The 56,836-nt window shown below is 63.4% G+C and carries 48 protein-coding genes, 1 tRNA gene and 5 pseudogenes (1 of these 54 running past the window's edge); 30 read left to right on the top strand and 24 right to left on the bottom strand.

The annotated features are described in order from the left end of the window. From hglS to IF690_RS11360, 3 genes are all read left to right on the top strand, one after another. Positions 1-790, top strand: the 3' portion of a protein-coding gene (gene hglS, locus IF690_RS11370) for a 2-oxoadipate dioxygenase/decarboxylase HglS (protein WP_202700104.1). Its footprint begins 605 nt before the window's first position; 790 of the gene's 1,395 nt are visible here — the last part of the coding sequence; the start codon falls outside the window, past its left edge; its stop codon occupies positions 788-790. 237 nt (positions 791-1,027) lie between these two features. Then, positions 1,028-1,321: a type II toxin-antitoxin system RelE/ParE family toxin gene (locus tag IF690_RS11365; protein ID WP_202700103.1), complete on the top strand. Its 294-nt coding sequence runs from the start codon at positions 1,028-1,030 to the stop codon at positions 1,319-1,321. Between the two features lies 1 nt (position 1,322). After that, a complete protein-coding gene (locus tag IF690_RS11360) occupies positions 1,323-1,613 on the top strand; it encodes an addiction module antidote protein (protein WP_202700102.1) in 291 nt (96 codons plus the stop codon). A gap of 399 nt (positions 1,614-2,012) precedes the next feature. Here the strand turns inward: IF690_RS11360 and IF690_RS11355 are convergent, their stop codons facing one another. From IF690_RS11355 to IF690_RS11315, 9 genes are all read right to left on the bottom strand, one after another. After that, complete coding sequence (locus IF690_RS11355) at positions 2,013-2,600, bottom strand: hypothetical protein (protein WP_202700101.1); 588 nt, start codon at positions 2,598-2,600, stop codon at positions 2,013-2,015. A 118-nt stretch (positions 2,601-2,718) separates the two neighbouring features. Beyond that, positions 2,719-4,101, bottom strand: a complete 1,383-nt coding sequence (locus tag IF690_RS11350; RefSeq protein WP_202700100.1) for an efflux transporter outer membrane subunit — start codon at positions 4,099-4,101, stop codon at positions 2,719-2,721. Then, positions 4,094-7,276, bottom strand: a complete 3,183-nt coding sequence (locus IF690_RS11345) for an efflux RND transporter permease subunit (RefSeq protein ID WP_202700099.1) — start codon at positions 7,274-7,276, stop codon at positions 4,094-4,096. Before IF690_RS11345 ends, IF690_RS11350 begins: the two co-directional genes overlap by 8 nt. Beyond that, positions 7,273-8,442, bottom strand: a complete 1,170-nt coding sequence (locus IF690_RS11340; RefSeq protein ID WP_023968684.1) for an efflux RND transporter periplasmic adaptor subunit — start codon at positions 8,440-8,442, stop codon at positions 7,273-7,275. The genes IF690_RS11345 and IF690_RS11340 overlap by 4 nt, the downstream gene beginning before the upstream one ends. A gap of 122 nt (positions 8,443-8,564) precedes the next feature. After that, positions 8,565-8,702 (bottom strand): hypothetical protein, encoded by a 138-nt coding sequence (locus tag IF690_RS11335; protein ID WP_202700098.1) that lies wholly within the window; start codon positions 8,700-8,702, stop codon positions 8,565-8,567. 203 nt (positions 8,703-8,905) lie between these two features. Beyond that, positions 8,906-9,994: a lipocalin-like domain-containing protein gene (locus IF690_RS11330; protein ID WP_202700097.1), complete on the bottom strand. Its 1,089-nt coding sequence runs from the start codon at positions 9,992-9,994 to the stop codon at positions 8,906-8,908. Beyond that, positions 9,984-12,500, bottom strand: a complete 2,517-nt coding sequence (locus IF690_RS11325; RefSeq protein ID WP_252189545.1) for an ABC transporter permease — start codon at positions 12,498-12,500, stop codon at positions 9,984-9,986. The genes IF690_RS11330 and IF690_RS11325 overlap by 11 nt, the downstream gene beginning before the upstream one ends. Further along, positions 12,466-13,134, bottom strand: a complete 669-nt coding sequence (locus IF690_RS11320; RefSeq protein WP_202700096.1) for an ABC transporter ATP-binding protein — start codon at positions 13,132-13,134, stop codon at positions 12,466-12,468. Before IF690_RS11320 ends, IF690_RS11325 begins: the two co-directional genes overlap by 35 nt. A gap of 210 nt (positions 13,135-13,344) precedes the next feature. Beyond that, the gene (locus IF690_RS11315; RefSeq protein WP_202700095.1) at positions 13,345-13,842 is read right to left on the bottom strand and encodes a MarR family winged helix-turn-helix transcriptional regulator; all 498 of its coding nucleotides are present in this window, start codon (positions 13,840-13,842) and stop codon (positions 13,345-13,347) included. A 200-nt stretch (positions 13,843-14,042) separates the two neighbouring features. Here IF690_RS11315 and arsQ point away from each other — a divergent pair, with 200 nt between their 5' ends. Further along, positions 14,043-15,248: an arsinothricin export permease ArsQ gene (gene arsQ, locus IF690_RS11310; protein ID WP_202700094.1), complete on the top strand. Its 1,206-nt coding sequence runs from the start codon at positions 14,043-14,045 to the stop codon at positions 15,246-15,248. 93 nt (positions 15,249-15,341) lie between these two features. Here arsQ and IF690_RS11305 read toward each other — a convergent pair whose 3' ends face one another. Beyond that, a complete protein-coding gene (locus tag IF690_RS11305; RefSeq protein WP_202700093.1) occupies positions 15,342-15,995 on the bottom strand; it encodes a peroxiredoxin in 654 nt (217 codons plus the stop codon). A 350-nt stretch (positions 15,996-16,345) separates the two neighbouring features. Here IF690_RS11305 and IF690_RS11300 point away from each other — a divergent pair, with 350 nt between their 5' ends. Next, complete coding sequence (locus tag IF690_RS11300; RefSeq protein ID WP_202700092.1) at positions 16,346-16,894, top strand: YniB family protein; 549 nt, start codon at positions 16,346-16,348, stop codon at positions 16,892-16,894. Positions 16,895-17,157: 263 nt separating this feature from the next. Beyond that, positions 17,158-18,255 carry an IS630 family transposase gene (locus tag IF690_RS11295; protein WP_202700067.1) on the top strand — a complete coding sequence of 366 codons (1,098 nt, stop codon included), beginning with the start codon at positions 17,158-17,160 and terminating at the stop codon, positions 18,253-18,255. A gap of 688 nt (positions 18,256-18,943) precedes the next feature. On the opposite strand, the gene IF690_RS11290 is transcribed toward IF690_RS11295, so the two are convergent. From IF690_RS11290 to IF690_RS11280, 3 genes are all read right to left on the bottom strand, one after another. Next, a complete protein-coding gene (locus IF690_RS11290) occupies positions 18,944-19,699 on the bottom strand; it encodes a hypothetical protein (RefSeq protein ID WP_202700091.1) in 756 nt (251 codons plus the stop codon). 93 nt (positions 19,700-19,792) lie between these two features. Continuing rightward, on the bottom strand, positions 19,793-20,428 hold the full coding sequence (locus IF690_RS11285; protein WP_202700090.1) for a response regulator transcription factor: 636 nt from the start codon (positions 20,426-20,428) through the stop codon (positions 19,793-19,795). Next, the gene (locus IF690_RS11280; protein WP_202700089.1) at positions 20,425-22,314 is read right to left on the bottom strand and encodes a PAS domain-containing sensor histidine kinase; all 1,890 of its coding nucleotides are present in this window, start codon (positions 22,312-22,314) and stop codon (positions 20,425-20,427) included. Before IF690_RS11280 ends, IF690_RS11285 begins: the two co-directional genes overlap by 4 nt. A 182-nt stretch (positions 22,315-22,496) precedes the next feature. Here IF690_RS11280 and IF690_RS11275 point away from each other — a divergent pair, with 182 nt between their 5' ends. From IF690_RS11275 to IF690_RS11260, 4 genes are all read left to right on the top strand, one after another. After that, positions 22,497-24,119, top strand: coding sequence for an acyl-CoA synthetase (locus IF690_RS11275; RefSeq protein WP_202700088.1), 1,623 nt, complete (start codon positions 22,497-22,499; stop codon positions 24,117-24,119). A gap of 122 nt (positions 24,120-24,241) precedes the next feature. Further along, positions 24,242-26,014: an acyl-CoA dehydrogenase C-terminal domain-containing protein gene (locus IF690_RS11270; protein WP_202700087.1), complete on the top strand. Its 1,773-nt coding sequence runs from the start codon at positions 24,242-24,244 to the stop codon at positions 26,012-26,014. A gap of 312 nt (positions 26,015-26,326) precedes the next feature. Next, positions 26,327-26,941 carry a hypothetical protein gene (locus IF690_RS11265; RefSeq protein ID WP_202700086.1) on the top strand — a complete coding sequence of 205 codons (615 nt, stop codon included), beginning with the start codon at positions 26,327-26,329 and terminating at the stop codon, positions 26,939-26,941. Positions 26,942-27,091: 150 nt separating this feature from the next. Beyond that, positions 27,092-27,721 carry an HAD family hydrolase gene (locus tag IF690_RS11260; RefSeq protein ID WP_202700085.1) on the top strand — a complete coding sequence of 210 codons (630 nt, stop codon included), beginning with the start codon at positions 27,092-27,094 and terminating at the stop codon, positions 27,719-27,721. Between the two features lie 110 nt (positions 27,722-27,831). Here the strand turns inward: IF690_RS11260 and IF690_RS11255 are convergent, their stop codons facing one another. The 5 genes from IF690_RS11255 to IF690_RS11235 form a co-directional block, all read right to left on the bottom strand. Continuing rightward, positions 27,832-28,896: a 2,3-butanediol dehydrogenase gene (locus tag IF690_RS11255; protein ID WP_252189568.1), complete on the bottom strand. Its 1,065-nt coding sequence runs from the start codon at positions 28,894-28,896 to the stop codon at positions 27,832-27,834. Between the two features lie 84 nt (positions 28,897-28,980). Continuing rightward, the gene (locus IF690_RS11250) at positions 28,981-30,093 is read right to left on the bottom strand and encodes an acetoin dehydrogenase dihydrolipoyllysine-residue acetyltransferase subunit (protein WP_202700083.1); all 1,113 of its coding nucleotides are present in this window, start codon (positions 30,091-30,093) and stop codon (positions 28,981-28,983) included. Beyond that, on the bottom strand, positions 30,090-31,106 hold the full coding sequence (locus IF690_RS11245) for an alpha-ketoacid dehydrogenase subunit beta (protein WP_202700082.1): 1,017 nt from the start codon (positions 31,104-31,106) through the stop codon (positions 30,090-30,092). The genes IF690_RS11250 and IF690_RS11245 overlap by 4 nt, the downstream gene beginning before the upstream one ends. Before the next feature lie 30 nt (positions 31,107-31,136). Next, positions 31,137-32,114 carry a thiamine pyrophosphate-dependent dehydrogenase E1 component subunit alpha gene (locus tag IF690_RS11240; RefSeq protein WP_038580416.1) on the bottom strand — a complete coding sequence of 326 codons (978 nt, stop codon included), beginning with the start codon at positions 32,112-32,114 and terminating at the stop codon, positions 31,137-31,139. Continuing rightward, positions 32,092-33,192 carry an ATP-NAD kinase family protein gene (locus tag IF690_RS11235; protein WP_202700081.1) on the bottom strand — a complete coding sequence of 367 codons (1,101 nt, stop codon included), beginning with the start codon at positions 33,190-33,192 and terminating at the stop codon, positions 32,092-32,094. Before IF690_RS11235 ends, IF690_RS11240 begins: the two co-directional genes overlap by 23 nt. A 342-nt stretch (positions 33,193-33,534) precedes the next feature. Between IF690_RS11235 and IF690_RS11230 the strand changes: the two genes are divergently transcribed. Continuing rightward, positions 33,535-35,409 carry a sigma-54-dependent Fis family transcriptional regulator gene (locus IF690_RS11230; RefSeq protein ID WP_202700080.1) on the top strand — a complete coding sequence of 625 codons (1,875 nt, stop codon included), beginning with the start codon at positions 33,535-33,537 and terminating at the stop codon, positions 35,407-35,409. A 42-nt stretch (positions 35,410-35,451) separates the two neighbouring features. On the opposite strand, the gene IF690_RS11225 is transcribed toward IF690_RS11230, so the two are convergent. Further along, positions 35,452-36,465: an AraC family transcriptional regulator gene (locus IF690_RS11225; RefSeq protein ID WP_202701388.1), complete on the bottom strand. Its 1,014-nt coding sequence runs from the start codon at positions 36,463-36,465 to the stop codon at positions 35,452-35,454. Positions 36,466-36,636: 171 nt separating this feature from the next. Here IF690_RS11225 and IF690_RS11220 point away from each other — a divergent pair, with 171 nt between their 5' ends. From IF690_RS11220 to IF690_RS11190, 7 genes are all read left to right on the top strand, one after another. After that, a complete protein-coding gene (locus tag IF690_RS11220) occupies positions 36,637-37,488 on the top strand; it encodes a 3-hydroxybutyryl-CoA dehydrogenase (RefSeq protein ID WP_202700079.1) in 852 nt (283 codons plus the stop codon). Next, positions 37,481-38,077 (top strand): TetR/AcrR family transcriptional regulator, encoded by a 597-nt coding sequence (locus IF690_RS11215; RefSeq protein WP_202700078.1) that lies wholly within the window; start codon positions 37,481-37,483, stop codon positions 38,075-38,077. The genes IF690_RS11220 and IF690_RS11215 overlap by 8 nt, the downstream gene beginning before the upstream one ends. Positions 38,078-38,351: 274 nt before the next feature. Further along, positions 38,352-38,540, top strand: coding sequence for a DUF1843 domain-containing protein (locus IF690_RS11210; protein WP_038580430.1), 189 nt, complete (start codon positions 38,352-38,354; stop codon positions 38,538-38,540). A 34-nt stretch (positions 38,541-38,574) separates the two neighbouring features. Continuing rightward, complete coding sequence (locus IF690_RS11205; protein ID WP_202700077.1) at positions 38,575-39,219, top strand: DUF1842 domain-containing protein; 645 nt, start codon at positions 38,575-38,577, stop codon at positions 39,217-39,219. 53 nt (positions 39,220-39,272) lie between these two features. Then, positions 39,273-39,854, top strand: a complete 582-nt coding sequence (locus IF690_RS11200) for a DUF1842 domain-containing protein (RefSeq protein ID WP_202700076.1) — start codon at positions 39,273-39,275, stop codon at positions 39,852-39,854. Between the two features lie 152 nt (positions 39,855-40,006). Beyond that, positions 40,007-41,470 carry a GDL motif peptide-associated radical SAM/SPASM maturase gene (locus IF690_RS11195; protein WP_202700075.1) on the top strand — a complete coding sequence of 488 codons (1,464 nt, stop codon included), beginning with the start codon at positions 40,007-40,009 and terminating at the stop codon, positions 41,468-41,470. Between the two features lie 213 nt (positions 41,471-41,683). Beyond that, a complete protein-coding gene (locus IF690_RS11190) occupies positions 41,684-42,097 on the top strand; it encodes a VOC family protein (protein WP_202700074.1) in 414 nt (137 codons plus the stop codon). 46 nt (positions 42,098-42,143) lie between these two features. Here IF690_RS11190 and IF690_RS11185 read toward each other — a convergent pair whose 3' ends face one another. Beyond that, the gene (locus IF690_RS11185) at positions 42,144-42,650 is read right to left on the bottom strand and encodes a winged helix-turn-helix transcriptional regulator (protein WP_202700073.1); all 507 of its coding nucleotides are present in this window, start codon (positions 42,648-42,650) and stop codon (positions 42,144-42,146) included. Positions 42,651-42,764: 114 nt separating this feature from the next. Here IF690_RS11185 and fabF point away from each other — a divergent pair, with 114 nt between their 5' ends. Together fabF and IF690_RS11175 are read left to right on the top strand one after the other, a co-directional pair. After that, on the top strand, positions 42,765-44,033 hold the full coding sequence (fabF, locus tag IF690_RS11180; protein WP_202700072.1) for a beta-ketoacyl-ACP synthase II: 1,269 nt from the start codon (positions 42,765-42,767) through the stop codon (positions 44,031-44,033). A gap of 324 nt (positions 44,034-44,357) precedes the next feature. Continuing rightward, positions 44,358-46,166: a calcium-binding protein gene (locus IF690_RS11175; RefSeq protein WP_202700071.1), complete on the top strand. Its 1,809-nt coding sequence runs from the start codon at positions 44,358-44,360 to the stop codon at positions 46,164-46,166. Positions 46,167-46,483: 317 nt separating this feature from the next. On the opposite strand, the gene IF690_RS11170 is transcribed toward IF690_RS11175, so the two are convergent. Continuing rightward, complete coding sequence (locus IF690_RS11170; RefSeq protein WP_252189544.1) at positions 46,484-46,945, bottom strand: GNAT family N-acetyltransferase; 462 nt, start codon at positions 46,943-46,945, stop codon at positions 46,484-46,486. 415 nt (positions 46,946-47,360) lie between these two features. Between IF690_RS11170 and IF690_RS11165 the strand changes: the two genes are divergently transcribed. The 3 genes and pseudogenes from IF690_RS11165 (at position 47,361) to IF690_RS11155 (ending at position 48,922) form a co-directional block, all read left to right on the top strand. Then, positions 47,361-47,942 carry a hypothetical protein gene (locus tag IF690_RS11165; protein ID WP_202700069.1) on the top strand — a complete coding sequence of 194 codons (582 nt, stop codon included), beginning with the start codon at positions 47,361-47,363 and terminating at the stop codon, positions 47,940-47,942. A 138-nt stretch (positions 47,943-48,080) separates the two neighbouring features. After that, positions 48,081-48,185: pseudogene (locus IF690_RS11160) on the top strand (transposase domain-containing protein); the annotation flags it as partial. A gap of 296 nt (positions 48,186-48,481) precedes the next feature. After that, the gene (locus tag IF690_RS11155) at positions 48,482-48,922 is read left to right on the top strand and encodes a hypothetical protein (protein ID WP_202700068.1); all 441 of its coding nucleotides are present in this window, start codon (positions 48,482-48,484) and stop codon (positions 48,920-48,922) included. A 527-nt stretch (positions 48,923-49,449) separates the two neighbouring features. On the opposite strand, the gene IF690_RS11150 is transcribed toward IF690_RS11155, so the two are convergent. Continuing rightward, entirely contained in the window at positions 49,450-50,547 is a 1,098-nt protein-coding gene (locus tag IF690_RS11150; protein ID WP_202700067.1) for an IS630 family transposase, read from the bottom strand. Between the two features lie 891 nt (positions 50,548-51,438). On the opposite strand from IF690_RS11150, the pseudogene IF690_RS28975 reads away from it, so the two are divergent. From IF690_RS28975 to IF690_RS11130, 4 genes and pseudogenes are all read left to right on the top strand, one after another. Further along, positions 51,439-51,774, top strand: a pseudogene (locus IF690_RS28975) (phage tail protein). 126 nt (positions 51,775-51,900) lie between these two features. Beyond that, complete coding sequence (locus IF690_RS11140) at positions 51,901-52,539, top strand: class I SAM-dependent methyltransferase (RefSeq protein ID WP_202700066.1); 639 nt, start codon at positions 51,901-51,903, stop codon at positions 52,537-52,539. A gap of 58 nt (positions 52,540-52,597) precedes the next feature. Further along, positions 52,598-53,123, top strand: a pseudogene (locus IF690_RS11135) (glycoside hydrolase family 19 protein). Positions 53,124-53,134: 11 nt separating this feature from the next. Then, complete coding sequence (locus IF690_RS11130) at positions 53,135-53,641, top strand: lysis system i-spanin subunit Rz (protein WP_202701384.1); 507 nt, start codon at positions 53,135-53,137, stop codon at positions 53,639-53,641. Here the strand turns inward: IF690_RS11130 and IF690_RS11125 are convergent. After that, positions 53,631-53,951 (bottom strand): annotated as a pseudogene (locus tag IF690_RS11125) (SOS response-associated peptidase family protein); the annotation flags it as partial. The gene IF690_RS11130 and the pseudogene IF690_RS11125 sit on opposite strands and share 11 nt — an antisense overlap. Before the next feature lie 198 nt (positions 53,952-54,149). Here IF690_RS11125 and IF690_RS11120 point away from each other — a divergent pair. From IF690_RS11120 to IF690_RS11110, 3 genes and pseudogenes are all read left to right on the top strand, one after another. Then, positions 54,150-54,665: a hypothetical protein gene (locus IF690_RS11120; protein ID WP_202700065.1), complete on the top strand. Its 516-nt coding sequence runs from the start codon at positions 54,150-54,152 to the stop codon at positions 54,663-54,665. Positions 54,666-54,784: 119 nt separating this feature from the next. Further along, a protein-coding gene (locus IF690_RS11115; protein WP_202700064.1) for an IS3 family transposase occupies positions 54,785-55,935 on the top strand; the annotation gives its coding sequence in 2 pieces (ribosomal slippage) (positions 54,785-55,019 and positions 55,019-55,935; 1,152 coding nt in all). A 17-nt stretch (positions 55,936-55,952) separates the two neighbouring features. Further along, positions 55,953-56,600, top strand: a pseudogene (locus IF690_RS11110) (tyrosine-type recombinase/integrase); the annotation flags it as partial. Between the two features lie 69 nt (positions 56,601-56,669). Here IF690_RS11110 and IF690_RS11105 read toward each other — a convergent pair. Beyond that, positions 56,670-56,746: transfer RNA gene (locus IF690_RS11105), tRNA-Pro, on the bottom strand. Positions 56,747-56,836 lie beyond the last annotated feature (90 nt).

The raw sequence follows: 56,836 nt of genomic DNA, 5'->3' as shown, positions 1-56,836 counted from the left end.
ATACCGGCAACTGAGCGCCCAGCACCGGCTGATCGCCGACGTGGTGGCGTTCAAGGGGCCGCACATCAACCACCTGACGCCGCGCACCCTGGACATCGACCAGGTGCAAGCGCTGATGCCCGCCCACGGCATCACGCCCAAGGCGGTGATCGAGGGCCCGCCGCGCCGGGAATGCCCGATCCTGCTGCGCCAGACCAGCTTCAAGGCACTGGAAGAGCCCGTGGCCTTCACCGACCAGCCCGACGGCCGCGGCAGCCACAGCGCGCGCTTCGGCGAGATCGAACAGCGCGGCGCCGCCCTCACCCCCAAAGGCCGGGCGCTGTACGACCAGCTGTTGAACGCCGCCCGTGACGCCCTCGGGGACTTCCCCAACGAAGCCAACGCCCAGCGCTACAACACACTGATGGCCGAGCACTTCCGCGCCTTTCCCGATAACCACCAGGCCATGCGCGAACAGGGCCTGGCGTACTTCCGCTACTTCGTCAGCGACCAGGGCCTGGCCGCGCGCCAGCAGGCGGACCGGCCGACGAGCCTGGAGGCGCTGATCCGCGCCGGGCATGTACGGGCCGAGCCGCTGGTGTACGAGGACTTCCTGCCGGTCAGCGCCGCCGGGATCTTCCAGTCCAACCTCGGCGACGATGCGCAAAGCCACTACGCCGGCCACTCCAACCGCCAGGCTTTCGAGCGGGCCCTGGGGCGCCGGACCATCGATGAGTTACAGCTGTATGCCGACACCCAGCAGCGCTCGCTCCAGGAATGCGCCACGGCGCTGGGCCTGCCGGCGCTCTGATTTTGCGTCCCACAGCATCAGCCAGAACGGCTGATGCTGGCCCTTTCCAGCAGCCACCGCAGGGCAATGGCTACAGGGTGTTTCGCCAGCCCTGATCGACAACATGCCGATACGAAACAGCCCGCCTCGCCCACTCCCCTCCTGCTTACCTTCCCATGACGCCTTCAGGTGCACCGTCAGTCGCCTGGGGGTCGTTACCCCCCCTTCTTATTTTGTCTCTACATGGATACAGTTCTCATGGATTACGAGATCCTGCAGACGACCGTCTTTGCCCGATGGCACATCACACTACGGGACCTGCGCGCCAGGATCGCCATCGCTCGGCGTATCGAGCGGGCTTCGGCGGGCAACCTGGGCGATGTGAAAAACCTCGGTGGCGGTCTCTCGCAAAAGCGCGTGAACACAGGCGCCGGCTACCGCCTCTATTTCACGGTTCGCGGCAATACCCTCATCGTCCTGCTGCTGGGTGGCGACAAGTCCAGCCAGCCTGCCGATATCTGCCAGGCCCGTTCCCTGGCCAAGGAGTTCTGATATGTCCGACACACTGGTTCCCTTCGACATCGCCGCCCTGCTCGACAGCGACCAGGCGATCAGCGAATACCTGTCCCAGATCCTGGCCGATGGCGATACCGACGAACTGATCCGCGCCCTGGGCCACGTCGCCAGGGCCCGGGGCATGACGCAGATTGCCAAGACCAGCGGCCAGGGCCGGGCCAGCCTCTACAAGGCCTTCGCCCCGGGTGCCAAGCCGCGTTTCGATACCGTGGTCAAGATCATGCGCGCTCTGGGCCTGCAGCTGTGCACCACCGTGTCCCGAGGCTGAAGCTGGCCAAGGCGACAGGCAATGCAGCAGGCGGCTGTGTCGCCTTGGCGTCTTGCTGGAGGGGGCGCCGAAAGCTCTTGGCAACCGCTGGCAACAAGCGTCGAACCTGTGCGGGTTGCATGAGCGGCGTTACAGAAGTCGTGGGGCGGGAACCCCGGAGAGGGTGTTCGCCCAGTGCTCTGGCCTGGCAATCCATGCACCGGTAAAGAGCCCTTGCACCGGGCGAACGAGAACTATTTTAATCGAACGACTAAAGAAAGTCCGTGCACATATTCTGAAGAATTCTGAACACAAAGCTGGCGGAAAATTTTTCATTCCGCTCACTTTCGTTCAACTTCCCGCGTGGACCTCCCGAAATCCGGCGCACCGGCCGCCACAACGACCGGCGCCCGGTCTCGGTCAACCTTCGTGCTGTGTAGTGACTTGCAACACATCGGTGTAGGTCACCACCACGCTCTGGCCGACCTTGAGGTCTTTCAGCCGGGCCTGGACTTCCGGTTTCTCCACGTCCAGGACCTTCTTGTTGCCCGCCGGCCCCTGGAAGGTCAGCTGGTTGTTCTTCAGGTCGATGTCGGTGATCTTCAGTTGCACCCGTACCTGGCGATAGGCTTCACCGCCCGGGTTGGGGTTGTCCTTGGTGGCGCGAATCACCCCGGCGCGTCCAGCGGCATTCGGCAGGCCTTTTTCCACATCGGTGTCCAGTACCGCCACCACTGCGTGGGTGACCCGCACATTGACCTGATCGCCCACCTTCAAATTGCCCAGGTCCTTGGCCTGGTCGCTCAGTTGCACGTGCACCGGTTGGCCCTCGGCGCCTTCCAGCACCACGCGATGATTGACGGCATCCACGGAGAGCACCTTGGTCACCCGTTCATCGGCCTCCACGGTACCGGCCAACGGAATCTCGGCGGCATGGGCATGCAGGCTGGCAGCGGACAACAGAGTGGCCAAGGCAACGGCTTTGGCCAGGGAGTGAAGCGGCTTCATAGAAGTTCATCCTTGTAATTGAAGACAAGCCCCGCGCCTTTCAGGTGCGCGGTGCCGCTTGAGCATAGACGCTGCAAATGCCCACGCCGCCGCGCACCACCGACTCGTTGCCCCCCGTTCAACCACCGAGCGCCCGCACCAGCACGGCCTGGTTCTGCAACTGCGCGGTCTTGATCCGCGACAGCGCGCTCTGCGCCGTCAGCTCGACCCGCTGGGCCTGCAGCACATCGAGAAACGGCGCCTCGCCGGCGGCCCAGGAACGCTGGATCTGCTGCGCCGCCGAACTGGCCTGCGCCGCGGCGCTGGCCAGATGCTGCTGGCTTTCGGCATTGCGCCGGGCCGCGGCGAGGGCCGACTCGACTTCCGCCACCGCGCCGAGCACGGTACGGCGATAACCGAGCAAGGCCTGGCGCCCCTCGGCGTCGCGCAACTCCACCACCGCGCGCCGGCGCCCGCCGTCCAGCAGCGGCACGCTGGCATTGATACCGGCCAGCCAGAAGGTCGAGCTGGCCAGGTTCGCGGCACTGACACCGTCGACCAGCGAGCCCAGGGCTGCCGACAGGCTCAGGCGCGGCAGCAGGTCGGCCTTGGCCACCCCGACCCGCGCGTAGGCAGCGACCAGCCGGGCCTCGGCGGCGCGGATGTCGGGGCGCCGACGCAGCAGGTCGGCCGGTGTGCCGGCATCCACCAGATCCACCTCGCTCAGTTGCGCCGGGCTGGCGGCGAACTGCTGGTACAGCGTCTCGCTCGGCTGCGCCAGCAACACCGCCAGGCGGTGCAGCGAACGCTGCCACTCCAGTTGCAGGGCCGGCACCTGGGCCGCGGTGGATTCCGACTGGGAACGGGCCCGCAGCAGATCGGCCTGCGGGCTGCTGCCCGCCGCATACAGTTGCTCGGTCAGTTGCAGGGTACGGCTCTGGCTCTCGGCGTTCTGCCGCACGATGCTCAGGCGCTCTTCCAGCCCCCGTGCCTGGGCATAGGCCTGCACCACCTCGGTGACCAGCGCCACCTTGACCCCACGCGCTTCTTCCGCGCTGGCCTGCAGGTCGGCATCGGCGGCCCGCACGCCTTCGCGAATCCGCCCGAACAGGTCGATCTCCCAGGAGGCGTCGAGCCCCAGGCTCAGCGGCTCGGTAATCAAGGGCTCGCTGAAACCGGCCTGGTCCGCCGAAATCCGTTGCCGGGCGGCACCGGCCCCCAGGTTCAGCTCGGGGCTCGCGCCGGCGGCCGCGACACCGCGCAAGGCACGACTGGCATCGATTCGCGCCAGGGCGATCTGCAGGTCGAGGTTTTCCTCCAGCGCCCGCGCCACCAGGCGGTCGAGCAAGGGGTCGTGGTACAGCGTCCACCATTGCTCGGCAATGCCCGCCGCCGGTATGTGCGGCGCATTGACGAAACGCCCGGCGGGCGCCTCGACAGCCGGTGGCAAGGTCGGCGCGGCGCAGGCCGCAAGCAGCGCCGCGGTAAAGGCCAGGGCGGGAAAACGCAGCAGGTTATTCATGGACCACTCCCGAAACAGAGACGCTGGATGGGGCCTGCAACCGCCGCTCGCCCCCGGCGAGACGGCGGATCAGGACATAGAAGATCGGGGTGAACAGCAGGCCGAACAGGGTCACGCCGATCATGCCGAAGAACACCGCCGAACCGACCGCCTGGCGCATTTCCGAACCGGCGCCCTCGGACAGCACCAGCGGCAGCACACCGAGGATGAAGGCCAGGGAGGTCATGAGGATCGGGCGCAGGCGCAGGCGACACGCCTCCACCACGGCCTCGACGATGCCCTGCCCGTCCTGCTCCTGCTGCCGCGCCACCTCGACGATCAGGATGGCGTTTTTCGCCGCCAGCCCCACCAACACGATGAAACCGATCTGGGTCAGGATGTTGATATCCAGGCCCATCAGGCGCACGCCACCGGCGGCGGCCAGCAGACACATGGGCACGATCAGCAGGATCGCCAGCGGCAGGCTCCAGCTGCCGTACTGCGCGGCCAGCACCAGGTAGACGAAGATCACACAGAGCGGGAATACCAGCAGGCCCATGTTGCCGGCGGTGGTCTGCTGGTAGCTCAGGTCGGTCCACTGGTAGGTGATGCCCGGTGGCAGGGTCTGCTCGGCCAGGCGCTCCATGGTTTGCAGGGCGAAATCGGAGCCCAGCCCGGGCAAGGTGTCGCCGTTGATTTCCGCGGTCGGGAACAGGTTGTAGCGTGGGAAACGCTCGACCCCCAGCGACTCGTGCAACCGCGTGACGCTAGCGATCGGCACCATGTCGCCGGCCTCGTTGCGTACCTTGACCCGCGCCAGGTCCTCTGGCGTGACCCGGTACGGCAAGTCCGCCTGGGCCGTCACCCGATAGGTGCGGCCCACCAGATTGAAATCGTTGATGTAGGTCGAGCCGAAATAGGTCTCGATGGCCTGGTTGATCTGGCTGCTGGGCACCCCGAGCATCTCGGCGCGCTCACGGTCCAGCTCGACGAACACCTGCGGCGTGCGGGCCGAGAACGGCGAGTAGACACCGGTCATGCCCTGGGTCGCATTGGCCGCGGCGATCAGTTGCTCGGTGGCCTTGGCCAGGGCCTGGCTGCCCAGGCCGGCGCGGTCCTGCAGGCGCATGGAGAAACCGCCAGTGCTGCCCAGGCCCTGGACCGGAGGCGGCATGGCGACAATCACCGACGCACCGCTGACCACCTTCAGGCGCTCGCGCAGGTCGGCGGCGATCTTGTCCGAGGTCAGGCCGCGCAGCTTGCGCTTGGACCAGGGCTCGAACACCGGCGCCAGGCCGGACGAGTTGGAAGAACTGGTGCCGGTGACCATGGAGAACCCGGAGAACGTCGGTACCCGGTCGACACCCGGCACTTGCAGGGCGATGGCTTCGATCTGCCGGGAAATCTCGTTGGTGCGCTCCAGCGCAGCGCCTTCCGGCAGTTGCACGATCACCACCAGGTAACCGCGGTCCTGGGCCGGAATGAAGCCCTTGGGCGTGGACACCAGCAGGTAAGCCGTGGCCGCGATCAATACCGCGTAGATCGCCAGCATCAATGGAGTGCGCGCCACCAGGCCCCGCACGCTGCCGGCATAGCCCGCCGAAAGCTTGAGGAAGCCGCGGTTGAAGCCCTCCGCTGCGCGCTTGAGCAGGCCGGCCACGCCGCGCCGTGGCGCCTGATGCGCCTTGGGGTCGTGGCGTCGCAGGATCATCGCCGCCAGCGCCGGCGACAGGGTCACCGAGTTGAACAGCGAGATCGCCGTGGCCACCGCGATGGTGATGCCGAACTGACGGAAGAACTCGCCGGAGATCCCCGGAATGAACGCCGTGGGAATGAACACCGCACAGAGCACCAGGGTGATCGCCACCAGCGCGCCGCCAATTTCCTGCATGGTGATCAGCGTGGCCTGCAACGGGCTCTTGCCCTCGGCCAGATGGCGCTCGACGTTTTCCACCACGACGATGGCGTTGTCGACCACGATGCCCACCGCCAGCACCAGGCCGAACAGGGTCAGGTTGTTGATCGAGTAACCGAGCATGGCCATCACCGCGAAGGTCCCCACCAGCGACACCGGAATCGCCAGGATCGGGATGATCGACGGCCGCCAGCCTTGCAGGAATACCAGGATCACCAGCACCACCAGGATCACCGCCTCGTAGATGGTCTTGCCCAGCTCGCCGATGCTGTCGGCGATGAACGCGGTGGGGTTGTAGCCGATGCTGTATTCGATGCCTTCGGGGAATTCCTTGCTCAGGTCCTGCATCGTCTGCTCGACCACCTTCATGGTGGCCAGGGCATTGGCGCCGGGACGCTGCAGCACCTGCAAGCCGATGGCCGGGTGGCGCAGGTAATAGGTGTTGTTGACGTAGGCCAGGCCGGCGATTTCGGTGCGCGCCACATCCTTCAGGCGCACCAGGCGCCCGGCGCTGCCGGACTTGATGACGATGTTGTCGAAGTCCGCCGGCTCTTTCAGGCGGCCTTCGAAAATCAGGTTCGGCTGGAAGGCCTGGGACGCCACCGGCGGTTGCGCGATCACCCCGCCCGCCACCTGGGTGTTCTGCGCGCGCACCGCGGCAATGATGTCCGCCGGCGTCAGGTTGAAGGACGCCACGCGCTCCGGGTCGAGCCAGATGCGCATGGAGTATTCACGGGCGCCCAGCGGATTGATGTCGCCCACGCCGTCGATGCGCTTGAGGGTATCGGCGACGGTCCGGATGGCGAAGTTGGACACGTAGAGCTGGTCGTAGGTGCCCTTGGGCGAGGAAATGAAGATGGTCGACAGCTGGGTCGGCGACGACTTGCGCACCGACACGCCGCTGCGCTGCACCGGCTCCGGCAGGCGTGGCGTGGCCAGGGCCACGCGGTTCTGCACCAGCACCTGGGCCTTGTCGACATCGGTGCCGCTCTTGAACGTCACGGTCAGGTTGAGGCTGCCATCGGAGGTCGCCTGGCTGTACATGTAGAGCATGTCCTCGACGCCATTGACCTCCTGTTCGAGGGGGATCGCCAGGGTCTCGGCCACGGTCTGCGCCGACGCGCCCGGGTAGGTCGCCTGCACCACCACGGTGGGCGGCGCGATGTCCGGGTACTCGGACGTCGGCAGGACCAGGTAGGCCAGGCCGCCGACGATCATCAGCACGATGGACAGCACGATCGCCAGCACCGGCTGTTCGACGGAGATTTTCCCCAGGTTCATAGCGGCGCTCCTTCGCTGGCCGCGGCCTTCGGCGCCAGCGCCAGGGCCTGCTCGCTGGCGGTCGCGGTCTCGCCGACCCGCACCCGCTGGATGCCGTCGACGATTACCCGGTCCTCGGGCAGCAGGCCGCTGGCGACTTCGCGCAGGCCGTCATGCAGCTTGCCCAACTGCACCGGGCGCAGTTCCACCTGGTTCTGCGCATTGAGCACATAGACCACCTTGCGCGTGGCATCGACGCTGATCGCCGTGTCCGGCAGCAACAGCGCCTGATAGCTCGGGCGCCCGGAGAACTGCACACGCCCGAACTGCCCCGGGCTCAGGCGCAAATCCGGGTTGGCCACCCGGGCGCGCTGGCGCAGGGTGCCGGTGGACGGGTCGAGGCGGTTGTCGATGAAGTCCATGCGCCCGCTCAGGGTCGGCTCGCTCTGCCCCGGCAAGGCGATGCGCACCAGGTTCTGGCCCGCGGCGCCCTGCTCCTGGCGGTGGTACTTGAGGTAGCTCTGTTCATCGATATCGAAGTAGATGTCGATGGGGTCCAGGGAGACGATGGTGGTCAGCAGGGTCGCGTTGTTGTTACCGCCGTTGACCAGGTTGCCTTCGCTGATCAGCTTGCGGCTGATCCGCCCGCTCATGGGCGCGGTGATGCGCGTGAACTCCAGGTCGAGCCGGGCATTGCTCAAGGCGCCTTCGGCGCTCAGGACTTCGGCCTGGGCCGCCTGCCGCGCCTGCAAGCGCTGGTCATACAGGCTGCGGGCAATGGTCTTCGATTCGATCAGCACCTTGGCCCGGGCATATTCCTGCTCGGCCAGGGCCAGCTGCGAACGGACCTGGGCCAGCTTGCCCTGGGCCTGGACCACCGCAGCCTGGAAGGAGCGCGAATCGATGACGAACAGCAGGTCGCCCTTCTTGACGATGGCACCGTCGGTGAAGGCGACCTTTTCCAGGTAGCCGCTGACCCGCGAACGCACTTCCACCGAATCGGTGGCCTCGAAACGTCCGGTGAAGCTGTCCCAATCGATGATCTGCCGGCTCACCGGCTGGCTCACCGAAACCGTCGGCGGCGCGGGCGGGGCCAGTACCTGGTCCGGACCGCAGCCGGACAACGCCGACAGCAGCGCCAGGCCGACCGCGGACAACGCGGCGAACTTCAAGGGTTTGGACTTCATCGCGGATAATCCTGGTTTCATAACTTTCTCCGGGGTTGGCGAATAACTTTGCAACCCAGTTTTCAGCCACACAAAAGAGTCGACCGGCTACTTTCCAGCAGCGGCCGCTTGAACTTGAAACTTCAGTTTTGTGCCGAGCCCGCGCTCAGTGCGCGGTTTCTTTCGACAAAGGCGCCGGACTCCTCGGCCTGCACGCTGAGCACGGAAGACAAGGCCAGCAAGGCAAGGAACAAGGCTGCGGATTTTTTCAGGCTGAACATGACGGAGAACCTCAGTGATATTTAAGTTGAGCGAATTCTCCGTCTTTGAAAGAAAAGATAAATGCGGCGCTGGGGAAAAGAATATTGAGTCGAAGTCATGAATCGACACTTCATTAGTTCAACAGAACACCACTCACAGTTTGACGCGAGAGATAAATGAATATTGGGCAAATAACTAATGACCGGTACTCACGAATAGCTCGTTAATAACCGGTCATCTCCAGATAACCGCTGCCGCTATGGCTACCGCTCAGTTGCACCGGCCCTTCCCAATAAGGAATGCGCAGGTTCATCCAGGCCTTGGGGTTGAGTGCCTCGGCATGGATGTCCAGGCCGTGGCCGGGTATGCGCAGACGCCAGCGGGTGGGCAGCGTGCGCCCGGCCACCTTGGAGTCCGCCAGCGGGGTGAGCTGGATATCGTCCTTGTGCAGGGTCCGGGTGTGGCCGTTGGGCTCGATCCAGGTGCCGGTGATGTAGGGCGGCTTGTGGTTTTCCCGCACGCGAAACAGCATCAGCCGCTCGCCGCTGTCCAGGTGCAGGGAGAACCAGTCCCAACCGCTCTGCCCGGCCGCCAGGGGCTGGCTGCTCCATTCGCGGTCGAGCCAGGCCGGGCCGCTGACCTGATAGGTCTGGCCGTCGATCTGCAGGCTGCCCGAGGCCTGGAAAAACGGCTGGCTGTAGTAATAGGACGCCTGGCCCTGCTCGGACTTGCGGCTGTAGCCGCCCTCGCCCTGGAGCACCAGGGGCTTATCGCTGCGCAGCTGCAAGCGGTAGGCGAAACCCGGGCCGCTGGCCTGCAATTGCATGTGGGCCAGCGGGTCAGGATCGGCATCGGCGCCGGCGGACTGGCTGGTAAGACTCCAGTCGTCGATCCACGCCTGGAACGGCTGCAGCGTCACCCCGGCCTGCCCCACTCCGCCGCGGGCATACCGTTCGGCGGCGTGATGGCTGTTGGCCGAGGTGGCGGCGGCGTGACCGAGCCAGACATTGGGCGCCTGCCAGCCGGGCTGGTCGGGCTCGGCGCGCAAGGCGCTGCGAAACAGCGTCCACTGCACACCGAAGCGCTGGCCGTCGCTGGCCTTGAGGTCGGCGGTGAGGTACCACCATTCGATGCGAAAACCGTCATGCACGCCATGGTCGGCGGGGAAGCTGAACACCCGCCCCGGCACCACCTGGGTGAACGCCGCGGCGTCCTCGCCCAGGCCGGCGAAACCTTGCGCCGGCTCGGCGCCCTTATCGCAACCGCACAGGGCTGCCACCAGCAACAGGCCAAGCAGCCGTTCAATCTTCATGGGCGAACGTCCTGAGCAAATCCGCCGGCTGGCTGCGATACAAGCGCAGCAACGGCCAGGCCGACGCGAGCAAGGTGGCCAATACCGCCAGCGCCAGCAGCTGCACCAGTTGCAGCGGGAACACCCGCAACGGCAGGCGCCAGCCGAAGGCCTGGACGTTGATCACCGTGTCCAGGCACCAGGCCAGGGCGATGCCCAGCGGCAGCGCCAGGAGCAAGGTCAGCAGCGCCAGCAGCCAGGTCTGCCCGAGGTTGAGCAGCATCAACTGGCGCCGGCTCACCCCCAGCGCCCACAGCGGCGCGAGCTGGCCGAGGCGGCTCTGGCTCTGGGTCAGCAGGCTGATGAACAGCGCCACGCCGGCCACCCCCAGGGTCAGGCTGTTGAGCGCGGCGGTGGCGGCGAAGGTGCGTTCGAATACCTGGCTGGACCAGCCCTTGAGCTGCGCCTGCTCGACGATACGGCTGTCGTCGAGGCCAAAGCGCTGCTGCAAGGCGCTTACCAGCGGCGCCACGGCGGATGGCTCGATGCGCAGATTAAAGCGGTTGGGCGTCAGCTGCGGCCAGTGCGCCAGCAGGTGCTCGGCATTCACCAGCAGATGGCCCCTGGGGTTGCCGTAGTCGGCGTAGATCGCCACCACTTGCGGCGCCCACTGCCCCACGGGCACGGGAATCTCCAGCCGGTCGCCCAACCGCACCTTGAGCCGGCGCGCGGTCTGCTCGCTGAGCATCAGGCTGTCGGCGCTGGCCAGTTGGGTCCAGGGCTGCTCGCCCAGGGCTTCGAGCAAGGGCCAGTGCTGGCGGTAGTTAGGATGGTCGATCACCCCGTACAGGTCCGCCGGCCAGCCTTGCAGTTGCAGCGCCACCTGCCGGACGGGCAGCACCGCGGCAATGGCGTCCTGCTCCGGCAGCCAGCCTTGCAGCGCCTGTGCCTGCGCCGGGGTTTGCGGGTTGAGGTACAGCTCGGCGCTCAGGCGCTGGTCGAGCCAGTCGTCGAAGGTCTGGCGAAAGCCGGCGGTCATGCTGCCGGCGCCGATATTCGCCGCCAGCGCCAGCAGCAGCGCCATCAACGCCAGGCTCAGGGCCGGCAACTGCTGCCGGCAATCGGCGAGGAACCACTGCCCGAGCACCGAACGGCTGCGCCCGAGCAGCGCGCTGAGCAATGCATTGAGCAACACCGGCAGCCCCAGGGCCGCCCCCAGCAGCAGGCCGGCCATCAGGACAAAACCGCTGCCCAGGCTGTCGCCCCAGGTCCAGGCCGCGCCCGCCAGCGCCGCCAGGGCCGTCGCCACCCAGGCCTGACGCCGCAGCCAGCGCGCATACGCCTGGTGCCAGGCCTGGGGATCGGCCAGCGCCAGCAGCGGCAGGCGCGCCGCCCGCAGCAGACTGTTGGCCCCCGCCAGCAAGGCGCCGAGCAGGCTCAGGCCGATGCCGCCGAACCACCACCCGGGGCTCAGGCTCAACTGCCCCGCCACCTCGGCGCCATACAGGCCGCGCAGGCTGGCGGCGACATCCGGCAGCAGCACGCTGGCCAGCAGGTAACCACTGAGCACCCCGGCCAGGCCGCCGAGCAAGGCCAGGCCGCCCAGTTCGACACAAAGGCAGAGCATCAGCATCCGCGCGCTGACCCCGCAGGCGCGCAGCGTGCGCAACAGGCCGCGACGTTGTTCCAGGGCCAGGCCGATGGCCGCGTGCACGATAAACAGGCCGACCAGGAACGACAGGAAACCCAGGGCATCGAGGTTCAGGTGAAAGCTCTCGGTCAGGCGCGCCAGATCGTTTTCTTCACTGCCGCGCTTGAGCACCAGCAGGCCCTTGAACGCATCGGGCAAGGCCGGCGCGCTCGCAGCGAAATCCGCCGGCAACAGCAGCCGTGAGACCTGCTGCGGCAAGCCCAGCAGCGGCTGGGCAAAACCGATATCCACCAGCAGCAGCCCCGGCGCCATGTCCGCCTGGCTGTGCAGCGGCGGCAGTGACTGGCCGCTCGCGGTGGTCGGTCGGTCGCCTTCGCGATAGCCGAGGGCGGCCAGGGTCTGCGGGGCGATCCAGGTGCGGCCCGGCGGGCTGACGAATTCGACCATCCGCGCGGAGTCCAGCACTTGGCCGGCGACCGCCGAACCGGCCGGCAGCGACAGTGGCTCGATCCCCAGCAATTGCAGGCGCTGCTGTTCATGGCCCTTGAGCGTCAGCCGGCCTTGCACCACCGGCGACACCGGCCAGCCGGCCCGGCGCAGGCCGACGAACACCTCCTGGGAAAACGGCGCGCCGTTGGCCGTGGCCAGGCTGGCCTGGGGCGCGCCGCCGATCAACTGGCTGGCCTTGGCGTAACTGTCCCGCGCCTGACTGTTGAGCGCCTGCACCCCGGTCAACAGGCTGGTGGCCAGCCACAGCCCGGTCAGCACACTGAAGAACTGCACCGGGTGCCGCCGCCAATGGCTGAGCAGCGCCCGCAGGCTGTGCCAGAAAACCCGCACCTCAGGGCTCGCCCGCGCCGGCCAGGCGCCCGCCATGCAGCACCGCGATCCGCCCCAGGCGACTGGCCACGCGCGGGCTGTGGGTGACCATCAACAGGCTGGTGGGGGTATCGGCCAGCAGCTCCAGCAACAGTTGCAGCACATCGTCGCTGGTGGCTTCGTCGAGGCTGCCGGTGGGTTCGTCGGCCAGCAGCAGCCGCGGCTTGCCGGCCAGGGCACGGCCCAGGGCCACCCGCTGTTGCTGGCCGCCGGACAGTTGCTCCGGATAACGCCGCAACAGATCCCCCAGGCCCAGGCGCTCCACCAGTTGCGCCTGCCAGCGCCCATCGAAACGCCCGGCCAGCCGCGCCTGGAACCCCAGGTTGTCCTCCACCCGCAGGCTGCCGATCAGGTTGAATTGCTGGAACACCAGCCCGACTTCGGTCCGCCGCCAATTGGCCAGCTGGTTTTCGTTCATCCGCTCCAACTGCCGATCGCCAATGCGGATGCTGCCGCGATCGACCTTGTCCAGGCCGGCGATCAAATGCAGCAAGGTGCTCTTGCCACTGCCCGACTCGCCCATCAGCGCCAGGCTGGCGCCCTGCTCCAACTGCAGGTCGACCCCCTGCAACACCGTCAACGGGCCCTGGGGCGTGGCGTAGCTTTTGCAGACGGCTTGAACATCGAGCATGGGTGGGCTCTGGCAACGGAAGGAAGGCTCAAGGATAGCGCTTGTCAGGGCATGAGGGTTTGCGGCGCACCACCCAGGGTTCGACCTGCGTCCGGACAACCCGGCAAGGGCTCAATGAACTCATATCTGGCTGCTATGTGGTTCTTGTACAGACGCTCCTGATACACCCGCTTTGTCTGCAGCACCCACTCATCGGTATCAGCCCTCCCCTCAGCAGCATTTGAGGGACTGATACTCGTCATTTTCGGGCACCTTCAGGCCGCAACGCTGCTCGGTGGCATTGGCAAAGCGACGCAGCAGTTCGATGGCACCGTTGCGCGCCTCTGTCGAGAGGTCGCTCGAAAGATGACGAGCCTCTCCCACTAGATCCGATCGAATCCTTTCATACACGGCCAAGCCTTCTGGCGTTGCGCTGATCGCCACCGCCCGGCCATCGGTCACGTCCTGGATACGGCGCACCAACCCCTGCTTGCCCAGCGAGTCGACCAGCCGGCTCGCATTGCTCTTGTCGAGGAAAAGCTCACTGGCCAGAGACTGCACACGAACGGGCCCGGACTTGATCACATGCTCAAGCGCATAGCATTGGGTGACGGAGAGGCCTTCGCAGCAACTGCGGTCCCGGTCACGGAACTGGTAGACCCGGACCAGGTGACTGAGTGCCTCATAAAGCGCCTCTGCATCCTGGTCGATCTGGTCAATTTTTGGCATAGCGGACGACTCGAAATTTCGGGAACTCAGGCAGATAGCACCTTAGCAGGCATAGCGACAATCATTTTGGATATAAGCATGTCACAAAATTGTTTCTTGACTTTAGTTGCGAGTCGCAACGTATTTTGCCACTGTAGGTTCCCGAAAAGGCCATGAGGCCGCTCAGTTACATGCTCCGGTAACGCTAGGGGGGTGCAGGGATGTTGACGCAAGTGCTCAGGATTAAAGCGGGCCCCTGGTTACGAAGCCTATGGAATAGCGCTTCCATTCCTCTGCCGGTCGCCATGCTGCTAGGTGCGATTTTGCTCCCCCTGCTCGGAGGCGCAAGCAGTAGCAGCGTCTTTGAAACGCTCAGCAAAGGCTTCGGCAATAACCTTGGCTATTTCGCCATCGTCATTCTGTGTGCGTTCTTCATTGCAGGCTGGATAGCAGCGCGAGGCAGCGCCTCGTTTGGCAAATTTGGCGTATCGCTTTCACCCTTGCTGGGCGCCGGGATGGTGTGTCCCGACACGGCCTACGCCTCTCTGGCCCCGATTGCCGGGAACCACAAGAAGTACATCGCAATCGGGTGCTATTCGGGATTCAAGCTGCTCATGCCTGCCGGCCCGCTGATCATCGGCATCGGATTAGGGGCGAACCCCCATGACCCGAGATTCCTCTATCTGGGGCTGCTGCTCACCGTTGTTACCTGGATAACCGGGTCGGTCTGGACCCATTGGACAACCCGGGCGGACTTCCCAGGGGCCAATCGTGCAACCGTTGCGGCTATGCCTCAGGACTCGGTTGCCAAAGTGATCATGCCCCTGGCGGTATTCTTCGTACTCCTGATCGCGGGATATGCGATACCGAAGAACCAGCATCCGGCTATCGAGTTCTTTACGACGCCGGCCGGTGCACTGATCGCTACCTCGCTGCTGATTGCGTTGAACAGCAAGCCTGGCGAGGTCCAGGATCTTCTGTCCAAGGCCATGCGCAGGACCAGCTCGCTGCTATTCACCATCGGCTGTGCCTCTGCATTGGGCCTGGCCCTGGGCAAGGTGCTTCCAAAGGAACTGCTTGAACACCCGCTCGCCACGTCAGGCAGCTCCACGCATATTCTCGTTGGGGTGTTCGTGTTGGCTGCCATTTTCAAAACATTGAATGGCTCCTCGCTTGCAACTTTTGCTGCAATTCCACCTGTTCTAACTCCCCTCTTGGCATCCAGTGGAGTGGACTTGATGAGCATTACCTTTGCAGTTTGCCTCGGGTCTTTCATCGCCATTCTCCCCAACGACAGTTACTACTGGTTGGTCAAGTCAGACGCTTTTCCTGAATACCCCACGGGAAGATACATGCGCCTGATTACAGCGGGTTCAGCCCTGCAAGCATTGGCGGGCCTCGCCGCCCTGTTGCTGGTATCGCCTTAACTTCGAATCCAACTTCGAACTCTTGCAACACCCACAGTGGCGGCGCGTCGTTCCCGCAGGCTTGCTCCCTGAGCAAGCCTTTGTCGGCGCTCGTTACTTCGGTTGCTGCACGGTACGCAGATAGGGCTTCAACGTCTTGAAGCCTTGCGGGTACTTCTTCCTGGCGTCTTCGTCGGAGACCGAGGTGGGAATGATCACGTCATCGCCCGGGCGCCAGTTCACCGGGGTGGCGACGGTGTGCTTGGCGTTCAGTTGCAGGGAATCGAGCAGGCGCAGCACTTCATCGAAGTTGCGCCCGGCGCTCATCGGGTAGACCAGCATGGCCTTGACCTTCTTGTCCGGGCCGATGATGAACACCGAACGCACGGTGGCGTTGTCCACGGCGGTGCGCGCGCCGCCACTGGCATTGGGGTGGATCATGTCGTAGAGCTCGGCCACCACCAGGTTTTCGTCGCCGATCATCGGGTAGTTGACCGCATACCCCTGGGTTTCCTGGATGTCGCCGACCCAGGCCTTATGGTCGCTGACCGGGTCGATACTGAGCCCGACGATCTTGGTGTTGCGCTTGTCGAACTCCGGCTTGAGCCTGGCCATGTAACCGAGCTCGGTGGTGCACACCGGGGTGAAGTCCTTGGGGTGGGAGAACAGGATCGCCCACTGATCGCCGATCCACTCGTGGAAGTGCAGCGGACCTTCGGTCGTGTCGGCAGTGAAATCGGGTGCTTCGTCGCCAATGCGGATTGCCATGGTTGGTCTCCTTGCAGTGAGCTGTGAGGGGGCTGACGGCTGTTGCGACGGCGTTCGGATACGGCGTGAACCGGTCGGCGCGAATCAGTATAGGAGACACATCCGGCCAGGCGAGCGCCGACCAAAAAGCCCGGCAGTCTCGCACTGCCGGGCTTTGCTCTCAGGTCCGCCTTCAGAAGCGGTAGTTGGCACTCAGCTCCAGGGGGCGAGGCGCCGGTAACGCTCGTCGCAGACGTGCCGGCTGAAACCTTCGAGGTCCAAAGGCACCCCATGAATCAGCGCCGCCCCTATCGACCAGCGGCGACGGGCTATAGTATTTCGCCCCTTTTCTTCATCGCAGGACGCGAAAGATGAATTACACCCAGGCCCAACTGAAATACCGGCTGTCCATCGCCGCAGGCGCATTGCTGTTCACCGGCGCCTTGATCTCCACCGTGTTTTCCACCCTGAAAATGCTCAACTGGCGCATGAACAGCTACAGCGACGCCGCGGTGCTGCTCAACCGCCAGATCAAGGACTTTGTGTTCATGGTCCACAACAACACCCAGCCCCTGGAGTGGTTCTGGGACAACAGCCCGACCCCCGACTTCATCCACCTGAGCAACCCGCCCCACTGGAAATTCCTGGTGATCTACCTGCTGATCTTCGTCGGCGCGGCCCTGTTCACCTGGGGCCGGACCCTGATGCGCAAAGTCGAAGAAGTCGAACCGCTGATCCAGGCCCGGCTCAAGGCCGCAGCAGCAGAAGGCGTCGCGGTCATGACGTTGCAGCAACTGGAGGAGTCGACTCCGGTGGACGCCGTGCCTTCGTTTTTTTCGCAGGTTCGACTGCTTTGTGTGCTGCCGTTGGGGATAGCCGTGGTTTATCTGGGTGTGCTGTGGATGTTGCACATTTTGTGAGGCCGGTGGTGGGGAACTGAGGGCTCTGTGGTCGGTGACTTTGCCAAATCAAGGATCTTTCAGAGCACTTCTAATGTATGAAGTCGACAGGAGAGCAAAACCACAAAGTGATCCACATGCTGCAATTATCAGCAGCAAACTGCCAGAAACAGTCACTTCATCCCTCCTGAACTTTGCGGCGCATCCCACTAGTGTTCTGTCTCAAAAATAAATATCCCACTTGAGCTACTCTTCCATGGTCAGCCGTGACGTGGAGTGCTGCTATGAATTCTCAAGACATCGTGCTTAGTGACGACGAGCAGATTGAGCTGAACCGACGAGTTCGCTCTGCCACCATCAGCCAGCGCGACGGTCGTCGAGCACGCGTAATCTTGCTAGCTGCTCAAGGTCACTCACGTAACGAAATCGCTGTGTTGACTGGCCTCTCCGTGGTTTCTGTCACTCGTTGGTGCAAGCGTTTTCAAGCACTGCGCCTTCAAGGTTTGGTGGATCTGCCGGGGCGAGGTCGCAAGCCATCATTGCCTGCCGAAGCCTTGAAGCGAACGCTTGAGCAGGTCACTCAACCGCGTATCGGTCAGCCTCGCTGGAGCTGTCGTAGCATGGCGCGTGTCGCCGGTATTTCGCCGGCCAGCGTTCAGCGGATCTGGGCTGCCAACGACATCAAGCCGCACCTGACCCGCACCTTCAAGCTGTCCAATGACCCTCACTTCGAAGAAAAATTCTGGGACGTTATCGGGCTGTACCTGGCGCCACCTGATAAAGCGCTGGTGCTTTGCTGCGATGAAAAGAGCCAGGTTCAAGCTCTGCAACGCACGCAGCCAGGCTTGCCATTGGGCATCGGCCATATCCGCACGCAAACCCATGACTATGTCCGCCACGGCACGCTAACGCTGTTCGCCGCCATGGACTATTTGCAAGGTCGACTGATCAGCAGCATCGAGACACAGCATCGGCATCAGGAGTGGCTGGCCTTCTTGAAAAAGATCAACCGGGAAACCCCCAAAGGCCTGCAGCTGCATTTGATCGTGGATAACTACGCCACCCACAAGCATCCCGTGGTCAAGGAATGGCTCAAGCGGCATCCCCGATTCCACCTGCACTTCACCCCGACCTCAAGCTCCTGGATGAATATGGTTGAACGCTTTTTCCGGGATATCACCGTTTACTTACACGACGGCAGCTTCAGCTCCACACGTGAACTGGCCAGCTCAATTACCACGTTTTTAGCGCTGCATAACGCTCAGCCCTACCGGTACGTCTGGAGCGCGAAAGGTGAAGATATCTTGCGCAAGATCCAACGCGCCCGAGAAGCCATGGACGGCACTATGAAAGAGAACGTTTTATCTGAGACTGAACACTAGCGTACGGCCCTCGCTGCGCTCGGGTTCCCTCGTTCCGGTGTCCATCAGGGGGCATCGCCTCCGGTCGGCTTCGCTTCGACCTCCTCTCGATGTGTACGGCTTCGCCGTACGGCGCTACGCGCCTTCCCCCTGATGAACACCTCCACTCGGCCTGCCGATGGGGCGGGTAGATCAAAAGCAAGATCAAAAGCCCGGCGCGACCTCCCGGTCGGCGCTAAACCTGTAGCCGCTGCCGAGCCCCGGCGAGGCTGCGATAGGACCGAAGGTCCTCCAGCGGTCTCCAGATCCTGCGCCTGCTGCGCAGTCGATCGCAGCCTCGCCGGGGCTCGGCAGCGGCTACAGAATGCGCGTCTTAGCACGCGTTCTCAGCCAGGCCGGCCGGTAGGCCGCCTCGCGTTGCTTTTGCTTTGGCTTTTGATCTGAACGCCCCGTTAACCACGATGGCCGAACGCAGGCATTGAGCCGTGGGTAACCCGGCAGGGATGCCGGGTTAGCCGCCATCAGGCCATGGATGGCCTGTGGCGGCGGCCCACGGATCAATGCCGGAGTGAGGGTATGCCGAGCCTAGGCGAGGCACCGAGTGGTGGGGCGAAGCGTTTTTGGTTCCTTTTTAGGCGTTTGTAAAAAGGGACTCGCCGTAAGGGCGAAACCCTAAGTGGCCGTTACCGCAGCAACGGATATGTCCCCCCTACTGCACCGGCAAAAAATTCATCAGCAACAAGCTCTGCGCATAATTCAGCCCAATCCGCCGATAACGCTCATCAAGCATCTGCGTCAGCAGGTCGAGACGCGCCACGATCTTCCCAAACTCCACCGCAAAACTCAGGTTACTGCCCTCCTCCGAAATCTCGTTGGAAAACAGCAACAACTCCCCATTGGCCCCCTGCCGCTGGCTGAGCATCCAGGTGGCCTTTTCAATATTGCGCGCAGCGTTACTGACAAACCGCGGGTCGATGGTGTCGGTCATGAAAAACTCAGTGCGCCCACCGTGGGCGGTGACCAGCATGCTGCCGATGGCATAGATGAAGGCGCCGACCCGGTCGCCACGAAACTCCGGGCTCAGGGCATAACTCAAGGCCGCCAGGTCACGGCGGTTGCCCAGGGCCGGCAAGGCCTTCTGCTGCTCGATGGCCTGGCGGATGTCCCGCGCGGCGCTGCTGGCGTCGGCGTAACCCCACTCGCGCCACTGGTTGGGGTTGCGCAGGTAGAGCTTGTTCATCAGCAGGTACAGGCTTTGCAGGTTGTCGCGCATGCCCAGGGTGGCCATGCGGTCGACGCTGGTCTGGAAGAATTCCTGGGGTTTGCCATTGCTGAACTGGTGGACCATGTCACGCCCCTGCTGCTGGCTGCAGCCACTGGCGCAGAGCATCAAGACAGCCGCCAGCCACAGCGGCTGGCGCAGGCAAAAGACGCGCAGAAAACAACGAGAAAGCGGATAAACCATCGGCACCGTTCTGGACTCTGGCCGCGCGGGGGATCGGCGCGGCCTGGCCCTGAATAGAACCGCAAAAACGCAAAAAGTGCGGTGGCCCGAGCCTCAGCGCAATTGCAGCGGGTCCACCAGCCCGACGGCGATGGCCATGCCCACCAGTTCCGGCAGGTGTTCGGCCTGCATGCGTTTCATCACCCGTGACCGGTACAGGTCGATGGTCTTGACGCTGACCCCCAGCTGCTCGGCGATCTCGCGATTGCTGTAGCCCTGCACCAACGGCAACAACACGTCCCTCTCCCGCGGCGTGAGGCTCTCCAGGCGCGCTTCGACCCGGGCCTGCCCGGCGTTGCGGCCGTGGCGGTCGTCGGCGCGACTGAGGGCCTGCTGCACACTGTCCAGCAGCAGCTGTTCGTTGTAGGGCTTCTCGATGAAGTCCACGGCGCCGGCCTTGAACGCCCGCACCACGATGGGCACGTCGGCGTGGCCACTGACGAAGATCAGCGGCAGGTGGATACCCCGCTGGCGCAGCGCTTCCTGGACGTTGAGCCCGCCCATGCCGGGCATGCGCACATCCAGCAGCACGCAGGCATCGAGGCTGGGGTCGCAGTGTTCGAGGAACTCCCGGCCGCTGGTGAAGGGCACGGCCTTGAGGCCCACCGACTCCAGCAGCCAGACAGTGGAGTCGAGCATGCCGGGGTCGTCATCGACCACATACACCCGTTGCTGCGCCGCACTCGTCATTGCCTTGCTCCTGTTGTCGGTTGGGTGGGTGAATCGGCTTGCGCCGGGGCCGTCGCCGGCAAGTGGCAGCACATCTTCAGGCCGCGGCTCTGGGGCTGGGCCTGCAAGTCGCCGCCGAAGCCTTCGACGATGCTGCGGCTCATCGACAGCCCGAGCCCCAGGCCGTTGGCCTTGCTGGTGTAGAACGGGGTGAACAGCTGCGCCAGTTGCTCGGCGGAGACGCCCGGGCCCTGGTCGCTGACGCTGACCTCGACCCCGCCTTCGCCGCTGGCCCGGGCGCCGAGGACGATCTGCGAACCCTGCTGCGGATGCACCTCGCGATTGGCCTCGATGGCGTTGCGCAACAGGTTCAACAGCACCTGCTCGAGCAAGATCCGGTCGGCGTACACCGGCGGCAGATTATCCGCCAGGCGCAGCTCGATCGTCACCTGGCAGGCCTGCGCCTCCCAGGCGCACAGGCGCACCGTTTCCCGGGCCACCTCGGCCAGGTCCAAAGCCTGGACCCGGCGCCCGCCCTTGCGCAAAAAGGCCCGCAGGCGCTTGATCACTTCGGCGGCGTGGGTGGCCTGTTCGGCGATCCGCTCCAGGCCCTGGGCGACCTTTTGCACAGCCTGAGGTTGGGTATCCAAGGCTTGCAGATAGCGCTGGCTGGCGTTGGCGTAATTGACCACCGCCGCCAGCGGCTGATTGATCTCGTGGGCGATGCCCGAGGCCAGTTCGCCCAGGGTCACCAGGCGCGCGGTGTGGGCCAGTTCGTCCTGGTGATGGCGCTGCTGGGCCTCGCGCAATTCCCGCTCGCTCTGGTCGTGGGCCACCAGGGAATAGAAGCGCTCGCCGCTGGCCGCGCGATGGGCCAGCAGCATCAGCGACACCGGCACCGAGGCGCCGCCGGCCGGCGGTTGCAGGCGCGCCTCGATGCTCCAGCGGCCGCTGTGTTCGGCGCGGTGCCAGCCTTCGCGCTGCAGGCTGTGCAGCACCTCCGGGGTGAGGATGCTCGCCAGGTCCGGCATCGGCTGCCCGGCCTCCAGGCCCAGGGTGCGCCGGGCCGCCGGGTTGAGGTAGGTCACCGCCCCGCCCGGCTGGATGAACAGCACCGGGTCGGGGTTGGCCTCCACCACTTCCGCCAGGCGCCGCTTGTTCTCTTCGGCCTGGACCCGGGAGGTGATGTCCCGGGACACCGCTACCACTTCCACCACCGCCCCGGTGTAGGTTTCGCGGATCGCCCGGCAGGCGGTCTCGAACCACAGGTAATGGCCGTCGCGATGGCGGATGCGGTAGGTCATGGTGTGGTAGCCGTCCTGCTCCAGGGCGTCCCGGGTGCGCTGCGTCAGCCCGGCCAGGTCCTGGCTGTGGAACAGGCTGCGGGCCAGGCGCCCGCGCAGTTCTTCGGGCCAGTAGCCGAGCAGGGTCCAGGAGGCCGGCGAGGCGTCGAGAAAGGTGCCGTCCGGGGTGTGCCGGGAAATCAGGTCGGTGGTGTTCTCGGTGATCAGCCGGTACAGGCGCCGGGCCGTGGCCGACTCACGCTCGGCGAGGATCTGCGCCGTGGCTTCGCGGCAACGGGCCAGGACCCGTTGCCGGTGCGGGTCGGGGATAAAGCTCCAGAGCAGCACCCGCTCGCCCCACTGGGCCTCGACCTCTTCGATGGCCCGCTGCTGCTCCAGGCAGGCGCGGACCAGGGCCGGGTGATTGACCGGCAGCAGCGCCGCGACCTCGCTCGGCGCCGCGCTATCCAGCCATTGCCGGAGCGCCGGGTTCAGGTCCACGGGCCGCGCCTCGGCGTCCAGCAACAGGCTGGGTTGCGGGTCATGGCCGAGCCAGGGCGAGTCCGGCAGCCGGCCTTCGCGCTGCAGGTGCAGCCAGCGGTTCAAGTGGGTGGAGGTGGGCATCGTCAATAAACCTGCGGGCTGGATCAGCGCATTATTAATATAGTAGAAATACTATACAACTCAGGTAGTACTTCCATATCCATTGCCAAGCAGTATATAAAAGCCCCCGGATAAGTCACCGAGTGCCGTTAAAAACGGCCTCGGCCAATAGAGCTAACAATCAGCCACCGGGTACCCGAACCATGTCCATCTACGAGCAAGGCCTCGCGCCGACGGCCGTCAACCATATCGCCCTGTCCCCCTTGAGCTTCATCGAGCGCACCGCCGCCGTTTACCCCGATTACCCGGCGGTGATCCACGGTTCGATCCGCCGCACCTGGGCCCAGACCTACAGCCGCTGCCGGCGCCTGGCCTCGGCCCTGGCCGGGCGCGGGATCGGCAAGAACGACACGGTGGCGGTGATGCTGCCGAACATCCCGGCCATGCTCGAAGCGCACTTCGGCGTGCCGATGATCGGCGCCGTGCTCAATGCCCTCAACGTGCGCCTGGACGCCGAGGCCATCGCCTTCATGCTGGCCCACGGCGAGGCCAAGGTGCTGATCGCCGACCGCGAGTTCCACGAGGTGATCCACGCCGCCGTCGCCATGCTCGACCAGCCGCCTTTGGTGATCGACCTCGACGACCCCGAGTACGGCGAAGGCCAGCCGGTCAGCGAGCTGGACTACGAGGCCTTCCTCGCCGAGGGCGACCCGGCATTCGCCTGGCAGTGGCCGGATGACGAATGGCAGGCCATCGCCCTGAACTACACCTCGGGCACCACCGGCAACCCCAAGGGCGTGGTCTATCACCACCGCGGCGCCTACCTCAACTCTCTGGGCAACCAGATGACCTGGGCCATGGGCAACCACCCGGTGTACCTGTGGACCCTGCCGATGTTCCATTGCAACGGCTGGTGCTACCCCTGGACCGTCACCGCCCTGGCCGGGGTCCATGTGTTCCTGCGCCGGGTCGACCCGCAGAAGATCCTCAACCTGATCCGCGAACACCAGGTCACGCACCTGTGCGGCGCGCCCATCGTGCTCAATGCCCTGGTGAACATGCCGGACTCGGCCAAGGCGGCTATCGATCACCCGGTCAACGCCATGGTGGCCGGGGCCGCGCCACCGGCCAAGGTGATTGGCGCGGTGGAGGAAATGGGCATCAAGGTGACCCACGTCTACGGCCTGACCGAGGTCTACGGCCCGGTGACCCTGTGCGCCTGGCACGCGGCCTGGGACGAATTGCCCCTGGAACAGCGGGCGCAGATCAAGTCGCGCCAGGGCGTACGTTACCCGACCCTGGAAGGGGTGATGGTGGCCGACCCGAAAACCCTCGAACCCACGCCCCGCGACGGCCAGACCATCGGCGAGATCTTCATGCGCGGCAACACGGTGATGAAGGGCTACCTGAAGAACCCCAGCGCCACCGCCGAGGCCTTCGAGGGCGGCTGGTTCCACACCGGCGACCTGGGGGTGACCCACCCGGACGGTTATGTGGAGATCCGCGACCGGCTCAAGGACATCATCATTTCCGGCGGCGAGAACATCTCCACCATCGAGCTGGAAGGCGTGCTCTATCGCCACCCGGCGGTGCTGGAAGCGGCGGTGGTGGCCCGCCCCGATGAGAAATGGGGTGAGACGCCCTGCGCCTTCATCACCCTCAAGGCCGACCACCAGCAGGTCAGCGAGGCGCAGATCATCGCCTTCTGTCGGGAACACCTGGCCGGCTTCAAAGTGCCGCGCACCGTGGTGTTCAGCCAGTTGCCCAAGACTTCCACCGGCAAGATCCAGAAGTTCGTCCTGCGCGACCTGGCGAAAAACCTCTAGCTTGAATAGACAGAAACCCCGCGCACGTCGCTGTCCTGTCGGAGTCGGCATGGCGGGGTCTAACCTTTTTGAATCACCCGGCCCCGGCCGTTCAACCTCCACTTTTGCCCGAGGTTCCTGCAATGCCCGAATTCAACGCCCCCCTGCGCGACATGCGCTTTGTCCTGCATGAAGTATTCAACGCGCCCAAGCTCTGGGCCCGGCTGCCAGCCCTGGCCGAGACGGTGGACGCCGATACCGCCGATGCGATTCTCGAAGAGGCGGCCAAGGTCACCGGCCAACTGATCGCCCCGCTCAACCGCAGCGGCGACGAGGAAGGCGTCACCTGGGACAACGGCCGGGTGCGCACCCCGGCCGGTTTCAAGGAGGCCTACGGCACCTATATCCAGGGCGGCTGGGTCGGCCTGAGCGGCAACCCGGCCTACGGCGGCATGGGCATGCCGAAGATGCTCGCGGTGCAGTTCGAAGAAATGCTCTACGCCGCCAATTCCAGCTTCGCCCTGTATTCGGCCCTGAGTTCCGGCGCCTGCCTGGCCATCGACGCCCACGCCAGCGAGGCGCTCAAGGCGCTGTACCTGCCGCCCATGTACGAAGGCCGCTGGGCCGGCTCCATGTGCCTGACCGAGGCCCATGCCGGCACCGACCTGGGGATCATCCGCACCCGCGCCGAACCCCAGGCCGATGGCAGCTACCGGATCAGCGGCAGCAAGATTTTCATCACCGGCGGCGAGCAGGACCTGACCGAAAACATCATCCACCTGGTGCTGGCCAAGCTGCCGGACGCCCCGGCCGGACCCAAGGGCATCTCGCTGTTCCTAGTGCCGAAGATCCAGGTCGACGCCCAGGGCAACCTGGGCCAGGCCAACGCGGTGAGCTGCGGTTCCATCGAGCACAAGATGGGGATCAAGGCCTCGGCCACCTGCGTGCTGAACTTCGACGGCGCCAGCGGCTGGCTGATCGGCGAGGCCAACAAGGGCCTGGCGGCGATGTTCACCATGATGAACTACGAGCGCCTGTCGATCGGCATCCAGGGCATCGGCTGCGCCGAGAACGCCTACCAGAACGCCCGCACCTACGCCCGCGAGCGCATCCAGAGCCGCTCGCCCGCAGGCCCGGTGGCCAAGGACAAGATCGCCGACCCGATCATCGTCCACCCCGATGTGCGGCGCATGCTGTTGTCCATGAAGGCCATGACCGAGGGCGGCCGGGCCTTCGCCAGCTACGTCGGCCAGCAGCTGGATTTGGCCAAGTTCGCCGACCAGCCCCATGAACGGCACAACGCCGAGGCCCTGGTGGCGCTGCTGACCCCAGTGGCCAAGGCGTTCTTCACCGACACCGGGCTGGACAGTTGCATCCTTGGCCAGCAGGTCTTCGGCGGCCACGGCTACATCCGCGAATGGGGCCAGGAGCAGCTGGTGCGGGACGTGCGCATCGCGCAGATCTACGAAGGCACCAACGGCATCCAGGCCCTCGACCTGCTGGGCCGCAAGGTGGTGGGCAACGGCGGCGTGGCCCTGCGCCTGTTCACCGGCGAGATCCGCGACTACGCCTACCTGCCCGGCGCCGCCTACGCCGCCGAATTGCTGGACGCGGTGCAGCGCCTGGAAGACCTCAGCGACTGGCTGCGCGAACAGGCGGTGCAGAACCCCAACGCGGTGGGCAGCGCCTGCGTCGAGTACCTGCACCTGTTCGGCTACGTGGCCTACGCCTACCTGTGGGCGCGCATGGCCCAGGTGGCCGAGCACAAGCACGCCGAGGACGAAAGCTTCTACGGCGCCAAGCTGGCCACGGCGCGCTTCTACTTCAGCCGCCTGCTGCCGCGCATCCTCAGCCTGGAGCAGAGCATCCGCGCCGGCAGCTCCTCGCTGTTCGGCCTCGAAGCGGAGCAGTTCTAACCGCCTCGGGCGGGGCCGCCGTGCCCCGCCCTGCCGCCCGGCACCACACCGCGGCCGATGCAAAACCGGCGGCGGCCTTGCATACTGCGCGCCCCGCACACCGCCCAAGGAAGAAACGTGTTGGCGCCTGCCCCCGATCATTGCCTGGCCAGCCATGCTGCTGCCCGGCACCCCGCAGCCGATTTGCACCTTCGCTACTCGCCCATTCCAGCCTGGTGATCCGGCCCTGTCCGCCACCGGCAGCGGCTTGCCCTTCCCTTGAATCCGGCATGCCCCGTGCCATCCCCTTCCCTGTCTTTGCCGAGTACGCCCATGCATCGCCTGTTCACTTTGTGGTTATGGATCAACGCCGTCTTGAGTGGAATCGCCGTGGCGGCCCCGCTGTCCGTGATGGTGTTTGCCGACCTGCAACTGATCGTCCCCCGGGACGTCAGCGGCACCCTGTTCGGCGGGGCCATGGGCTTTCAGCTGTACCTCGGCATCTGGCTCCTCTGCGCCCTCGGCCTGGGTATCGCCCTGCTCACGCGCATGCCCGGCGCCCGCCTGGCCTGGATCGTCGCCGGCCTGGTGCCGCTGCTGCTGGGCGCCTGGTGGCGGATCAATTACCCGGACGATGCCGACGGCAACCTGATCTTCAGCCCGCAAGCCTGGGAGCTGGACTACGCCATGGCGATCGGCTGCGTCTTGGTCTGCAGCGGGCTGTACGGGTACCGGCACGGGCGCCTCAAGCCCCGCCCGGTCGCCACTGGCGCGGATGTGCTGCTGCCCCGGACTGTCGGCGCGTTGATCCTGGCCAGCCTGTTCATCCTCCCGCCGCTGAGCTTCATCAAGCAGCAGGCCCTGCCCAACTGCGCGTTCAACAAGGCCGGGCAGCAGCTGACGGTGTGCCTGGGCGATGAGCCGAGCGAGCGGGTGATGGTCGACTGAAGGCGAGCGGTGGCCCTGACACGAACAGCCCCGGCGAGCAGCGCCTGTCGCTGCGCCGGAAACCGGGCCCGGGCCGCCGGCAAATTGCATTGCGCCGCTTACCGTCGCAGGATGTCGCCCTGACCCACAACCGCTCAAAAGGAGGTGCTGATGACCATTCGTGCTGTGGTTTTCGATTTTGGTGGCGTGCTGTTCGACTGGAGTCCGCACCATCTGTACCGGCAACTGATCCCCGACGACGCCCGCCGCCAATGGTTCCTCGACACCATTTGCACCCAGGCCTGGAATACCCGGCAGGACGCCGGGCGAACGCTGGCCGAAGCGACCCGCAGCCTGGTGGCCGAACACCCGGAGCATGCGCCCCTGATCGAGGCCTATTACGGGCGCTGGCCGGAGATGCTCCGCGGCCAGCTGGATGACGGCGTGGCCTTGCTGGAAGACCTGCACCAGGCGCAGATGCCGCTGTTCGGGCTGACCAACTGGTCCCGGGAAACCTTCCCTTACGCCTGGGACAACTATCCGTTCCTGCAGCGTTTTCGCGACATCGTGGTCTCCGGGCAGGAGCGGCAGATCAAGCCTGACGCGGAGATCTACCACACCACCCTGCAACGCATCCGCGCGCACCTGGCGGAGGTGGCGCCCCAAGAGTTGGTGTTCATCGACGATCACGCGCCGAATATCGTCGCCGCCAGGGCCCTGGGCTGGAATGCGATTCACCACCAGTCGGCGGCTGAGACCCGGCGCCAGTTGCAGGTCTTGGGGCTGCTGGGTGGGAGGTGAAATAGCGGGATGAAGCCGTTGCCGCAATGACAGCGAGGATCAACCGACCGGCAATGAAAAAAAGGCGATGGCCGCTGCCGGCCATCGCCCAATCGCCCCGCTCAGGAGCGTTACAACGGTGCGGGTGAAACGATGATCTTGACGTTGTGTTCCTTGTTGTTGACCAGCTCCTCGAAGCCCTGGCCAACGATCTGTTCCAGCTGGATGCGCCCGGTCACCAGCGGCGAAATGTCCAGGCGGCCGTCGGCGATAAAGGCGATCACGTCGGCGAATTCACCGTTGTAGGCCAGCGCCCCCAGCACCTGCTTCTCGGTGGCCACCAGCTCGAAGAAGTTGAACTCGCTGGGCTCCTCGAAGATGCCCACCAGCACGCATTTGCCGGCCTTGCGGATCAGGTCGATGGCCAGCTTGGCGGTGTGCTTGTTGCCGATGCATTCGAAGCTGACATCCGCCCCCAACCCGCCGGTCAGGCGCTTGACCTCGGCCAGGGCATCGCACGCCTTGGAGTCGAGCACATGGCTGGCGCCGACTTCCAGGGCCTTGGCCTTGCGCGCGCCGGACATTTCCAGGGCGATCACCTGGGCCGCGCCGGCCGCCTTGGCGCACATGATGGTGCACAGGCCGATAGTGCCGGCGCCGACCACCACCACGTTCTGCCCTAACAGGCTGCCGGCCTTTTTCACCGCGTGCATGCCCACCGCCAAGGGTTCGATCAGCGCCCCGGCCTCGGCGGGAAAATGGGCCGGCAAGGCGTACAGCAGGTTGGCCGGCACGTTCACCAGTTCGGCGAAGGCGCCGTTGTTCATCAGCCCGGTAAAGGCCAGGTTCTCGCAGATGTTGTACAGGCCGTGGGTGCAGTAATAACAGCTGCCGCAATGCTGGCAGGCATCGGCGGCCACCGCCTGGCCAACGCTGAACCCCTGGACCCCGGCGCCGAGGGCGACGATCTCGCCGCAGAATTCGTGGCCGAGGATGCACTGGCCCTTGATCCCGGTCAGCGGGTGCGGCGCCTCCACCGGAATGAACACCGGCCCGGCCACGTATTCGTGCAGGTCGGAACCGCAGATGCCGCACCAGTCGACACGGATCTGCACCCAGCCGGCGGGCGGCGCCTCGGGCAGCGGCACGTCTTCGACGCGGATATCGTGACGGCCATGCCAGACCGCCGCGCGCATGCTTGAGGTGGACTTGAGGGAAAGACTCATAAGGCTTGCTCCTGAATCGGTTGGGCGGCGGCCCAGCGGCCGCCGCCATGTAGGTCAGTGCTGCTCGACGAATTCCAGGATCAGGCGATTGACCTGCTCCGCCGCTTCCATCTGCACCATGTGCCCCTGCCCCGGGAGGATCTCGACCCGGGCCTTGAGCCCCTCGCTGTGGGCGGCGGGGATAATCCGGTCGTCGCTGCCCCAGATCACCAGCACCGGCTGCCCGCCGTCCTGCACCACCGGGCGCAGGTCGGCCTGCTGGCGACCCTCGGCAAACAGCTGGCCGGCCAGTTGCCCGAGGGCCGCGTCCACCCCTTCCAGGCGCTTGAACTTGAGCATGTCGTCGAGCATCTGCCGGTTCACCAGTTCGGCGTTGGCGAACAGCTGCACCAACTGCGGCTTGAGGGCATTGCGGTTGCCGGCCTCGACAAAACCGCGCAGGTAATCGCCGTTGATTTCGGCCCCCAGCCCGGCGCTGCCGATCAGGCTCAGGGAGCGCACCCGATGCGGCGCCAGGCGCGCGGTATTCAAGGACACCGCGCCGCCCATGGAATGCCCCACCAGGTGGGCCGCGGGAATCTCCAGGTGATCGAGCAAGGCCAGCAGCACGTCGCTCAACTCGTCCAGGTCGCCCCGTCGCAGGGCCTTGGCCGACTCGCCGTGGCCCGGCAGGTCGAGGGCGACCACGCGGCGCCCGGCGGCCAGGGCCTCGTGGTTGAACAGCCAGTTGTTCAGGTCGCCGCCGAAACCGTGCACCAGCACCAGCGGCGTGCCGCCTTCGCCGCGCTCGAAGTAGCGGATCAGCCGACCACCCAGCTCGACCTTCTGCGGTGCCGGGCCGCGGTCTTCGTCGGTGGCTTCGCCGGGCACGAAGGACGCCTGGAACTGCTCGATCACGGCGTCGATCTCGGCGTCGCTGGCTTCGCCCTCGACCAGGATGCCGAGCAAGGCGCCCACCGCCAGGGTCTCGTCCTGGCGGGCGACCTGCCGGCGCAGCACCCCGGAGAACGGCGCCTCGACGCTGCTGGAAATCTTGTCGGTCTCCACGTCCAGCACTTCATCGCCCTTGCTGATGTTCTGCCCCTCTTCCTTGAGCCAGGCATCGACCCGGCCTTCGGTCATCGACAGGCCCCACTTGGGCATGGTCAGGGTATGGATCTGGCTCATCGGCGGCTCCACTCGATCAGGTTCAGCACGGCCTGTTCGATCTTCGCCACGTCGGGGATGTACAGGTCTTCCAGGGCATCGGAGAACGGCACCGGGGTGTGCGGCGCGGTGACCATTTCGATGGGTGCCTTGAGGGCGGCGAAGGCTTTCTGCGCCACCAGCGCCGAGATGTCGGTGGCCATGGAACAGCGCGGGTTGGCTTCGTCGATGACCACCAGGCGCCCGGTCTTCTCCACGCTTTCCAGGAGGCTGTCTTCGTCCAGCGGGCTGGTGGTGCGCAGGTCGATGACCTCGCAATCGATGCCGCGCCCGGCCAGGTTGCGCGCCGCATCCAGCGCGGTGTTGACCGTGCGCCCGTAGGACACCAGGGTCACGTCCTTGCCGTCGCGCAGGAAGTTGGCCTCGCCGAACGGGATCGCATAGGACTCTTCCGGCACTTCGCCCTGCAGGCTGTAGAGCAGCTTGTGCTCGCAGAAGATCACCGGGTCGTTGTCGCGGATGGCCTGGATCAGCAGCCCCTTGGCGTCATAGGGCGACGACGGGCAGACCACCTTGAGCCCGGGGATATGGGTCCACAGCGAAGTGAGCATCTGCGAGTGCTGGGCCGCGGCCCGCAGGCCGGCGCCGACCATGGTGCGGATCACCAGCGGGGTCTGGGCCTTGCCGCCGAACATGTAGCGGAACTTGGCCGCCTGGTTGAGGATCTGGTCCAGGCAGCAGCCGGCGAAGTCGACGAACATCAGTTCGCACACCGGGCGCACGCCGCGGGTGGCAGCACCGACCGCCGCACCGACGTAGCCGATTTCCGACAGCGGCGTGTCCAGCACTCGGCCGGGGAACTGGTGGTAGAGGCCCTTGGTCACCCCCAGCACGCCGCCCCAGGCGTCGTTGTCGCCGGGGGCACCGGCACCGCCGGCGACGTCTTCGCCCATGATGAACACGCTGGGGTCGCGACGCATTTCCTGGGCCAGGGCTTCGTTGATGGCCTGCTGGTAACTGATTTTTCTCGCCATGATGGTGATCTCTTGTTGTTCTGGAAGGCGTTAGGGATAGGCGACGTAGACGTCGCTGAGCAGGTCGGCGGGGCTCGGCTTGGGATCGGACTTGGCCTTGCGCACCGCGTCCTCGATCAGCGCGTCCACCTCCTGGTCGATCCGCTCCAGCTGGCTGGCCTGGACCGATCCCGAGCGCGTGGTGCGTTCGCGGAACTGCATCAGGCAGTCGTTGTGCTCGCGGTAATGCTTGACCTCGTCGGGCGCGCGGTAGGTCTGGGCGTCGCCCTCGAAGTGGCCGTAGTAGCGGGTCAGCTTGACCTCGATCAGCGAAGGGCCCTCGCCGGCCCGGGCCCGCTCCACGGCGGCGCCGGCGGCCTCGTGCACGGCGAAGAAGTCGAAGCCGTCCACCGTCACCCCGGGCATGCCGAAGCCGGCGGCGCGGTCGGCGATGTGATCGCAAGCCACCGACCAGTTGGACGCGGTAGCTTCGGCGTAGCCGTTGTTCTCGGCGACGAACAGGCACGGCAGGTTCCACACCGAGGCCATGTTCATGGCCTCGAACACCGCGCCTTCGTTGGAGCCGCCGTCGCCGAAGAACACCACCGACACGCCGTCGGTGCCCTGCAGCCGAGCCGCCAGGGCCGCGCCCACCACCAGCGGCGCGCCGGCGCCGACGATGCCGTTGGCGCCGAGCATGCCCTTCTCGAAATCGGCGATGTGCATGGAGCCGCCCTTGCCCTGGCAGACCCCGGTCTTCTTGCCGTAGATCTCCGCCATCATGCCGTACACGTCCACGCCCTTGGCGATGCAATGGCCGTGGCCACGGTGGTTGGAGGCGATGCAGTCATCGTCCCGCAGGTGGGCCATGACCCCGGCGGCCGAGGCCTCTTCGCCGGCGTACAGGTGGACGAAACCGGGGATCTCGCCGGTGGCGAACTCCACATGCAGGCGTTCTTCGAATGCGCGGATGGTGCGCATCACCCGGTAGGCATGCAGCAACTGCTCAGTGGTCAAAGGTGTCGACATTTTTATTCTCCAGGGTGTCTTGGGGCTGAAGGTTCACGGGGTGTTGCCGGTGCTGGCGGTCGATGGCCAGCAGGCGCTGGCGCGCCGCGTGGTCCAGCACCGCGTTGACGTCGATGCTCAGCGGGCCGCCGCCATCGAGGGTGACCGTGGGCCGGTCATGGGCGTTGAATTCGATCTCGCGCTCGCCATCCAGGGCCAGGGTGCCGGCGCTCAGGCACAGCGGCTGGGGCATGTCGGCTTGCAGGTAGCCGGCGTCAAGCACGCCGCAGCCCTGCAACAGGCCGGGGGCCAGGGGCACCAGCAGCGCCTCGGGGGATTGCGGGTCGAGGCGCATCCAGGCGCCGTGGGGCTCCTGGCGGGTGACCGGCAGCCACAACCCGCAGAGCGCGGAAATGCCAATGGATTGGGGCTCGGCGAAGGTCACGAAGACCTCGGCCAGGTCGCTGGCGCGGCTGATGGCCCGGGCGCCGACAAAGGCCAGGGGCGACACCGCCACGTCCACCAGGGCCACTTCGCAGAGGCCCCGGGACGGCTCGCGCACCAGCAGGCGCTTGTTGCGCCGCAGGGCGATTGCAGCGGGCACCCGGCCACTGGCGTAGAGGCCGCCGGCCAGCCCGGCGCTGGTGGCTTCGCGCAGTTCCGGGAAGGCGTTGTTGGTGCCGGTGGACAGGGTCAGCAACGGGATATCGCCCACCTCGGCGGCCACCGCCTTGTGGGTGCCGTCGCCACCGAGCACGGCGATCAGCGCCACCTCGCGCTGGGCCATCCAGCGCGCCGCCTGGCGGGTGTCCGCGACGCTCTGGCGCAGGGTCAGGTCAAGGAACTCCAGGGCCGGCCAGTGGTTGTCCCGGGCCTGGCGGCTGCGGCTGTTCTTCTGCACCGCGGCGGCGATCCCGGTCATGTCGGTGGGCATCAGCACTTGCTCGATGCCGGTGGCGCCGAAGGCTGCCAGCAGGCGCTGGATCACCGAGACCTTGTCGGTGCTGGAAAACAACCCGGCGTTGGCGGTGAGGCGGCGCACATCGCGGCCCGAGGCCGGGTTGGCGATGATGCCCACGCTCAGGGGGCGGCGACTCACAAGGCCACCACGGGCGGATCACAGGCAGGACAAGACATGGGGCACCTCGTTGTTATTCTTGGATGAACCCGCCAGGGCGGATTACTCAGGCATAGAGCAAGGCCGGTGCCAATTGCCCTGGAAAACCCGGACAAGGCCGATCCAGAGCGCTTGCCGCGACTATGAGGACGGCTTGGCCAGCACCGTCGATGAGACGTTGCATGTCAGGTTGCACGGGGCCTTGGCGAGACCTTGAGACGTTGCGTCTCACGCCCGCCGCCGGGGCAGCCGGCGCTTGTCGAGGCGGGCGGATCGGCGCTTAATTGCGCCCACAACGATAAGAAGCTGCAACCGGAGGCCTTCATGCTTTCCGCACACTCCAGAGCCCACGTGGACTGCGTCAGCCGGGTCCTGAAAAACGCCGCGCACCTGCCCCAGGCGCCGGTCCCGAGCCTGATCCTCGACTCCTGGCGCCGCTCCATGGAGCAGTACCACCTGGACCCCGGTTCGCTGCAGGGGCCACGCATCCTGTCCCAGGACGTGCTCAAGCAATGCCGCGAGCGCTCCGAACTGTTCCTGCGCATTGCCAGCGAAGAAGTGGCGCGCCTCCATGGCCGGGTGCGCGACGCCGATTACTGTGTGCTGCTCACCGACGCCCAGGGCCGGACCATCGACTACCGGGTGGAATCGACCATTCGCAACGACTGCCGCAAGGCCGGCCTGTACCTGGGCACCTGCTGGTCGGAGGGCGAGGAAGGCACCTGCGGCGTGGCCGCGGTGCTCACCGCCCGCGCGCCGATCACGGTGCACAAGCGCGACCACTTTCGCGCGGCCTTTATCGGCCTGACCTGCTCCGCCGCCCCGGTGTTCGATCCCCAGGGCGAGTTGCTGGGGGTGCTGGACGTGTCGGCGGTGCGCTCCCCGGACGAGCGCCGTTCCCAACACCTGATTCGGCAAATGGTGGTGCAGAGCGCCCGAGAGATCGAGCAGGCGTTCTTCATGAGCAGCGCCCAGGGTTATTGGCTGCTGCGGGCCCATGCCAGCCCCGGTTATGTCGACAGCCAGCCCGACTACCTGCTGGCCTGGGACGACGACGGCTGCCTGCGCGCGCTGAACCCGGCAGCCCGGGCCTACCTGTTGCAACGTTATGGCCAGCTGCCCCAGCACATCGCCCAGGTGTTCGACCCGCAACGGCTGCACCGCGCCCGGGATGAAGCGCTGCACCCGCTGTCCGCCGAGCTGCACGGGCGACTGCGGGCGCCACGACGGCCGCTGAGCCGCCCGCGCCTGGGCCTGGGCCTGGCCGGCGAGCCACTGGACCCGCGGGTGGAACAGAGCCTGCGCCTGGCAGTGCGGGTCAAGGACCGCCACCTGCCGGTGCTGATCCAGGGCGAGACCGGCTGCGGCAAGGAGGTCTTCGCCCGCCAGGTGCACCAGGCCAGCCAGCGCCGCGAGCGGCCGTTCGTGGCGGTGAACTGCGCGGCGATCCCGGAAAGCCTGATCGAGAGCGAGCTGTTCGGCTATGTCGCCGGGGCCTTTACCGGGGCCTCCGGCAAGGGCATGCAGGGCCTGTTGCAACAGGCCGATGGCGGCACCCTGTTTCTCGACGAGATCGGCGACATGCCCCTGGCCTTGCAGACCCGCTTGCTGCGGGTGTTGGCCGAAGGCGAAGTGGCGCCCCTGGGGGCGTCACAGCGGCGGTCGGTGGATATCCAGGTGATCTGCGCCACGCACCGCGACCTGGAAAGCCTGGTGGCCGAGGGCAGCTTTCGCGAGGACCTGTATTTCCGCTTGGGCGGGGCGCGCTTTCAATTGCCGCCCCTGCGCGAACGCAGCGACCGGCTGGCGCTGATCACGCGGATTGTCGAGGAGGAATCCAAGCGCTGCGGGGCGCCGGTGCAACTGGGTAATGCGGCCCTGGAATGCCTGCTGGGTTATCGCTGGCCGGGCAATGTACGGCAATTGCGGCATGTACTGCGCTATGCCTGCGCGGTGTGCGAGGGGCCGTTGATCCAGCTGCATGACCTGCCGGAACAGGTGCGCGGGGTCGAACCCGCGGGCGCCCTGCCCGTCCAGGAAACCGGCGGCAGCCCCGAGCGCCAGGCGTTGCTGGATGCCCTGGTGCGCCACCGCTGGAAGCCGGTGGCGGCGGCCAGGGCCCTGGGTATTTCCCGCGCGACCCTGTATCGCCGGGTGCAGCGGCACGGCATCCAGATGCCCGGCCGCAGCCCGGCCTGAATCCCCCAGCGGCTTGCAAGGCGACGCGGGCGCGCCAGCCTGTCAGGTCGGCGGCTGGTACCGCGCGCGGTAGCGGCCGGGGCTTTCGCCGGTCCATTTCTTGAACGCGCGGTGGAAGGCGCTGGGTTCCTGGAAGCCGGTGCGCTCGGCGATTTCGCCGATGCTCGCGCGGCTCTGGCGCAGCAGTTCGACGGCCATGGCGCGACGCACTTCGTCCTTGATTTCCTGGTACGACACGCCCTCGCGCTCCAGGCGCCGCCGCAGGGTGCTGGGGCTGATCCGCACCTCGCCGGCGAAGGCTTCCAGGGTCGGCCACTGGCTGTAGTGACTGCGCCGCAGGCGTTGATAGACCTGGGTCGCCAGGCCGTGCTGGTTGCGAAAACGGATCACCAGCCACTGCGGCGCGCTGCGCAGAAAGACCTTGAGCGAGGCCAGGTCCTGGACCACCGGCAGGCGCAGGAAACGGCTGGCGAATTCGATTTCGGTGCGCTCGGCGCCGAAGGTCAGGTTCGGCCCCCAGAGCAAGGCATCGTCGCTCAGGGACAGGCGCGGATAACGGAAGTCGGCGCGGTCGATGGCAATGCGCCGCCCGCCGAGCCAGCACAGCAGGCTGATCATCAGCACCAGGAACGTCTCTTCGCCAAAACGCCCGGTGGCTTCGTCGCGAGGCTGGCTGTCGAGGCTCAGCACCGCGCGCTTGCCACGCACACTGAGGCTGCCGCGAAAGTCGCGCAGGAACAGGCCGAAGTTGGCCAGGCATTGGCGCAGGGCCTTTTCCAGGGTCGGTTCCTGGATCAGCCCACGGCAGATCAGGGCGAAAGCCCCCGGCGGCAGGCCGTGGGAATCGAGCTGGAAAAACTCGTCCCGCAGCTCGCGGATCTGGATCAGCCACAGGGCGGCGAACGCGCTGGCCGGCACCCGCGCCTCGGGCTGGCCGAGCAAGGCCGGATCGATGCCCGCCTCGGTCAGTACCGCGGCCAGGCGCTCGGGCTGGGCACGCAAGGCGTGGACCATGACCTGCACGAAGTAGACCGCGACCGAATCCTTTTCCCGCATGGAATGACTGCTCTCTGTGGCTGTGGACATGGCAAAAAACGCCAGCGCGGCTGAACGCTTTTGGCATAGGCCGGGGGTGGCGCGGGCACTAGACTCGCGCCTCGAAGGTTGCATTGCAAGACGCGCTCGCGCTGCTCTGCGACACGCCCGGACGAAGAAAGAGAAGCCAAGATGAATCTGCAGAATATCGGCGTGATCGGCGCCGGCACCATGGGTAACGGTATCGCTCAGGTCTGTGCCCAGGCCGGGTTCGAAGTGACCTTGCTGGACATCAGCGACGGCGCCCTGCAAAAGGCCCTGGCCACGGTGAGCAAGAACCTCGACCGGCTGATCGCCAAGGGCAGCCTGGACGAAGCGCAGAAACAGGCGACGCTGGGGCGCATCCGCACCAGCACCGACTACGCCAGCCTGGTCGACGCGCACCTGGTGATCGAGGCGGCCACGGAAAACCTCGAGCTGAAACTGCGGGTGCTGCAACAGATCGCCGCCCAGGTTGCCAGCACCTGTGTCATTGCCTCCAACACCTCGTCGCTGTCGATCACCCAGCTCGCCGCCAGCGTCAGCGCGCCCGAGCGCTTTATCGGCCTGCACTTCTTCAACCCGGTGCCGGTGATGGGCCTGATCGAAGTGATTCGCGGCCTGCAGACCAGCGACGCGACCCACACCCTGGCCCTGGACATGGCCACGCGCCTGGGCAAGGTCGCGATCACCGCCGGCAACCGCCCGGGGTTCGTGGTCAACCGGATCCTGGTGCCGATGATCAACGAGGCGATCCTGGTGTTGCAGGAAGGCCTGGCCAGCGCCGAGGACATCGACGCCGGCATGCGCCTGGGCTGCAACCAGCCGATCGGCCCGCTGGCCCTGGCCGACCTGATCGGCCTGGACACCCTGCTGGCGATCCTCGCGGCCCTCTACGACGGCTTCAACGACAGCAAGTACCGGCCCGCGCCGCTGCTCAAGGAAATGGTCGCCGCCGGTTACCTGGGGCGCAAGACCGAACGCGGCTTCCACCGCTATGGCTGAGCGTTGCTCGCGTTTTGCCGAAAGCCGCGACAAGGCCCTGGAGCTGTTCGCCAGCAAGGGCTTCGGCCAGGTCGGCATGCGCGAGCTGGCGAGCCATCTGGGGCTGACCCCGGGCTCGCTGTATCACCATTACCCGAGCAAGCAGCACCTGCTGCTGGACCTGATCGAAGAGTTCTACGACGAACTGCTCGATACCGTGGGACGCATCGAACGGCGGCGCAAGGCGCCCGACGATCGCCTGCGCAGCCTGATCCGCGCCCACCTGAAACTGCACCGGGAACTGCCTCGGCATTTCCGCCTGGTGGAGCGCGACAGCGGTTGCCTGAACCCGGACCAGCAGGCGCGCGTGCGCCAGCTGCGCGAGCAATATGAACGCCGCCTGCTGCTGCTCCTCGGCCCGCTGCCGCGGCTCGGCGACGCCGCGCTGCTGGCCACCGGGCATGCCATCGCCAGCCTGCTCAACAGTGCGCCCGGCTGGCTGGCCGAACAGCCGTTGGCCGAACACGAACGCGAAACCCTGCTGGAACACCTGCTCAGCGGCGCCCTGGAGCGGCTGTTGAACAGCTCGCCGCAGAGTGCCGTGGCCTGACGCCGGGCCGGGCGATCCTGTTCTTTTCCGCGCACTTTAGGGCGTCGAAGTGCGCGCCGCCGCTTGTATCTATTTTTCGTAAGCCGCGTACTGCTGATTGCCAAACGCGCTATATCGCCGCGCCAATGGCTTGTCCCGCCTGAATATATTTTTTCCCGATAACGGCTATTCAAAGTTATTTGTTCACCCTTGCGTTTGCCCCGTGCCCGGCCTGCTTAACTGCAAAAGCTGCCGGATAGCGCAGTCTCTACAACCTCCCACGGAAGGCAACGCCATGAGTTCATCCTCGCAACATGTCATTCCGCCCTATGGAGTGGCGATTCAGAAAGCAATCTCCCTCGGCAACCTGCCGCAGATGAAGTCCCTGCTCAAACAACGCGATTCATCCCAGAAAGAATCCAAAGAACTGAGCAGCGCTTACGAACAGTTGGCACAGGAAGTCGCCCGTCTGGAACGGCGCTAAGGCCGTTCCCTTTTCTAATGCACTGGAGGCAATCATGTCCGGTTCCATTTCGTCCCCTGTCGGCCTGTTTCCGCTCAGCTACCGGATCGGCAATCCGACCCCGGGCGCGCCGAGCCTTACCCTCGACCTTCTGGTCTATACCCCCGAACAGACCGTGCGCGGCACCTCGGTGCTGACCCAGGCCACCAACCCGCCGCTGGACCTGCAGTCCGATGTGTGGGGGCAATACACTTACCTGACCGTCATGCCACCCAGCTCGAGCAAGATCCTGGTCACCGCCCAGGGTAACCAGGGCGGGCCGGCCTCGAACTCGATCGTCACGTTCAAGATTCAGCTGGTGGTGGACCACGACTGGCAGAACGGCATCGCCAACTATCAGTACTACAACGGCCAGCGCTGGGTATCGGTGGAGAACGCCCCGGCCCACCTCGTCGGGTCGGTGCCCTCCTACGCCTTGTCAGCCTTGCCAATACCGCTGGAACCCGGGCCGGTCCTGCTGCCGTATCCACCGATCACCCCGCTGTATGCCGCGCCGATCCATGGCGCCATCGCCAGCGGCGACCTGACCCAGATGAAGAGCCTGGCCAGCCTGGCCCAGCAGCAACTGGACCAGTTGCCCCAGCTGCGCAGCGCGCTGGATGCGGCCAAGGACGAGATCAGCCGGCTCGAGCGGCGCTGACCACGGCGTGCCAACCCACCCGGCTTCTCTGAACAAGAACAAGGAGTTGCACCATGCAAACTGGACTGTTCCATACCCGCATCCAAGCCACCACGGGGCTGTTGGGTGCCCCGGTTCTGACCCTCGACCTGTTGGTCAACACCGTGCAGAAAAAAGTCAGCGGCGTGGCCCGAGTGTTCAAGAGCACCTACCCGTCGGTGAACTTCTTCGCCGACGTGTGGGGCGACTATTCCAAGGCACAGCTGCACCCGTCGAGCGAAGGCCACATCATCCTGAGCCTGACCGGCAATCCCAGCGGCCCGACCAGCCAGATCGCCCCGACCTTCCACCTGCACGGGATTCTCGGGCTCGACTGGGCCAGCGGTTTCGCCAGCTACAAATACTGCTACCAGGGCAGCTGGCAGGACGTGCAGCACGCCACGGTCAGCCAGGCGTCGATCCCGCACCCCGAGCCTGTGCCTCATCACCCCGTGCCGCTGTATGCGGTGGCGGTGCAGCAGGCGCAAAGCAGCGGTGACCTGGCGCAGCTCAAGGCGGTCGTCCGCCAGGGCGAGCAGCAACTGGCCAGCAGCGATGCGCTGCGCAGCGCCTTGCAGCAGCTGAACGCCGAGATCGCCCGCCTCGAAGCTCGCTGAGCGGTGGCGTCCGGGCCTGGCCTTCCTGCCTCGAGGCCAGGCCCGGTTAGCCACTGGCAAACCCTATGTCCGCCCGGGCCGGCAGTGCCAGGGACGGCGCGGACATCCGCCAGGTTCGTGCCGCGCGCCTGTGTGCGCCCAAAGGACTGCCCATGTCAGCCAATCGCCCCGCCCGCTACCTCAGCGAAACCGACCTCAAGCGTTACGTACCGGTGCATGTGGTCTGGGAAATCACCCTCGCCTGCGACCTCAAGTGCCTGCATTGCGGCTCGCGCGCCGGCCATCGACGCCCCAACGAACTGAACACCCAGGAATGCCTCGACGTGATAGACGCCCTCGCCGCCCTCGGCACGCGGGAGGTCACCCTGATCGGCGGCGAAGCCTATTTGCGCAAGGACTGGACCCGCCTGATCCAGGCCATCCACGACCACGGCATCTACTGCGCGATCCAGACCGGCGGGCGCAACCTCACCCCGGCGAAAATGCAGGCCGCGGTGCAGGCCGGGCTCAACGGCGTGGGGGTTTCGCTGGACGGCCTGGCGCCCTTGCATGACACCGTGCGCAACGTCCCGGGCTCCTTCGACAAGGCCGTGGACACCCTGCGCCGGGCCAAGCAGGCCGGGCTCGCGGTCAGCGTCAACACGCAGATCGGCGCGGCCACCCTGCCCGACTTGCCGGAGCTGATGAACCTGATCATCGAACTGGGCGCCACCCATTGGCAGATCCAGCTGACGGTGGCCATGGGCAACGCGGTGGATCACCCGGAACTGCTGCTGCAGCCCTATCAACTGCTGGACGTCATGCCGCTGCTCGCGCGCCTCTACCGCGAAGGCCAGGAACGCGGCCTGCTGATGAACGTGGGCAACAACATCGGTTACTACGGCCCTTACGAGCATATGTGGCGCGGCTTCGGTGACGAGCGCGTGCACTGGAGCGGCTGCGCCGCCGGGCAAACGGTGCTGGCCCTGGAGGCCGACGGCACGGTGAAGGGTTGCCCGTCGCTGGCGACGGTGGGGTTCTCCGGCGGCAATGTGCGCGACATGAACCTGCACGACATCTGGCACTACAGCGAAGGCATGCATTTTGGCCGCCTGCGCTCGGTCGACGACCTCTGGGGGTATTGCCGCACCTGCTACTACAACGACGTGTGCCGCGGCGGCTGCACCTGGACCTCGCACTCGCTGCTGGGCAAGCCCGGCAACAATCCGTACTGCCACTACCGCGCCCTGGACCTGCAGAAAAAGGGCCTGCGCGAACGCATCGTCAAGCTCGAGGACGCCGCCAAGGCCTCGTTCGCGGTCGGGCGCTTCGACCTGATCACCGAACGCATCGACACCGGCGAGACGCTCAGCAGCGTCAGCGACAGCGGCCAGGTGATCAAGCTGGCATGGATCAACCAGGGGCAGAAATCCCCCGAGGAAGGGCGCCTGCCCACCCGGTTGGCCCTGTGCCGCAGTTGCTGGCAGTACATCCATGCCCACGAGACCACCTGCCCGCACTGCTCGGCCGATGTGGCCAGCGCCGAGGCCGACTACCTGGCCGACCGTGCCCGGCAGCAGGCGATCATGGATCGCCTGACCGGCCTGCTGGGCATGCCCCAGACCCGGCTGGTGTAGCGCCACCCCAGGCCCGCCGCCGACTGGGCGGCGGGCCTGACAAGGGGCACCCAGGGCGATAACCCGCCACCGCCCCATGAGAAAACCGTCTAAGAACAAGCCCACTGCCACACCGGTTTAGGCTTTGCTAGTGGAGGTCTCAACCCATCAGCCTTTGCCAGCGGGCCAGCTCACCCGGCGTGCCCGCGCCCCTGCCATCCGGGAGTCACCAGCGTGAAAATCAATCCCTACCTGATCTTCAACGGCGATTGCGCAGCCGCCTTCAAGTTCTACGCCCAGTGCCTGCACGGCACCCTCGAAGTGATGATGACCTTCGGCGAAAGCCCCGCCCGCGAACATGTTCCCGCCGAGTATCACAACCTGATCATCCACACCCGCCTGCTGGTGGGCGACCAGGCCATCATGGGGTCGGACAGCACGCCCGATCGGCCCTATTCGGGCATCCACGGCTGCTCGATATCGCTGAATGTCGACAGCATCGCCGAGGCCGAGCGGGTGTTCGCCGCGCTGGCGGACCAGGGCACTGTCCAGATGCCGTTGGAGGCCACCTTCTGGGCGGCGCGCTTCGGCATGCTGGTCGACCGCTTCGGCGCCTCGTGGATGGTCAACTGCGAAAAGGACCAGTGACAGGCGCTGGTCGTTAAGCCAAGGGGCCGCGGCGATCCACGGCACCTCAGGCTTCGCCCTTGGCCTCCATCACCTGCAGCGCTCCCAGGCGCTGACGCATGCCTGCGCTGGCCAGCGGCCCGGCCTGGACCGTGCAGTGCTCCAGCGGCACCGGGCGGCCATCGACCAGGTCGGCCATCATCGGCCGCACCGGCCGGCCGGTGGCGCGCTCGACGATTTGCACGCTTTCCCCTTCCGGCGCGTAATGGCGATTGCCCCAGGCGACAAACGCCATCAGCACCACACGGAAGTCCTCGCCCCGGGCCGTCGGCACATACTGGTAGCGCAGCGGTCGCTGGCTGTAGGCCTGGCGCTCGAGCAAGCCGGCCTCGACCAGCGAATTCAGGCGCCGGGTGAGCATGTTGGGGGCGATCTGCAGGCTGCGGGAAAACTCCTCGAAACGCCGCAGGCCATGCAGGGCGTCGCGCATGATCAGGATGCTCCACCACTCGCCCACCCGTTCCAGGCTGCGGGCAATCGGGCATTCGTCGTGAAGGAGGGTCTTGCGTTGCATGGCGGTTCCTCGGAGTTCGCAGTTGCGTAGTTGGGGTCCGGCCATGTTACTTTCATGATGATAGTGACGTCCACAGAGCGACACCCCCATTCGAAATGAAGGAGCACAAAGGTCATGAACAAACGCATTGTCGTCACCGGCATGGGTGCATTGACCCCGCTGGGCTGCGGCGTCGAACAGGTCTGGCAACGCCTGCTGGCCGGGCAATCGGGTATCCGCCGGCTACCGGAAGAACTGATCGGCGACCTGCCGATCAGCATCGGCGGCCAGGTTCCCGACCGCCTCCAGGACCCGCAGGCCGGCTTCGATCCGGACGCGCTGCTGGCGCCCAAGGAACAGCGCAAGATGGACCGTTTCATCCTGTTCGCCCTCGCCGCGGCCCAGGAGGCGCTGACCCAGGCCGGCTGGGCACCGCAGACCGCAGAGGCGCAGGAACGTACCGCCACCATCATCGCTTCGGGCGTGGGCGGTTTCCCGGCCATCGCCGACGCCGTGCGCACCACCGACAGCAAGGGGCCGCGTCGTCTTTCGCCGTTCACCATTCCGTCCTTCCTCAGCAATATGGCCGCCGGCCATGTGTCGATCCAGCATGGCCTGAAGGGACCGCTGGGCACGCCGGTGACAGCCTGCGCCGCGGGCGTCCAGGCCATCGGCGACGCCGCGCGGATGATTCGTGCCGGGGAGATCGACGTCGCGGTCTGCGGTGGCACGGAAGCCACGATTCACCGGGTCAGCCTGGCCGGTTTCGCCGCCGCGCGCGCCCTGTCGAGCGATTTCAACGACACCCCGGAACGCGCTTCGCGGCCCTTCGACCAGGCCCGCGACGGCTTCGTGATGGGCGAAGGCGCCGGCCTGCTGGTGATCGAGGAGTTGGAACACGCCCTGGCCCGCGGCGCCACGCCGATCGCCGAGCTGGTGGGCTACGGCACCAGCGCCGACGCCTATCACATGACCGCCGGTCCAGAGGACGGCGACGGTGCCCGCCGCGCCATGCAACAGGCGTTGCGTCAGGCCGGCGTCGAGCCGTCCCGGGTCCAGCACCTGAACGCCCACGCGACCTCGACCCCGGTGGGCGACAAAGGCGAACTGGCGGCGATCAAGCGTGTGTTTGGCGACCATAGCGAGCTGGCCATCGCCTCGACCAAGTCGGCCACCGGCCACCTGCTGGGCGCTGCCGGCGGGATCGAAGCGATCTTCACCGTCCTGGCGCTGCGCGACCAGATCGCCCCCGCCACCCTCAACCTGGAAAACCCGGATGCCGCCGCGCAAGGCCTCAACCTGATTCGTGGCCAGGCGCAACCGCTGGCGATGGAATATGCCTTGTCCAATGGCTTCGGGTTTGGCGGGGTGAATGCCAGCGTGCTGTTCCGGCGCTGGGCCTAAGAGAAAATTCTCGTCGCATAGAAGGAGGTTTCAGCGCCGCTTCGCTGAAACCTCAAGGGCCCGGCGGAGTAAGCGGCTGCGGGGCCCGCCCCCTGCGACCAAACTGTAGTAAATCAAGGTTTATTGCGGCTGGATCCGCCTTTTTCCATGACGATCATGCCAACACCCGGCTACCCGACCCACGCCTTCCAGACGAATGAGTAGCTTGGGCGCAGATTTCGGAGCGCGCAGTCACCAGGCTCCGAAATCCGAGCGAAGAAGAACAAGAAGACTTCAGCTCTTGTTTTTTTTCATGACTTTTAAGTTTGTGAGGGAAAACGAACCATGGCGATATTCGACTACAAGGGCCAAGACGGCCGCGTGCTCATTTCAGATGCCTGGAACCTGGCCACCTACACCAGCGGCGTAGCGACGATAGGCGCGCTCTACCACTTGCCCGGGGCGGTCCTGGGCGAAGGCAACACCTTTGTCCTGCCCAAGGGCTGGCGCGAGATCAGCGCCAGCGACCTGGGCCTCGACGGCAGCCACCTCGACCTGACAGGCAGCTTCAAGGGCGAAAACGTATCCGGCTCCCAGGCCAAGGTATTCGGCCAATACGACGAGAGCGGCAAGCTGGTCAAAATGGGCTTTTCGATTGCCGGCACCAACTCGCCGATGGACTTGCTGGGATACCCGGCAATGATCGACAACTCCTATATCCACGGCTACGACTACCTGCTCGACTCGATCAAGAACTACGCCACCCACCATAACCTGACGGGCAAGGATGTGCTGGTCACCGGCTACAGCCAGGGCGGCTCCGTGACCAACAGCATGTACCTGGGCAGGGAAAACCTGGCCGACGGCTTCTTCAAGGATTCGGACTACTTCGGCATGGCGTCGCCAAAGGCCAGCAACAGCGATGGCATCTTCAACTTCGGCTTTGAAAACGACATCGTGCATCGGCTCATCGGCGAACAGACCGACCTGAGCGGCGCCATTCTCGCCGCCCTCAAAGGCAGTGACGCCAGCTACACCTCGACCACCGACAACATTGTGCTGTTCGACACGGTCTACGCTTTGCCCACCTGGCCCAACGGCCCCTTCTCTGTGGTCAATCCCAACGGCTGGGTGGCGCACCTGGAAGGCATCTTCATCAACCCGATCCAGCGCATCGGCCAGTCGACGTTCTACGACTACATCGAGCGTGACAGCACCATCATCATCAGCAACCTCGACCCGGTCAGCCGCAGCTTTACCTGGGTCAGCGACAAGTACTCCGCCACCTCCAACCACTTCGGCACTCCGGCCTTTCTCCTCGGCACGGACAGCGCGGACAAGCTGCAGGACGGCAGGAACGACGACTTCCTGGACGGCTTCGCCGGCAACGACAGCTTCAAGGTCAGCACCGGCACCGACATCGTCGCGGGCGGGGTGGGCGACGACAAAGTCTTCCTGCAGGGTACGGTCACCAGCTACGAAGCCGTGCGCCTGAGCGATGGCAGCCTGTTTCTCAACGACACCAACGGACGTTATGGCCTCAAGGAGCTGCATGACGTCGAGCATGTCGAGTTCGAAAGCCTCCTGGGCCAGACCTTGACCCCGGCCTTTACCGTGACTGGCAGCAAGCTCGATTTCGAAGGCCTGTTCGGGTCGGACAAGAGCTACGCCAAGGCCACCGAAGGTACGCAGTTGGCAGACCTGCTGAAGGGGACCGCCTCCCGCGACCTGATCTTCGGCCAGGGCGGCGACGATCTGATCGAAGGCGACGCGGGCAATGACCTGCTGCACGGTGGAAGCGGCAACGACACCCTGCTCGGCGGCAGTGGCAACGATGCACTCTACGGCGGCGCACACAACGACATCCTGGTGGGCGGCCTGGGCAACGACACCCTCAGTGGTGGTGTGGGCAGCGATCTGTTTGTCTTCGACCAGGGCGGCTTCGGCCATGACCTGATCAGCGATTTCAACGTTCACCAGAACGGCTTCGATCAGTTGGTGTTTTCCAAATCCCTGTTCGCCTCCACGGCCGCGGTCATCAGCGCCACCAGCCAGCAAGGCAGCGACAGCCTGATCGTGGCGGGAGACAGCAGCATCACCCTGGTCGGCTTCAACCCCGCGCAACTGAGCGCGGACATGATCAGCCTGGTCTGACGCTCGATGGGCACACCCTCCGTTCGCGTGAGGGTGTTGCTCCAGCTGGCTTTGGCCACTTCAGAAACCCACAGGGTCCACCTTGGGGTGGGCCCTTTTTTGATCGTCCATTCTTCATTCGGGGCACTTGAGCCATCGGCAAGCTCACCCCACACACATCCGACGAAGGCTCTGCTCTTGAGCCTGTATCGAGCTGTTCCGCCAGGCCGCCCCGGATACGCTGGATGGTTTGTTGCGGGCAGAAAAAACCCGGCTCGCTGGCCGGGTTTCTGTTCAGTCAATCCTGCACTCGCAATACCGATCAGCAACCGCGAGCACTATGTCCTCAGGCGCATCACGAGCTCGCCATCAAGCACCTCGCCCGTTTCTAGAAACCCCTCGGAGGCATAAAGATTGCGCGCCCCAATATTCTCCGGCGCGACGCCCAGAGTGATGTCAGGACCTCCCGACAAGCCTCTCAGGTATGCCACCAGCGCACGCAGAGCGGCGCGCCCATACCCTGAACCTTGGTGGTGACGGTCTATCATCAGGCGATAGAGCCAGCGACCGTTATCGTCCGGGTCGAGGGCATGCATAAGGAAGCCGACCATTTCTCCAGAATGAACGGCGCGCACCGCCAAGGGTTCACACCAAGGACATTCGGCAGCTTCTTCCAATGATTCGGCGTTGCTGGCAATAAAGTCGATCTGTTCGTCACGCACTTGCAGAGCGCAACATTCTGCTTCTTCATCGCGAGTGGATATCGGAGCAAGAAGCACAGCGGGGTAAAGCGTACGCATTGGGTTTTCTCCGCGGGGCAGTGCTCGCCCCTCCAGCATTTCGTTGATGGTTCAGTAGCGAAAACATCGTTGGAATCTGGGTCATAGGGCACCTCCTTTTTCTCGCGGATGGAAACCGATGGCTGATCCGGCCACGCGGCGGCGAAATTCTAGAAAACTTCACTTTAACGGCGCAAGGGATAGGCATGTCTTGAAAAGAGGTCCTGGTCGCCTGAAGCACAAGCCTATGCAAAACAAGGATCATTGGACGAAGGCTAAGGAACGCGCCAAACAGATGAGGGTGTTGTACCCGGGGAACCGGCCATCGCTTTCGAATGGTTCAGGGTTAGTATGTCCGCAGGAAACTTCAGAAACGACGGTTCGGCCCTGATACAGCCGATCAGCGTTCAACCTGTCATGGAAAACGGGAAGTGCTATGAACAGACATAAATTGCCCCTGCTTCTACTAGCAGTACTCGTGGCGGGCACGGGCGGCTGTAAACAAGAGGTGGCGACTGCCTACAATGGGCCGTTCGGCCTGCAGATGGGTATGACCGCCGAGCAGGCCCGGGCAGTCACCAAGGTTCTAGGCAGCAACGATCAGCGCAACATCATGCTGGTCGAACACCCGCCGAGGCCAATTACCGGGTTTGATGAGTTATCGCTCAAGTTTGGTAAAGAAGCCGGGCTGTGCGAAATCTCCACAGCGGTAGAGATGCCGGCGGATGCGCAGGACTTGGCTATTCGCGCCCGCTTCGAAGAATTGACTCGTCTACTCAGCCAGCGCTATGGCGCGCCCTCGGTAGCCATCGACCAGGCAGTGGATGACGAGCGAGAACAGGTCCTGATATCCCAGTGGCTAGCCTCCCGAGGGGCGAGCCTGGAAGGTGCGTGGGAAGCCGTGCTGACCGTCGGCAGACGCGATGTCGACCCCATCAGTATCAGCCTGTCCATTTCCGGTCCCGGATCCGAACAGTGCCAGCAGGAGCAACGTCAGGGATCGACCGACGCATCTTGAATAGCGTCCAGCTCAGCACAAGGTACGCTGGCTTTTAAGCCTCTGACCGCATCGAAACACCGAGCCGTTCACAGTGCGCGGCATCGTCCATTTCGTGTTTGCTTACTTGGCAGATACAGCAATGAGCGATTTACCTACCAGTCGGTACGGCTTAACGGCCATTATCCGTATACCTCTCTGATGGATGTACTAACGCGCCTGCCGACGCAGCGGGCGAGTGAAATTGACGATTTGCCGCCATATAGTTTAACGCCCGTTCAACCACGTAAGGTGTGTTGGGCGGACGCTTACACTAAAAAGCCGCTGGTCCGTTTTCAATGCAATCCAACAGGCAAGAGGCTATTTTTTGTAATCGGATCGGTAACGTGCAGGGAGATATTAAGAAGTCATTGACGCGTTAATTCGAGCTGGACCAAATGACGTTGATTTCAGGATGGATCTTGATTTTAAGGCGCGGTGCATCATTCCGGCGATGCGTATCCAGGCTTCTAGTCTGTAACACCAAAACCGCCACCTTTAACTTGTTAAGGAGAACACAGATGGCAATCGGCCAAGTACTCGAAACACCAGATAAAATAGCCCTCGTCAAAGCTGAGGTGTACCGTTGGTACAATCTCTTCTTTCCGTGGTCACGCGGCGTGTCTTCCCAATCGGAAGGTGCCATCAAGCCTTTGTACGATGCGCTGGCGAGCGAGTTCCGAGTGGTGCTCACGGATGGACGGATCATGGGGCGGACGGACTACTGGGAGCGACTCTGGGACCTGCACGGGAAGCGTGCTGGAAGCCCCGAATCGCACATCATCAATCTCTCGATCACCCCCCTTCCAGGGGACTTCTTCCTGACGATATTCGATCTCGTCAAAGACGGAATTGCCAAGAAGAAAATCGATTCGGCTCTCATGCGCATCGACCATACCTCTCCATCGGGAATCTCGTGGTTTTATGTCCACGAAAGCGAGCACGAGAGATCGTTAGCGTGAATCGCTCAATTCCGTTCGGCACACCGGAGCCGGTGTACGACACATAGCGTGCCAAGGCTCTCAGGGAAGCCATGCGCAAAGGCGAGCAATTCTAGGCCCACTGTTCAGTTGCCACGATGCTGCAAAGCCCATGGTCTGAAGTGCAGAAACAAAAAGCCCGGCGCCAGGCCGGGCTCATCGCGGATACGACACTTAATAGTGTGCAGCACTTAATCTTGAGAATAGCGTTCGGTGTCGCCCATTAGAATTAGATAGTTTGGGCTGCTTTCGCTGAGTGCTGCAAAGGATGCGAAAAATTTACCGTCAACTGCGTAGTAACATTTTCATTTGCGCACGACTCTTTAATTGGTGCCTGACTTTCATTGGTTTTGTTTTTTCAACCCCAGTATATTTTTTATCCAGTTTCCAGGGAGTGAGTACCAATTATTACTGGCCTCCTCACTTCCAGGTAACGTTGTTACCCGACTCTATGAAATAGCAAGTTGTATATGAATTGGTCACAGCTAAAAGTTCCGCTTTTGCCAAAGCTAGTGTTCAGTCTCAGATAAAACGTTCTCTTTCATAGTGCCGTCCATGGCTTCTCGGGCGCGTTGGATCTTGCGCAAGATATCTTCACCTTTCGCGCTCCAGACGTACCGGTAGGGCTGAGCGTTATGCAGCGCTAAAAACGTGGTAATTGAGCTGGCCAGTTCACGTGTGGAGCTGAAGCTGCCGTCGTGTAAGTAAACGGTGATATCCCGGAAAAAGCGTTCAACCATATTCATCCAGGAGCTTGAGGTCGGGGTGAAGTGCAGGTGGAATCGGGGATGCCGCTTGAGCCATTCCTTGACCACGGGATGCTTGTGGGTGGCGTAGTTATCCACGATCAAATGCAGCTGCAGGCCTTTGGGGGTTTCCCGGTTGATCTTTTTCAAGAAGGCCAGCCACTCCTGATGCCGATGCTGTGTCTCGATGCTGCTGATCAGTCGACCTTGCAAATAGTCCATGGCGGCGAACAGCGTTAGCGTGCCGTGGCGGACATAGTCATGGGTTTGCGTGCGGATATGGCCGATGCCCAATGGCAAGCCTGGCTGCGTGCGTTGCAGAGCTTGAACCTGGCTCTTTTCATCGCAGCAAAGCACCAGCGCTTTATCAGGTGGCGCCAGGTACAGCCCGATAACGTCCCAGAATTTTTCTTCGAAGTGAGGGTCATTGGACAGCTTGAAGGTGCGGGTCAGGTGCGGCTTGATGTCGTTGGCAGCCCAGATCCGCTGAACGCTGGCCGGCGAAATACCGGCGACACGCGCCATGCTACGACAGCTCCAGCGAGGCTGACCGATACGCGGTTGAGTGACCTGCTCAAGCGTTCGCTTCAAGGCTTCGGCAGGCAATGATGGCTTGCGACCTCGCCCCGGCAGATCCACCAAACCTTGAAGGCGCAGTGCTTGAAAACGCTTGCACCAACGAGTGACAGAAACCACGGAGAGGCCAGTCAACACAGCGATTTCGTTACGTGAGTGACCTTGAGCAGCTAGCAAGATTACGCGTGCTCGACGACCGTCGCGCTGGCTGATGGTGGCAGAGCGAACTCGTCGGTTCAGCTCAATCTGCTCGTCGTCACTAAGCACGATGTCTTGAGAATTCATAGCAGCACTCCACGTCACGGCTGACCATGGAAGAGTAGCTCAAGTGGGATATTTATTTTTGAGACAGAACACTAGCGGGGGTACTGGAAATAACACAGGTACTGCTCCAAAGCTTGCGGCTTCATCGATCTTGGGCACTGTCTCTCAATCAGGGGGAGTGCCGACCGGCGCAATAATTGAGGTCGGCACCAATGCAAATGGCGCATACACAAAGTTTGCTGGCGGGACAATGATTTGCACTCGACAAGTTCAAGTTAACGTAGCCATTCAAACAGTCTCGACGAGCGGGGTTTACTACAGTGGCGGTAACGCTGCTGTCGCGATGCCCGCGACATTTACAAGCCTTGCGTTCGCCGACGTTGGAATTACAAGTGCCTTAGAAACCACAGGCTGGGTTGGCGGTCGCGGTGTCGATTCGCTTAGTGCGTGGGCAGGCAACATATTGTTCGACGTTTACTCGCGGGCAGCACAAGCCTACACGCTTCAATATTTTGCAATCGGGCGGTGGCACCAATGAGAATAAATCTTTTCCCTCAGCGCCGGGATGACGCTTTGCTTGTGGTTCGGTCTAGTAGCTCACTGATCGTCAACGGCGAGACATTCGATTTCTCGCCGATGGCCGACGGCAGTACGTTGCCTGCTGCGGCGCTAAGTTCGAGCTGGTTTTTCGGCCAAGTCGACAATGTCGGTGGTGAGTTGGTGCTCAGTTTGATCCTGCCTCTTCCTGTCAACTACAGCCAGGCCCAGGCCTTTCCTGCCCCTCTTCACAATGTGCTCGACGGGCCGGTGGCCTTGCCGCAGCCGTTGCCCAGCGATGAGCCGTCCGCCGAACAAGAGCCAATCCTGCCGAGGGCGGGGAGCATCGACTGGTCCCAGCTGGTCACTGCCGAAATGAAGGCGGCGGAAGTTCTGGCTGAGCGCCTGGCTGAATCTAAGTCGCGGTTGGCGGCCAGGAGCGAGCAGGCTGCTACGCAGATCGACCGCATCACTGATCGGATCGAAACGCTTGGCTATGGCATTGAAGCCGGCGAAGCCACGCCAGAGGACGCCGCCGAGCAGGCCGCCCTGGCTGTGAACCTGAAAACCTAGAAGGCCTACAAGTTCGCTTTGGGGAAAGTGACCGTCCAGGCGACCTGGCCGGCGGCGGTCTGGCCCGTAGAGCCGCCAATACCGGATATTGCTGCAGCGCCAATGCTGGGGGTTGGAGAAACTGAGCAAAGCAGCTAAAGCGCCTGTCAACATATTCAGAATCAACTTTCCGACCTGTAGCACCTTAGGCGTAGGTATATACCCATCGGGTTATCGGTAAGTATGCTACCGTCTAGGCCAAACTCAGGGATTGGGAGGCACAGTATGTCAAGTTACATATCTTCGGAGCTTATCGAGCTGAATGGATTTCAACCTCTTCAAATAAGTGAAGGCATCACCCTTCCTAAAAAAATTCAATACGCTTGCGGTTTAAATGTTCTCGATGAGTGGTTAAATGTTGATTTTTTTGATGACGCATTGATATGGAATTTTGGCCATATTGGCGGCGTTCCTAAAAGCGTTGCAGAGGGCGTCTACAAATTAAATCTTCTTGAGCGCCACCCATTCCCGGATAACTATTTTGATTATGCCTTCTGCGAGGATTTTATCGAGCATATACATCAGAAGGATGCTATTTTCTTTCTCTCTGAAGTACTCAGAACTCTGAAGCCGGGGGGCGTATTAAGGCTCTCGACACCAGGCCTGCATGGTGTGATGTCGCTTCATTTCAATAGACCAGATCTAAATTCAGTGATTGAGAATCAGGATGCTGCTTATACTAGATGGGGGCATGTTCATTTCTTCTCTCATGAAAGCCTAAGAACCATGGCTCTGTACCTTGGATTTAGAAAGTATCGCCAACGGTCATATGGTAAATCTTGGCATAAAAAATTGAAAAATCTTGAAACAAGAGCTGAGCAAGCAAACTATAAAATCAATATTTATGCAGAACTAACAAAGTAGCCATTTGTAGTCGTGTAGGCCCGCCTTGAGCGGGCTTTTTTTCGTCTGGAGAAAATGTATGTCAATTACAGCGCAGCAACTGCTGCAGATCATCCCCAACGCCGGCGCCAAAGCCGGCGTTTTTGTGTCCGCGCTCAATGTGGCGATGCAGAGATATCAGATCGTAGGTGTCAAGCGCGCCGCGGCATTCATTGCGCAGGTCGGGCATGAGTCTGGCCAGTTGCGCTACGTCAAAGAGTTGTGGGGGCCAACACCGGCCCAGGCGAAGTATGAAGGACGCTCCGACCTCGGTAACACTGCCGCCGGCGACGGTTTCAAGTATCGCGGGCGCGGCCTGATTCAGGTCACTGGCCGGGCAAACTACGGGGAGTGCGGTGAGGCCCTGTCTGGACCTGATCAAGCAACCTGAACTGCTGGAGCTGCCACAGCACGCCGCGATGTCGGCGGCCTGGTTCTGGGCTACCCGGGGGCTGAACACCATGGCCGATGCCGGCGAGTTCAACAAAATCACCCGCCGAATCAATGGCGGCCTGAACGGACTGGAGGATCGTTTGCAGATCTGGGCGCGGGAGGTGCTGCAGTGAACGCCGCGGGGTTGCGCCTAGCTGCCGGCCTGTTCCTGGCTAGCCTGCTGGTTGCCGCCGGCGCCACTTCTGCCTGGAAGGCCCAGGACTGGCGCTATGGCAAGAAACTGGCCGAACAGGCGCAACTTCACCAGGATGACCTGGCCGCTATTAGCAGCGCAGCAGCAACTCAGCAGCGTGCTGACCAGGATAAGCACATTGCGCTTGAGCAACGCCTGGCCACCGCCGACCAATCCCACCACCAGGAGCTGACCAATGCTCAGAAAGACCAAGCTCGCCTGCGTGACCGCCTTGCTACTGCCGATCTACGGCTGTCAGTCCTTGTCGACTCCGCGGATACAGCCAGTGGCTGCGCAGTGCCTGCCACCACCGCCACCGGCGGCCTGGTTCATGGAGCCCCGCGAGCCCGACTTGACCCGGCGCATGCTCAACGAATTGTCGGCATCACCGACGACGGCGACCAAGGACTGATCGCTCTGCAGGCGTGCCAGGCGTATGTGCGTGCGCTCACGCAATGATCGGTCTGATCAAGTGGGCGTCTTGGTTTCTCGAGTTGCCCGCGGCGCGGTCGACCTTGAACCACTCGAACGCTTCGGACGGTTCGCACTGGTACAGCACCGTCTGTTCGGCGCGCTCCTTTGGTGTGGCCAGATCCAGCCATTCCCGGGCCAGCTTCGGCGCCAGGATAACTGGTCGCCGATCGTGAATATCGACCATGTCCCCGGCGCTGTCGGCGGTAATGATCCCGAATCCGTCATGCTCACTGGGCGTATTGTCGCCGCTCGGGAGTTGATCGATTGAGGCGCAAAAGGAAAGCGCACCATTTCGGTGTACAGCCCGTCTTCAGAGTTTTATTTCTATTGGGAATAAGATTGATGCTAAATTTTTCTTTCTGTTTGATAGTTATAAAGTTGACAGAGGGAAGTGATCAACTAAGGTTATTAACGCGTATCTAAGGCTGGATTCGCATGAAAAGGAGAAGTTCTTAATTCGGGACTTCAATTATATGGAAATAAGGAGGTTGAAATGTCTGAGTTAGGCAATAAAGCTTTAAACTTATCGCAAGGGGGCATTGTCCCCTTCACCCTCTTTGAAAAGGATAAAATTTCGATCATTTTAGATCTGCCCAGTATAGTGAAGCTCCGCCTGGGGGTGGATGAGAGCTGCCCAGTTGCTCCAGTGCTGAAAAATGATTCACCCTATACCGTCATATCTGCAACTTTTAGCATCAGTCTCGATAGTGTGCATGATACTAATAGTCAAGAAGTGATTGCGAATGTGGAATGGCTGAATTCAAATACCTTAGAAACAGCGAGTATCATGCATTTCACTTGTGAAAATGTTCCTGCTGGTCAAACACTTCAATGTAATCCTACCATGCGAGGATACGACAAAATTCAGTGGCATTCGACAATGACTAGTGGGGTGGGCATGGAGATCCTAAATAGTAGTTTGACTCTTGGTTCGATCACGCTAGGACCGATTGCTTCGGAAACTTTTCCGGATACAGGGCCTACTATTAACGTTAACGCGAAAAACTGATCTGCTACCGCGAGGCCCGGATCTCCGGGCCTCGCGGTCGTTCCCGGTGCTGCGATATGAATCGCCCCGGGTTTCGTAGACACCTCTTTGCCTTAAACTGAGGCCAATTAGGAGGTGCCATGAGCAACCCGCGTTACCCCGAAGAATTCAAAATCCAAGCGGTCAATCAAGTGACCGAAAAGAAGCTGCCTGTCGCTGATGTAGCGGCCCGTCTTGGCGTGTCGACGCATAGCTTGTATGCCTGGATAAAGCGCTACAGCAAACCTCAAGAAGAACGACAGCAAGACGATGATCAGCACGCTGAACTGCGTCGTCTGCGAGCAGAACTCAAGCACGTCACTGAAGAGCGAGACATCTTAAAAAAGGCCGCCGCGTACTTTGCCAAGGAGTGCGGCTGAAGTACGCCTTTATCAAGCAGCGCGCGGGCGACTATTCGATTCGGCGGCTTTGTCTGACGCTTAAAGTCCATCCCAGCGGTTATTACGCCTGGCTGTCCGAGCCGCAATCTGTACGCGCCAAAGACGACCAGCGACTGCTGGGTTTGATCAAGCATTCATGGCTGGAGAGTGGCGGCGTTTATGGCTATCGCAAAGTCCATGACGATCTGCGCGAGGTCGGTGAAGATTGTGGTCGCCATCGTGTAGCGAGGCTGATGCGTCTTGAAGGTCTGCGCTCTCAGACAGGGTATCGACGCCGCCCTGGAAAGTACGGCGGTAAGCCAGCGGTCGCCTCACCCAATTTGCTGAAGCGCCAGTTTGATGTCGTAGAACCCAACAAAGTTTGGGTCACCGACATCACCTACATTCGCACTTATGAAGGCTGGCTGTATTTGGCTGTGGTGTTGGATCTGTTTTCTCGCCAGGTCGTTGGCTGGTCAATGAAGTCGCAGATGACCAGTGATTTGGCTATTGACGCGTTGTTGATGGCGGTTTGGAGGCGTAAACCGAAGCAAGAAGTGATGGTTCATTCCGACCAAGGCAGCCAGTACAGCAGCTCCGATTGGCGCAGCTTTTTGAAGGCAAACAATTTGGTTGCCAGTATGAGTCGCCGAGGCAACTGTCATGACAATGCTGTGGCCGAGAGCTTTTTCCAGCTTCTGAAACGGGAACGGATCAAGCGAAAAATCTACACCTCGCGGCAAGATGCTCGTAGTGATGTGTTCGATTACATCGAGATGTTCTACAACGCAAAACGCCGTCATGGTTTCAACAATCAGCTGTCACCGGCAGAGTTTGAAAAGCGTTACGCAATGAGCTTGCAAGGTGTCTAGAGAATCCGGGGCGATTCAGGCTGCCCTACCCAATGACTTGGGACGAGCAGTCGATCCTCTTTGGAGAGCTGCCGACGCACCAGCAGAAGATGGCCCTGTTTAAGGTGAACACGGGCTGCCGCGAGCAGGAGGTCTGCAAGTTGAGGTGGGATTGGGAAATCCAAGTACCGGAGCTGGGGACCAGTGTTTTTCTGATCCCTTCCGACTTCGGCGGCCGTAACGAGCGATCCGGCGTGAAGAATGGCGACGAGCGCCTGGTGGTGCTCAATGCGGTGGCCAAGTCGGTTATCGACAAGCAGCGCAGATTGAGCAAAGAGTGGGTGTTTCCGTACAACGGCACAGCCATACACAGGATGAACGACTCGGCCTGGAAAAAAGCACGGGTGAGAGCGGCGAAACTCTGGCAGGAGGAAAACCTTCGCCCCGCTCACCCAGGGTACGCATCGATCAGGGTTCACGACCTGAAACATTCGTTTGGTCGCCGGCTTCGCGCAGCAGGTGTGACGGAGGAAGACCGGAAGGCCTTGCTCGGTCATAAGAACGGCAGCATCACCAGCCACTACTCCGGCGCGGAGCTTGAGAAGCTGATTGACGCTGCAAATAGGGTATCAGCTACAGACTCACGCGGGCCTGTACTGACGATTTTGAAGAGGAGGACAGGATGAAGTCCCGAAAATCTCCCCACAAATGAAAAAGCCCAACCTGTGAAGATTGGGCTAAGTCATTGAATTATATGGTCGGGACGGAGTGATTCGAACACTCGACCCCTAGCACCCCATGCTAGTGCGCTACCGGACTGCGCTACGCCCCGACTAGGCGTGTTACTGGGTTTGCTTCTTAACGAAGCGCTCAAGAATATAGCGCAAGCTTTTGAAATATGGAAGTATTTTAAAAGCTAAAA

Source organism: Pseudomonas sp. SK3(2021) (assembly GCF_016772375.1).
Classification (GTDB): domain Bacteria; phylum Pseudomonadota; class Gammaproteobacteria; order Pseudomonadales; family Pseudomonadaceae; genus Aquipseudomonas; species Aquipseudomonas chlororaphis_I.
This window is presented reverse-complemented; position numbering and strand designations above follow the sequence as displayed.

Bases quoted from the DNA above. Each gene is read 5' to 3' on its own strand.
- IF690_RS11365 (WP_202700103.1), top strand. From the start codon at position 1,028: ATGGATTACGAGATCCTGCAGACGACCGTCTTTGCCCGATGGCACATC.
- IF690_RS11360 (WP_202700102.1), top strand. From the start codon at position 1,323: ATGTCCGACACACTGGTTCCCTTCGACATCGCCGCCCTGCTCGACAGC.
- IF690_RS11355 (WP_202700101.1), bottom strand. From the start codon at position 2,600: ATGAAGCCGCTTCACTCCCTGGCCAAAGCCGTTGCCTTGGCCACTCTG.
- IF690_RS11350 (WP_202700100.1), bottom strand. From the start codon at position 4,101: ATGAATAACCTGCTGCGTTTTCCCGCCCTGGCCTTTACCGCGGCGCTG.
- IF690_RS11345 (WP_202700099.1), bottom strand. From the start codon at position 7,276: ATGAACCTGGGGAAAATCTCCGTCGAACAGCCGGTGCTGGCGATCGTG.
- IF690_RS11340 (WP_023968684.1), bottom strand. From the start codon at position 8,442: ATGAAGTCCAAACCCTTGAAGTTCGCCGCGTTGTCCGCGGTCGGCCTG.
- IF690_RS11335 (WP_202700098.1), bottom strand. From the start codon at position 8,702: ATGTTCAGCCTGAAAAAATCCGCAGCCTTGTTCCTTGCCTTGCTGGCC.
- IF690_RS11330 (WP_202700097.1), bottom strand. From the start codon at position 9,994: ATGAAGATTGAACGGCTGCTTGGCCTGTTGCTGGTGGCAGCCCTGTGC.
- IF690_RS11325 (WP_252189545.1), bottom strand. From the start codon at position 12,500: ATGGCGGGCGCCTGGCCGGCGCGGGCGAGCCCTGAGGTGCGGGTTTTC.
- IF690_RS11320 (WP_202700096.1), bottom strand. From the start codon at position 13,134: ATGCTCGATGTTCAAGCCGTCTGCAAAAGCTACGCCACGCCCCAGGGC.
- IF690_RS11315 (WP_202700095.1), bottom strand. From the start codon at position 13,842: ATGCCAAAAATTGACCAGATCGACCAGGATGCAGAGGCGCTTTATGAG.
- arsQ (WP_202700094.1), top strand. From the start codon at position 14,043: ATGTTGACGCAAGTGCTCAGGATTAAAGCGGGCCCCTGGTTACGAAGC.
- IF690_RS11305 (WP_202700093.1), bottom strand. From the start codon at position 15,995: ATGGCAATCCGCATTGGCGACGAAGCACCCGATTTCACTGCCGACACG.
- IF690_RS11300 (WP_202700092.1), top strand. From the start codon at position 16,346: ATGAATTACACCCAGGCCCAACTGAAATACCGGCTGTCCATCGCCGCA.
- IF690_RS11295 (WP_202700067.1), top strand. From the start codon at position 17,158: ATGAATTCTCAAGACATCGTGCTTAGTGACGACGAGCAGATTGAGCTG.
- IF690_RS11290 (WP_202700091.1), bottom strand. From the start codon at position 19,699: ATGGTTTATCCGCTTTCTCGTTGTTTTCTGCGCGTCTTTTGCCTGCGC.
- IF690_RS11285 (WP_202700090.1), bottom strand. From the start codon at position 20,428: ATGACGAGTGCGGCGCAGCAACGGGTGTATGTGGTCGATGACGACCCC.
- IF690_RS11280 (WP_202700089.1), bottom strand. From the start codon at position 22,314: ATGCCCACCTCCACCCACTTGAACCGCTGGCTGCACCTGCAGCGCGAA.
- IF690_RS11275 (WP_202700088.1), top strand. From the start codon at position 22,497: ATGTCCATCTACGAGCAAGGCCTCGCGCCGACGGCCGTCAACCATATC.
- IF690_RS11270 (WP_202700087.1), top strand. From the start codon at position 24,242: ATGCCCGAATTCAACGCCCCCCTGCGCGACATGCGCTTTGTCCTGCAT.
- IF690_RS11265 (WP_202700086.1), top strand. From the start codon at position 26,327: ATGCATCGCCTGTTCACTTTGTGGTTATGGATCAACGCCGTCTTGAGT.
- IF690_RS11260 (WP_202700085.1), top strand. From the start codon at position 27,092: ATGACCATTCGTGCTGTGGTTTTCGATTTTGGTGGCGTGCTGTTCGAC.
- IF690_RS11255 (WP_252189568.1), bottom strand. From the start codon at position 28,896: ATGCGCGCGGCGGTCTGGCATGGCCGTCACGATATCCGCGTCGAAGAC.
- IF690_RS11250 (WP_202700083.1), bottom strand. From the start codon at position 30,093: ATGAGCCAGATCCATACCCTGACCATGCCCAAGTGGGGCCTGTCGATG.
- IF690_RS11245 (WP_202700082.1), bottom strand. From the start codon at position 31,106: ATGGCGAGAAAAATCAGTTACCAGCAGGCCATCAACGAAGCCCTGGCC.
- IF690_RS11240 (WP_038580416.1), bottom strand. From the start codon at position 32,114: ATGTCGACACCTTTGACCACTGAGCAGTTGCTGCATGCCTACCGGGTG.
- IF690_RS11230 (WP_202700080.1), top strand. From the start codon at position 33,535: ATGCTTTCCGCACACTCCAGAGCCCACGTGGACTGCGTCAGCCGGGTC.
- IF690_RS11225 (WP_202701388.1), bottom strand. From the start codon at position 36,465: ATGCGGGAAAAGGATTCGGTCGCGGTCTACTTCGTGCAGGTCATGGTC.
- IF690_RS11220 (WP_202700079.1), top strand. From the start codon at position 36,637: ATGAATCTGCAGAATATCGGCGTGATCGGCGCCGGCACCATGGGTAAC.
- IF690_RS11215 (WP_202700078.1), top strand. From the start codon at position 37,481: ATGGCTGAGCGTTGCTCGCGTTTTGCCGAAAGCCGCGACAAGGCCCTG.
- IF690_RS11210 (WP_038580430.1), top strand. From the start codon at position 38,352: ATGAGTTCATCCTCGCAACATGTCATTCCGCCCTATGGAGTGGCGATT.
- IF690_RS11205 (WP_202700077.1), top strand. From the start codon at position 38,575: ATGTCCGGTTCCATTTCGTCCCCTGTCGGCCTGTTTCCGCTCAGCTAC.
- IF690_RS11200 (WP_202700076.1), top strand. From the start codon at position 39,273: ATGCAAACTGGACTGTTCCATACCCGCATCCAAGCCACCACGGGGCTG.
- IF690_RS11195 (WP_202700075.1), top strand. From the start codon at position 40,007: ATGTCAGCCAATCGCCCCGCCCGCTACCTCAGCGAAACCGACCTCAAG.
- IF690_RS11185 (WP_202700073.1), bottom strand. From the start codon at position 42,650: ATGCAACGCAAGACCCTCCTTCACGACGAATGCCCGATTGCCCGCAGC.
- fabF (WP_202700072.1), top strand. From the start codon at position 42,765: ATGAACAAACGCATTGTCGTCACCGGCATGGGTGCATTGACCCCGCTG.
- IF690_RS11175 (WP_202700071.1), top strand. From the start codon at position 44,358: ATGGCGATATTCGACTACAAGGGCCAAGACGGCCGCGTGCTCATTTCA.
- IF690_RS11170 (WP_252189544.1), bottom strand. From the start codon at position 46,945: ATGCGTACGCTTTACCCCGCTGTGCTTCTTGCTCCGATATCCACTCGC.
- IF690_RS11165 (WP_202700069.1), top strand. From the start codon at position 47,361: ATGAACAGACATAAATTGCCCCTGCTTCTACTAGCAGTACTCGTGGCG.
- IF690_RS11155 (WP_202700068.1), top strand. From the start codon at position 48,482: ATGGCAATCGGCCAAGTACTCGAAACACCAGATAAAATAGCCCTCGTC.
- IF690_RS11150 (WP_202700067.1), bottom strand. From the start codon at position 50,547: ATGAATTCTCAAGACATCGTGCTTAGTGACGACGAGCAGATTGAGCTG.
- IF690_RS11140 (WP_202700066.1), top strand. From the start codon at position 51,901: ATGTCAAGTTACATATCTTCGGAGCTTATCGAGCTGAATGGATTTCAA.
- IF690_RS11120 (WP_202700065.1), top strand. From the start codon at position 54,150: ATGTCTGAGTTAGGCAATAAAGCTTTAAACTTATCGCAAGGGGGCATT.